The sequence below is a fragment of the Duganella alba genome (assembly GCF_009674495.1).
GTDB classification, from domain to species: Bacteria; Pseudomonadota; Gammaproteobacteria; order Burkholderiales; family Burkholderiaceae_D; genus Rugamonas; species Rugamonas alba.
Window position 1 is genome coordinate 1 of the sequence record NZ_WKJN01000017.1, and the last position, 56,786, is coordinate 56,786.

Below are 56,786 nucleotides of genomic sequence, written 5' to 3' on the forward strand. Positions count from 1 at the left end.
CCGACCACGCCGCGCTGGCGGCGCTGGCCAGCGACATGGCCCGGCTGCTGGCGCAGGATGACAGCGCCGCCGTGCGCCTGCTGCCGCAGATTGCGCCGCTGCTGGCCGCCGCCGGCTGCCCCGCGCATGCGCAACGGCTGCAACGCTTGCTGGCGAAATACGATTTCGATGCCGCGCAGGCCACGCTGGCCGCCGCTGCGGCTGAACTGAACATCAATCTGTAGAGAGGAGGCCGCATGCGCCCTGAACCCACGGTCCTGGTGGTGGACGACACGCCTGACAATATCGACCTGTTGTGCGCCGTGCTGGAACCATACTATCGCACCAGGATCGCCACCAACGGCGAGCGCGCGCTGAAGATCGCCGGCAGCGCGCCCCATCCGGACCTGGTGCTGCTGGACGTGATGATGCCCGGCATGAGCGGGTATGAGGTGTGCAAAGTGCTGCGCGCCCAGCCGGCCACCAGCCACATTCCCGTGATCTTCGTCACCGCCATGAGCGATGTGGTCGATGAACAGCTGGGCTTTGACCTGGGCGCCGCCGACTACATCACCAAGCCGATTTCCGCGCCGGTGGTGCTGGCCCGCGTCAGGACGCAGCTGGCGATGAAAGGCGTGCACGATTTCCTGCGCGACCAGAACCATTTCCTCGAAGCCGAAGTCCAGCGCCGCACGCGCGAGATCGTCGCCCTGCAGGATGTCACCATCCACGCCATGGCCTCGCTGGCGGAAACCCGCGACAACGAGACCGGCAACCACATCCGCCGCACCGCCCACTATGTGCGGACACTGGCGCTGCAACTGCGCGACCACCCGAGATTCCGCGCCTTCCTGACCGACCACGTCATCGACTTGCTGCAGAAGTCGGCGCCGCTGCACGACATCGGCAAGGTCGGCATCCCGGACCGGATTCTGTTGAAGCCCGGGCGTTTCGAAGGCAACGAGTTCGAGATCATGAAAACCCACACCACATTGGGCCGCGACGCCATTGTGCAGGCCGAGCGCGAACTCGGGCTGGAAGTGGAATTTCTCAAGTTTGCCAAGGAGATCGCCTACAGCCACCAGGAAAAGTGGGACGGCAGCGGCTATCCGCAAGGACTGGCGGGCGATGCCATTCCGGTGTCGGCGCGGCTGATGGCGGTGGCCGATGTCTACGACGCGCTGATCAGCCGGCGCGTCTACAAGGACGGCATGCCGCACGCGGCGGCGGCGGCGATCATCGCCGAGGGACGCGGATCGCATTTCGATCCGGACATGGTGGATGCCTTCCTGGCGGTACAACACATCTTCGTCGATATCGCCGAGCGCTACGCGGATTCCGATCTGGACATGGAAACCGCGCGCGCCAAGGTGGAAAAATTCAGCGGCTGAAGCCGTAGCGTTTCAGCAGCGCATCCAGCGAGAACCGGCCGGAGCCGAACGCCGCCAGCACCAGCAGCAGGATGCCCCAGTAGAAGTGGTCATTGATGCCGGCCGGGCACTCCGCCTTGAACAGCTCAGGGTAGGACAGCACGGCGGTGATGTTGACGAACAGCAGCCCCAGCGCGGCCGGCCGGCCCAGCAGGCCGATAAACAGCAAGACAGGAAACACCAGTTCGCCGCCGGCGCCCAGCCAGGCCGCCAGGTGCGGCGACAGCAGGGGCACGTGGTATTCGTACTGGAACAGTGTCAGCGTCGCATTCCAGTCGCTGAGCTTGACCATGCCGGCCTTGAAGAACTGCCAGCCGACATACAGGCGCAACGCCAGACTGACCAGGCCGCCGGCCCAGTCGCTGATGACGGCGTCGTGGCGGGACAGGGCCTGGAAAGGAACAAGAAGATTTTTCATTGCAGTGCTTTCGTTGCGGTTTCAGTGGGAGGAATCAGTTTGAAGATGCTGACCGAGTGCGACAGGGTTTCGGCTTCATCCTGCAGGCTGCGCGCCGCTGCCGCCGCCAGTTCCACCAGCGCGGCGTTCTGTTGCGTCATTTCATCCATTTGCGCGATGGCTTCGTTGACCTGCACGATGCCCAGACTTTGTTCGTTGCTGGCGGCGGTAATCTCGGCCATGATGTTGGCCACCTGATGGACCGACTGCACCACCAGGCCCATGGTCTGGCCGGCGTCGTCCACCACGGCGCTGCCGCTGTCGATGCGCTGCACCGCGTCGTCGATCAGCGTCTTGATTTCGCGCGCGGCGGTGGCGGAGCGCTGCGCCAGGTTGCGCACCTCGGTGGCGACCACGGCAAAGCCGCGCCCCTGTTCGCCGGCCCGGGCCGCTTCCACCGCCGCGTTCAGCGCCAGAATATTGGTCTGGAAGGCGATACTGTCAATCACGCCGATAATATCGGCCACGCGCCGCGAGCTTTCCTTGATCGATCCCATGGTGTGCACCACCTGAGTCACCAGTTCGCCACCCCGGCCGGCCACCGTTGACGCCGAAATCACCAGCTGGTTGGCCTGGCGCGCATTGTCGGCGTTTTGCCGCACGGTGGCCGTCAGCTGCTCCATCGAGCTGGCGGTCTGCTCCAGCGAACTGGCTTGCGCCTCGGTGCGGCCGGATAAATCCAGGTTGCCGGCCGCGATATTCCTGGAAGCGACGCCGATCGTGTCGGTGCTGTGGCGGACCTGGCTGACCGTGTGCACCAGGCTGGCGTTCATGTGGTGCAGCGCATGCAGCAGCGCGCCGGTTTCATCCTTGGCGTTGGCGCGGATGTCGGTGGTGAGGTCGCCGGCCGCAACCGACTGCGCCACCTGCACGGCGGCCCGCATCGGCGCGGTGATCGAGGCGGTGATGGTCAGCGCCAGCAGCGCCGACACCACCAGCGCTACGGCGCCGATGGCCAGCATTAGGCGGCGCGAGGCCGTGATGTGGCCGGCGGCGGCGGCCGCGCCGCGCTCGATATCGGCTTGCTGGAACTGCACCATGCGTGCGGTCAGGTCCAGCAGGTGATCGAGCGCGGGGAACACCTCGCGGTTCATCGCGGCGGCGGCGTTGTCGGCGGCGCCGGCCTCGACCAGCAGGGCGGCGTCCAGGAACACCTCGCTGTAGCGCTTGCGCGCGGCCTGGATTTGGGTCATCAGCGCCTGTTCCTGCGCCGTGCCGGCCAGTTGCGCCAGCCGCGCCAGCGCGGCGTCGATGACCACCTTGTCCTTGTCGATGCGCTGATACTGCCTGGCGCGTTCGGCCACGTCGTGCACGATGAACAGCGCCAGCAGGCGCCGCGCATCCTCGCGCGCGGCGGCGTCGATGGTGGCGGCGGCGGACGCGCTGGGCCAGTCGCGTTCGACAATGTCGGTGGTGCTGGCGCTGATGGCGCCAAAGCGGCCGATGCTGGTGATGATCATGACCAGCATCAGCGCGACAAGTGTGCTGAAACCGATGGCGAGCCTGGTTTTGATCCTGAAGTTGGTCCACTTCATGCGGTGGCCGCCTGATCCGGAGTGTTGCTGTGCATGATTGCGATCCTTGTCGAGTTGAAGAGACTACGTGCCGTTAGTCGGCGCCGTGCTTAAACTCTTACAGACAAGGATCGTTATTTTCATGGACTCCGGCGCGGCTGAGAGTCGCCGGCGCGGCCTTCGCCCAATCGCGAGCTAGGTCAGTTGATACGAACTGCCGGGTTCAAGCTCGGCGGGGATGTCTTCATCGCACAATTCAAGCACCGAGCGCTCGATCGTTCGGGCAATCGCATCGAGCGGGAGCGCGTTCGGGGCAACGCCAAACGGGTCTGCAACCTCATTGGCGATGGCTTCCAGGGCGATCAGCGTATAAGAGATGAAGACGCACAGAACCGGCGTCAGGTATTCCGAGGAGTCGACCAGGCCGAATGGCAGGAACAGGCAATACGCGTAGACAGACCGGTGCAGCAGCACGCTGTAGGCAAATGGGATGGGCGTCGACTTGATGCGTTCGCAGGCGCCGATGCATTTTTCCATCTCGTTGATTTGCGTATCCAGCATCCATCGGATGGAACCATGATCGGCGGTCTGGCAGAGGTGCGCCAGCCGGTTGCGCACATCCTTGAGCAAATAAACCGGGACGTATGCCTTGTCCTGGATGGCGCGGGCGCGCTGCGGCCCCAGGATGCGTTTCAAGTCTTCGGTGGCGTCGCTGCCCCGAAGCTGGTGCTTCAGCGCGTACGCGGCAGCGATGATTTCATTTGCCAGCAGCAGTTTGAGTTCCCGGTTCTCGCGGCCCGGGACGTAACTCAGGATTTGCGAGGTCAGCGCCCGCGCGGCGATCAGGAAATTGCCCCAGGCGGTGCGGGCTTCGATAAACCGGGCATAGCTCGCATTGTTGCGGAACACCAGGAACACCGCCAACGTCAGGCCGAACAGGGTAAACGACGCGGGACTCAGCGGGATTTTCTCGCCGAACACTGTTCCGTGGGTAAAGACTGCCAATGTACTGAGTAGTCCCAGCAGGATTAGTTGCGGAATGATGGTTTGCAGGACCGAGCCATTCCAGATGAATAGCATCCGGAACCAGCTCTGCATAGGTCTGACGATCATGAATGGCAGGCGCAGTGATTGGGAAGTGCTTATGTTACCCCTTTTATGGGCCTGGCGATCTGAACGGCCTCCATGGCGCTGGATCTTTTACCGCAGTCAATAGATGTCGCGGACCGCCTGGTAGTCCTGATCCGAGATGGGCACGAATCGCACGCCGTCGATATTTTCCAGCACGGCGGCCTGGCGCGCGCCGTCGCCTTTCAGGAAGACGCTGCGGATCTTTTTCTTCAGCCCTTCGCACAGCTGGCCGCGGTACACGAAGGGATCGAGGGGGAACGCTTGCGAGCGCCAGATCACGCGCACTTTCTGCATGGCGGCCGGGTCGGTGATGGCCGCCGCCAGGTTGACGCTGCCGACGAAGGCGGCGTCGGCGCGGCCGTCGAGGACGCGGCTGACGGACTGCACGTGGCTGCCCGTATAGCCGATCTGTCCGAAGTAGGATTCCAGCGGCTGGCCGGCCTGCCTGGCGAAGACATGCCGGGGAATCAGGGCGCCCGAGGTGCTTTGCGGATCGACCAACGCCAGGCGCTTGCCGCGCACCGCCGCGATATTGCCGATGCCGCTGTCGGCCCGCACGATCAGCAGCGAGTGGTAGAAGGCGCCGGCCTGCTGGTAGGCGTTGGCCTTGTGCTCAAAGCTGGCGAACGCCGTCAGTTGCGGATCGGCCTTCTTGGCCGCGACATAGCTGGCGGGGCCGAGGCGGGCCAGCTGGATGGCGCCGGACAACAATCCTTCCACCACCGCGCCGTAAGAGGGCGGGACGTAAATCTCGACCGGAATGCCGAGCGCCGCGCGCAGTTCCTGCACCAGCGGCTGATGCGCGAGCATGTCCTTCTTGAGGTCTCCCGATGGAATGATCGAAATGCGCAGCATAGCGGGGTTTTCACATTCGGCGCCGGTGACGGCGCCGGCGTGCAGCCACAGCCAGCCAAGCAGGAGCAGGGGAACCAGTGACCGGCGGGAGCGAGCGATGTTCATGGCGAAGGAAAGGTGTAGTGGCGTTTGCGCAGCAGCGGCGCGATGTCCTGCGCGGACACCGGGCGCTGCAGGAAGAATCCCTGTACCTGGTCGCAGCCGGCCGCCTTCAGGTGCAGCAACTGGTCTTTGCTCTCCACGCCTTCGGCCACCACGATCAGTCCGAGGTTGTGGGCCAGCGAGATGGTCGAGGCGACGATGACCGCGTCGTCGGTGTCGTTGCGGATGTCGCGGATGAAGGAACGGTCCACCTTGACGGCGTTGATCGGCAGCTGTTTCAGCATGCTCAGACCGGAAAAGCCAGTGCCGTAGTCGTCCAGCGCGATCTTGATGCCGATGGCGGCCAGCGACTCCAGGTTGCGGCGCGCCAGCTGGGTGTCTTCGATCAGACTGCTCTCGGTGATTTCGATCTCGATCCATGCGGGATTGACATCATGGCGCACCAGCGATGCGATCACATCCTCGGGCAGGAGGTTGTCGCGCAACTGGTGCGCGGAAACGTTGATCGCCACCGGCACCAGCGGCACAGCGTCGGCGTGCCACGCTGCGATCTGGCGGCAGACGGCGTCGATCACCCAGCGTCCGAGCGGGATGATGTAGTTCTGCTCTTCGGCCAGCGGGATAAAGTCGCCGGGGAAGATCAGGCCGTGTTCGGGATGGTCCCAGCGTATCAGCGCCTCAAGACCGACCACAGCGAAGTCGTCGAGCGCCACCTTGGGCTGGAAGTGCAGGCAGAATTCATTGTCGTGCATGGCGGACTTGAAGCGCGAAGCCAGTTCCGAGCGCCGCGCGCTCGAGGCGTTCAGCGAGGCGTCGTAAAAGCGGAACACGCCGCGTCCCCTGGCCTTGGCGCTGTACATGGCATGATCGGCATGGAGCAACAAATCGTCCACGCTCTGGCCGTCGCGCGGATACAGCGCAATGCCGACGCTGGGACTGGTTTCGACGTTGTGGCCGTCGAGGTTGACGTAGGTTTGCGACAGTTCCCGCACCAGGTTGGCGGCCAGCTGGCTGACGAACTCCTCGGACGGAATCTCGGACAGCAGCACGACGAATTCGTCGCCGCCCAGGCGCGCGACCAGGTCGTAGTTGCGCACCGCTGCCTGGAGCCGGGTGGCCACCGCCTTCAGCAGCAGATCACCGACCGCATGCCCGAGATTGTCATTGACCAGCTTGAAGCGATCGAGATCGAAGAACAGCAGCGCGTACAAATTCCTGCTGCGCCGGGCACGCTTGAGTTCGGACGAGGCCAGCTGCTGGAATTGCCGGCGGTTGGGGATGCCGGTCAGGTAATCGTGCGAGGCCAGCGCCAGCGCCCGGGTCTTTTCCTGCTCCAGCAGGTCGATCAGTTTCTTTTTTTCCTGCTCGGAACTGGCCACCGCCTGGTGCAGGCGATGCTGATGCCGCAGGCTGAACACCACCACCAGGATGACCAGGATGACCACCGCCGAGAAGATCAGGGTGCGCACCAGATAGGCCTGGTGCTGGGCCGCCAGCCTGCCCAGCACCACGGCCGAATTCTGTGTCACGGCGACCTGAATCGGGTAGTGCGCAAGGCTGTGTACCGAGGAAAGATAGCCAAGGTCGGTCGGACCGCTGGAAAACGTGGACGCGTCCATGTCGCCGGGCAGCGTGGAATGCGAGCCCGGCAATCGGGTGTCGAAGGACAGGGCGCCTTCGCGCAGGACGGCCAACGGCAAACCATCCGAATGAATCAGCTCGATGCTGCCGCCCTGGCCAAGCTCGACCTCGCGGTAGCGGGAAAGGATGTAGCCCAGGTCGAGGATGGCGCCGTAGTAGCCCCGGCGCTCGTCGCCAAGCGGCACCAGGATGGGCAGCCGCCAGGCGCCGTTGCCGTCGACGGGGGGATGGCCGATCAGCACCTGTGACGAATCGGTGGGCTGGCCGCCGCGCAGCGCCTGATCGAGCAGCGGCTGCAATTCGGTTTCCGTGCGCTGGTGTGCCGACGAATAAACCAGCTTGCCGTCCTGGTCGTACACCGCCGCCCGCAGGTACGCGGAATCGCCGACCTGCTGGGGATTGAAGTGCAGGCTTTTTGCGGCGGGAGACGGGGCGTTGCTGCTGGTGATGCGCGCGTACAGGGATGACCTGCCCAATACCTCTTCCAGATTGGTGGCGACGATGGTGGCGATATTCCGGCTGCTTTCCGTGGTCGCCTCGAGCGCCAGCTTTTTTTCGTTCTGGATGCGGGTGAAGTGCAGGGCCCACAGATAGATCAGCAGGGCCAGTCCGAGGACGAAGGCGCCGGGAATCAACGTATGCTGGCTGGTGAGGAGCAAAGCGCTACGACGTTTGAAAGCAGCAAGAAATGAAAGCATGGGGTTGGCGGAGCCAAGTGGTATTGCAAAGCGTAAAAATTTCCCCATGGTATCAAAACAAGATGACGTTTCTGTGACATGCGCCGTTTCCCCTGCTGGTACGGCCTTTTCCGCGCTTGTAAATAGCCCTAAAGCTTAGTCTGTTGTGTAAATAACTCCGGATTGTTTTTGGCTGGAAAATCTCGTATTTTGTCGCTTACACAAGAAAAGTTTCTTAAACTTCAGTACCAACATTGGGAGCTTTAAATGTCGATCACCAATCTCAGGGTAGGTACGCGCTTGGCTGGGGGATTTGCACTCGTGTTATTGATGATGGTCGCGTTGGCGATCACAGGCCTGGTCCGGATGTCGACCATGCAGGCCACCCTGAACAGCATCGTCAACGTCGAAAATGTGAAAGTCGGGCATATTGTTGCCATGCGCCAATCTGTGATGGAAGCGATTCTGAACGCCCGCAATGTGGCGTTGATGACCGATCAACAGGACATTGCCGCCGAAACCGGGCGCCTGGAAGACAACCGGGCGGTCTATAAAAAGCGCTTCGAACTGCTGGACGGGATGGTGGCCAGTGGCGGCGAGCGTGCCGCGCTGGACAAAATCGTCGCCACGCGCGCGGCGTCGATTAACGTCGTGAAAAAAATGGCCGATCTGACGGCGGCCGGCGACAAGGCCGGCTCAGTGCAGGTGCTGCTCAAGGAGCTGCAGCCGCTCCAGCGCAAAACCCTGGACGCCATGGATGAGATGGTGGCGTATGAGGAGCGGCAAATGCAGTTGGCGGTGCGGCAGGCGGAGGACGCTCATTCGTCAAGCCGTACCCAATCCATTATTTTCATGGCGCTGGCCGCCGTATTTGGCGCGGCCCTGGCGTGGGTGATCACCGACAGCCTGATCCGGCAGATGGGCGGCGAACCGAACTATGCCGCCGAGATTGCGAGCAAAATCGCGGAAGGGGAGTTGTGCGTGCCGATCGATATCAAGCCTGACGATCATGCCAGCTTGCTGTTCGCAATGCGGGCCATGCGCGACAAGCTGGCGATGATGGTGGGCGATGTGCGCAGCGCCACCCAAAGTATTGCTGAAGCGTCCAGCGAAATCGCAACGGGCAATATGGATTTATCCCAGCGGACAGACCAGCAGGCCAGCGCGCTGGAGGAAACCGCCTCCTCGATGGAACAACTGACCTCCGTGGTGCGGCAGAACACCGGCAACGCGCGCCACGGCAACAGCCTGGCGCGCTCGGCGTCCGAGGCTGCCGCCCATGGCGGCGTGGTGGTGACGCGGGTCATCGACACGATGGGGGCCATCAACGCTTCCGCGCGCAAGATCGTCGATATCATCAGCGTGATCGACGGCATCGCGTTTCAAACCAATATTCTGGCCTTGAATGCGGCGGTGGAGGCGGCGCGCGCCGGTGAGCAGGGGCGCGGTTTTGCCGTGGTGGCAGGGGAGGTCCGCAACCTGGCGCAGCGCTCGGCGGCGGCGGCGAAGGAAGTTAAACAGCTGATCGACAACTCGGTTGCCGAGGTTGAAACAGGCAGCAAACTGGTCGATGAGGCAGGCGCGGCCATGGCAAGCGTCGTCGAAAGCATCGGCCGCGTGACGGACATCATGGGCGAAATCGCGGTCGCCAGCGAAGAGCAATCCGAAGGAATCGGCCAGGTAAATCATGCGGTGACGGAGATGGACGGCGTCACCCAGCAAAACGCCGCGCTGGTCGAGGAGGCCGCCGCTGCCGCCCAGTCGATGCAGCAGCAGTCTGTCCGTCTGGCGGAGATCGTGAGCTTGTTCCGCCTGCAGGAGCTGCCGTCAAAACCAGCGCCGCTTACGCTGGCGTACGGCGGTTAGCGCTGTATCCGGGCCACGGCGCGCTGCGGCAGGGCGGTTTTATCGCTGGTCCGGCGCAGCCGGAAGCTGCAGGCGCAAACGGCGGTTCAGGTTCAGCGCCTTGATGTCCGCGCCGAACGCCTCGTCGATCAGGCGCGCTTTGAGTCCGCTGGCTTCGGCGGCTTTCAAGGCCCGCTCGATGATGGGTCGATAGTGGGCGACTGACGGACTCAGGTAGAAACCAAAGTCGGCCTTGTACGCCAGCAGCAGGTGCTGCTCGACCACCAATTCGGGATGGGCGCGCGCCTCCGCCAGCACCTCGATGACGCCGCGCGGCAGATAGTCGACGTGGCGGTTGCCCGCCGCCACCATCGCATACACCGTGTTCCACGGGGCGGCATGCTCGTACAGCGGCAAGCCGGACGCCTTCCACACCCGGGTGTCGCCCCAGCCGGCGCCGAAGCCGGCGATGAGCCCGGTCTGCTTCAAGTCGCCCAGCGAGCGGACCTGCAAGAAGGCCTCGGTGTCGGACCGCCGTATCAGGAGCACGCGCTGGCCGATCAAGCCATTGGTCAGCGAGTTACGTACCGGAACGAGCTGTTTATCGTTATCCTTTTCCTTCGACTGCATGCCGTAGAAGACATTGATGTCGCCTCTGCCCAGCATCCACCACATGCGGCGGGCGGGAATGTCTTGCACATACTGGATATGATAGGGCTGCTGAATCAGCTTCAACGACTCTTCCAGCAGGCGCGCGAAGTAGTCGGCGCGGCCATCCGACACCACGGCGATGCGCAATTCAAGCGGCGCAACGCCGGATGCCGGAACGGGGGCTGATATTGATGAGGCCGATACAAACAGGGTGCAAGCGGAAAAACAAAGACATCGCAGCTTGAAAATCATTTCCGCGGCTCCGGGAGAAAACGGAATTGTAGCCTAACACCGGTTCCAGCCGTCCGGTCTGCGCTAGGTCGCGCCCATTTCCCTGAGGTGCGCGGTGGCGTTGGTGTTGCCCGGATTGAGCTGTCGTGAGCGGCGGTAATTCTCCACGGCCTTGGTCTCGTTGCCCGTCTTCTGGAATATTTCGCCGAGGCTGTCGAAGGCGTTCCAGCTGTCGGGATGCAGTTCCGTGTTCAGCGTGAGGACGGCAATTGACTGCCGCGGCTGCTTTTGGGCAAACAGCAGGTAGGCCCAGTCATTGATTTCCTCTTCGCCTGGATGGAAGGCGGCATTGGCGGCCTTGAGATCCGCATACACGGCGGCCGCGCGATCGAAGCCGTGGCGCAGCAGCGCCGCACGCAGGATCTTGATCTGCGGCGGCAGGCCGAAACCGTTCGACGCATGCATGTCGGGAAGATAGTAGGCGGCGACTTCATCGGCGAAATTCTCGGGATTCGCGCCTTGCAGGTTGGTCAGCAGGATCACCGACATATCATCTTGGGGATAGACGAAGAAAGTCGAGCGCATGCCGCCGATGGGGCCGGCGGCCGGATGTTCGGCCCTGGTCGTCACCGGCCAGCCCAGCGCCGAGCCGTTCAGCATCGCGTTCATCCCGCCGGTCTTGCCGTCGTTCAGGACCACGCTCGACCACAGGACATCGAGGCTGGTTTTGTTTTTCAACAGTTTGCCGCTTTGCAGGGCGATCAGCCAGTGGGCGATGTCCTCGGCGGTGGAGAGGATGCCGGCGGCGGTCCTGAAATAGCCGGGGAACGCGACGTAAATCGCGGCGAGCCGGTCGCCGGCCTTCCATTCGCCGTTGTCGTTGCGCAGATACGAATAGCCGCCGGCCGAATGGGGAATCACGTCGGACGAATCGCCGAAGCGGGTGTGCGGCATGCCGGCCACGCGGAACTGGCGTTCTTCGATGAAGCGGGCGAACGGTTGCCCGCTCAGCTTGTCGATGATCTTGCCGATGATGACGTAGCCGGTTTGATTGTATTTAAAACGCTCGCCGGCAGGAAATTCCAGCGGCAGTGTTTTCACCGTTTCCCATGCCGAGGCATCGCTGCCGTCGCCGATCGGATTTTCCTTGCTGTCGATAATATTCGGCAGGCCCGAGACATGCGTCAGCACCTGCTTGACCGTGATGGCGCGCCACGAGGCGGGCAGGTCGTCCAGATACAGGGAAATCGGATCATCGATGCCAAGCTTGCCGGCCTCCACCAACTGCATGATGGCAACGCCGGTAAACGCCTTGGTGCAGGAATTGATCGAAAAAATGCTCTCGCGCGTGGCCGGGACGGCGTTTTCGACATTCGCCGTGCCATACGCGTCGAGCTTGACAATCTTGTTGTGCCGAATGACGGCCACCTGCAGGGCCGGAATGCGCTGCTCCTGCATCGTTTGCTTCAGAAACGCGGTGACCTCGTCAGATACGGTTGCCGCTCCCGCGTGAAGGGACAGCGAGGAAAAAATCAGAGCGATCAGACGTCTCATGCGATAGTCCCGGTAAGAAAAGTCAAAGATGACCACGATACAGCATGTGCCGGGTTTTTGTCCGGATGCCAATATTTACTAGACTGACTAAACACTGCAACCGGGGCGGAGACGGATGGACCGTCGGCGCAGTCCATGTTAGATTGTGCCTCTTTGCCAACTCACTGCCGGACATGCTGCTCTATAACAGACCTATTGCGTTGCTGATTGGCCTGATCATTTCCATGAGTTGTGCTGGCGCCGCGGACATCGACCATGGCGCGTACTGGCGCAGCGGCCTGCTGCAAACCGGCTGGTCGAAAAAAGATGGCGCGCCGTCGTCGGTGTTTTCCATGACGCAGGACAGCGCCGGCATGATCTGGTTCGCGGCAAGCGACGGTCTTTATCATTTCGATGGCGCCCGCTTCGAGCGCACCGACCAGATCGACGGCCACAAGCTGCTGTCGCCGGTAACGATGTGCGTGGACGCCTTCGGCGATCAACTGTGGGTCGGCTACCAGTACGGCGGCGTCAGCGTGTTCGAGCACGGCGCGGTCCGCCACTATCGGCAAGCGCAGGGCGTGCCGGAGGTGACCATCCAGCACTTCGGCAAAATGCCGGGCGGGATGATGTGGTTTTCCAGCGGCAAGGGCATGCACTGGCTTGATGGCGCGATGTGGCGCCACGCCGGCGCGGCCGACGGTTTGCCCGACGGCCCGACCGCCGCGTTCAACATCCTGCCGGACGGCGGCATGGTGGTGTATTTTCCCGACGGCCTGTACCAGAGCGCGCCGAACTCCCACCGTTTTCGCCGCGTGTTGCAGCAAGAGGGCGTCGAAGGCGGCGAGTTGCGTCCCGACGGCACGCTGCTGATCAACAGCCAGCAGCACGGCATGCAGATTTTCAATCCGGTCACCGCTGCGGTAGCGCCATTCGCGCTGCACAACGGACATCTGCCGATGATGGGCTACGCCTCGGACCGGCGCGGCGCGTTGTGGGTCAGCGTCGGCAACGGCATCCAGCTGCTGGACCGGGAACAGCGGCCGCTGAAGACCTTCACGCCGGCCCAGGGCCTGGTGGGCAAGGGCTTCGGTTCCATGCTCGACGACCGCGAGGGCAATATGTGGCTGGCCACCGAGGCCGGCATCAACCGCGTCCGCGAAACGCGGCTGACCTCGATAGACCTGCCGGTCGGGATGGATGCGCCCAGCGTGGTGGCCGGCAACGATGGCGCGATCTGGGTCAACAACCTGTTCACCCAGGGCAACCTCCGGCATCCCACGATCAGCATCGCTGCCGACGGCACGCGCAGCAACACGTCGATGGTGCGGGTGTCGGCCAGCTACCGCCAGGCCGATGGCAGCGCCTGGTTTGCGGCCGATCGCGCCTTGTGGCGCTGGCAGGGCGCCAGGGCGCAGTCCTGGAACAAGCCGGCCGCGCTGCTCGATAACGACGTGCAGGCCATGGCCATGGACACGCAGGGCACGCTGTGGCTGTCGATCATCCGGCATGGCATCTATGGTTTTCGCGACGGCGACTGGCGGCCCCGCAACGGCCGCGACGACCTGCCCAGGATGACGGCGGTATCGCTGCTGGCCGACACCAAGGGCAGCGTCTGGTTCGGCTATACGCAGAATCATCTGGCGCGGCTGGAGAATGACAGGATACGCCAGTTTGGCGCCGAGGATGGCCTGGCGGTCGGCAATGTGCTGGCCATGTCGCGTCGCGGCGAACGGCTGTGGCTGGGCGGCGAACTGGGTGCGGCGTATTTCGACGGCCGCCGCTTCGTCGCCCTCAGGGACAGCAACGGCAATCACTTCCGTGGCGTCTCCGGCATCGTGGAAACGGCGGACGGCGAGCTGTGGCTGCACGATGCCGACGGCCTGGTGCGCATCGCCGCCAGGGATCTCGCTGCCGCCGTGGTGGACGCCGACGGCGCCCGCGTGGCGTCCGAACGCTTCGACTATCTGGACGGCCACGACGGCACGCCATCCCAGATCCGGCCGCTGCCGACATTGGTGGCGGGCAGCGACGGCAAGCTGTGGTACTTCACCACCAGCACGGTCGGCTGGATCGATCCGGCCCACATCCAGCGCAATCCGCTGGCGCCCACGCCGGCTGTCACGGCCCTGCGCACCGCCGGCCGTGTTTATCTGGCGCCGGCCGCCGGCCTCGCCTTGCCGGCGCACACGGACAATCTGGAATTCGACTTCACGGCGGCCGCGCTGACCATTCCTGAACGCGTGCGCTTCCGCTACCGCCTGATCGGGCTGGACAGCGGATGGCGCGAAGCCGGCGCCGCGCGTCAGGCGTTCTATACCAATCTCGGGCCGGGCGACTACCGCTTCGAAGTCATGGCCGCCAACGAGGATGGCGTGTGGAGCAGCACGGCAGCGGCCACGGCCTTCCGCATCGCGCCGTCGCTGACGCAGACTGTCTGGTTCCGGCTGGGCTGCGGCCTGGCGGCGGTGGCCGCGCTGTGGCTGCTGTACCGCTGGCGCGTCGCCGCCGCCATGGCGCGGGTCGGCGAGCGCCTGCAGGAGCGGGCGACGGAACGCGAGCGCATCGCCCGCACGCTGCACGACACCTTCCTGCAAAGCGTGCAGGCGCTGATCCTGCGATTCGACGTGATCAAGAAACGCCTGCCGGCCGCCGACCCGGTGCAGGAACAGATCGAACAGGCCCTGAAGGCGGCCGACGACGTCATCATCGAAGGGCGCGACCAGCTGATGGACCTGCGCATCGCCAGCGCCTACGTGGGCGACCTGAGGAAAGCGCTGGCCGATGTCGGCGCGCAACTGGAGGCGCAGCACGGCGTCGCCTTCCTGATGGATGTCTCGGGCACGCCGCGCAAACTGGCGCCGGACGTGCAGATCGAAGCCTTCGCCATCGGCCGCGAAGCGCTGGTCAACGCCTTCCGGCATGGCGGCGGTTCGCCCGTGCGCATGGCGCTCGATTACACGGCGCTGACCTTCACCATGAGCATCACCGACAGCGGCCCCGGCATCGACGCCACGGTGCTGGCCGCGCAGCACCGGCCCGGTCACTGGGGCCTGGTCGGCATGCGCGAACGCGCCGACCGCGCCGGCGGCACGCTGGACATCATCAGCGCACCGGGCGCCGGCACGCAGGTGCGCCTCACCATCGGGGTCAGAATGCCCGGTGAACTCTTCAAGAAACCGCTGTTCCGCCGGACTCCGGCAAAAGCTGCATGACGACCACGGGCGTTCCCGACAATCTTCTGGAGACTTGCACGATGATGCAAAAGAAAAAAATAAACCGTTTAAGCCGTTTTCTGGCTGTGTTGAGCCTGGCAGGCGCGGCGACTGCCGCGCACGCCACCAATCCCATCGTGCCGGGCTGGTATGCCGATCCGGAAATCCGTATCTTCAACGGACAATACTGGATCTACCCGACGTATTCCGCCGATTACGGCACGCCCGACGTTTCGCAAAACTTCACGCCGGCGCAGCAGCGCATGCGCGCGCAATCGGACCTGATCTGGGCGCCATACCTCAAGATCACCTTCTTCAACGCCTTCTCGTCGCCGGACCTGGTGCACTGGACCAAGCATCCGCACGTGCTCGATGTGGAGAACGTCTCGTGGGCCGCCTACGCCGTGTGGGCGCCGTCGGCGATCGAGCACAGGGGGAAATACTACCTGTTCTTCGGCGCCAACGACATCAAGACCAACGACCAGCTCGGCGGCATCGGCGTGGCCGTCAGCGACAAGCCGGAAGGGCCGTTCAAGGATGCACTGGGCAAGCCGCTGGTCGGACAAATCCACAACGGCGCGCAGCCGATCGACCAGATGGTGTTCAAGGACGACGACGGCCAGTTCTACATGTACTACGGCGGCTGGAAGCACGCCAACGTCGTCAAGCTGGCGCCGGACCTGTTGAGTGTCGTGCCTTTCCCCGACGGCACCACCTACAAGGAAATCACGCCGGACCCGGAATACGTCGAAGGCCCATTCATGGCCAAGCGCAACGGCATGTACTACTTCATGTGGTCGGAGGGCGGCTGGACCGGCCCCGACTACAGCGTGGCCTACGCGATGAGCTCGTCGCCGTTCGGCCCGTTCAAGCGCATCGGCAAGATCCTTCAGCAGGACAGCAAGGTGGCCAAAGGCGCCGGCCATCACTCGGTGGTCAACATTCCCGGCACCGACGACTGGTACATCGCCTACCATCGCCGTCCGCTCAATGAAACCGACGGCAACCACCGCGAACTGGCGATCGACCGCATGTACTTCAACGCGGACGGCACCATCAAGCCGGTGGCCATCACCAACGAAGGCGTGACGGCGCGGCCATTGGCCCCTTAAGCGCAATCCCGCTGGACGGCAGCCCGGCAATCCGTTACATTAATGGCGGGAGATGACGTTCCTCCCGTTGTTCCATCAACCGCCGTGATTTTCTTCGCGGCTGATGACGTCTACAGAACCTGACCACGGTCGGGGCTGTAGGCGTTCGCGTTCACATCCCTTGCCGTTGGTCAGCCCGATTCATTCGAGCAGAGATGACCATATGCGTAATACCAATTTTTCCGGGCAGTTTGCCTTACCGCTTTACATGGCCAAGTGGCTGATCATCGCCGGCATTGTCGCCGTGCTGGCCGGCAGCGCTTCCGCCTTTTTCCTTGTTTCCCTGGATGCCGCCACCGCGTGGCGCGAGTCGCACCGCTGGATGATCTGGCTGCTGCCGCTCGCCGGCTTTGCCGTGGGGCTGATTTATGACCTGCTGGGTAAAACCGTCGATGCCGGCAACAACCTCATCATCGATGAAATCCATGATCCGCACAATGTCGTGCCGTTGCGCATGGTGCCGCTGGTGCTGGGTGGAACGCTGGTCTCCCACCTGTTCGGCGCCTCGGTGGGGCGGGAAGGCACCGCCGTGCAGATGGGCGGCGCACTGGCCGACCAGCTCACCCACGTGTTCCGCATGGAGCACGCGGACCGGCGCATTCTGCTCATGGCTGGCATCAGCGCCGGCTTTGCGTCCGTGTTCGGCACGCCGCTGGCCGGCGCCGTGTTCGGGCTGGAAGTGCTGCTGATCGGTCGCATGTGCTACGACGCGCTGTTTCCGTGCGTGGTGGCGGCGATCGGTGCGCATCTCGTATGCCTGGCCTGGGGCGCGCAGCACACGCACTACGCGATAGGCGAAATTGTTCCACTCGGATTGTGGAACGCCCTGGCGGTTGCGATCGCCGGCGTCGTCTTCGGCCTGGTGGGGAAGATGTTCGCCACCGCAACCCACAAACTGGGCGCGCTGGCGAAGCGCTTCATCAGCTACGCGCCGCTGCGCCCGGCGCTGGGCGGCATCGTGATTGCCACGGCGGTCTGGGCGTTTGACGCTTACCACTACATCGGACTGGGTATTCCGGACATCGTGCGGTCCTTCCAGCAACCGATGCAGCCGTGGGACTTTCTCGGAAAGTTCGGCTTCACGGTCATGTCCCTCGGCACCGGCTTCAAGGGAGGCGAGGTGACGCCGTTGTTCTACATCGGCGCGACGCTGGGCAATGCCCTGGCGCCGCTGCTGCATCTGCCGTTTGCGATGCTGGCGGGAATAGGCTTCGTCGCGGTGTTTGCCGGCGCCGCCAACACGCCGATCGCCACCACGCTGATGGCGATGGAACTGTTCGGCCCCGAGATTGGCCCACTTGCCGCCATCGGCTGCATCACCGCCTATTTCTTCTCCGGCCACACCGGCATCTATCGCGCCCAGCGCATCGGTCACAGCAAGTTTAATTAACTGTAAACACAACACCCTTCAACATTACCAAGGTCTGTTTTCTTTGAAAGGTCGTACATGAAACTCAAGCTCTCCTTTGCACTGACGCTGATCGCCACCGCGTTGACGCCGGCCATGGCTGCCGATCGTCCGCACAACGTCATACTGTTTGTCCCGGACGGGATGCGTTCGGAAATGGTGACCGCCGCCAACGCGCCTGCCATGGCGGCGCTGCGCGACGCCGGTGTCGCCTTCAGCAACAGCCACTCCGTATTCCCGACCTTCACCACCGCGAACGCCTCGGTGTTTGCCACCGGCCACTACCTGGGCGATACGGGCGACTTCAGCAACACCATCCATACGGGATACCAGGTCGGCCCGGCGAATGGCTCGGTCACGCCATTCCTGGAAAACGACGCTGTGCTGGGCGACGTGGATGAACACTTTTCCGGCGATTACCTGAATCAGGAGACCGTGATGAAAGCCGCGCGCAAGGCCGGCTTCAACACTGCGGCGGTCGGCAAGCTGGGCCCCACGCTGATCTTCGACCACACCGACCGCTCCGGCGACAGCAGCGTCATCGCCGACGATCCCACTGGCAGCGCGGCGGGCATTCCACTGGCGCAGTGGGTTAAGGACGGACTGGCCAGGGAAGGGCTGGCGCTGGCGGCGCCTTCGCGCGGCGCGAACGGCAGCGTCGGCTCGGCCACCGTTCCCGGCACGGTGACGGCAAACCTGGCGCAGCAACAGTGGTTTGCCGACCTGTTCAATAAAGTCATCCTGAAGAAATTCAAGGAAGACGACAGGCCATTTTTCGCCGTCTTCTGGTCGCGCGATCCGGATGGCAGCCAGCACAACCAGGGCGACAGCCTGAACGCCATCACGCCCGGCATCAACGGTCCGACCGCGCTGGCGGGGATTAAAAACGCCGACAACAACCTCCAGCAGATCCGCGACACCTTGCGTGCGCTGGGACTGGAAGCGACCACCGACATCATCGTGTCGGCGGACCATGGCTTCTCCACCGTATCGAAGCAGAGCGATACCAGCTATGCGGCGCGCATCGCGTATGCCGACGTGCCGCAAGGCTTCCTGCCACCGGGCTTCCTCGCCAAGGACATCGCGCATGCGTTGGGTCAAAAGTTCTGGGACCCGGATCAGAAGAACCTGCTGCTCGGCGACGCACAGCACGCCAAATTCTCCAACGGACTCATCGGCGATGATCCTCTCGCGCCGCGGGTCATCGTCGCCGGCAACGGCGGTTCCGACCTGATCTATCTGCCGCAAAAAACCACCAAGGCCGGCGCGCGTGCCCTGACGCGGAAGATTGTCGATTTCCTGCTGTCGCAAGACTACGTCAGCGGCATTTTTGTCGATAGCCGCCTGGGGAAATTCAAGGGCGCGTTATCGCTGCGCGACATCAACCTGGAGGGCAGCGCCGCGACCCCGCGTCCGGCCATGGTGGTGAACTTCAAGTCCTTCAGTTTCGGCTGCGCCTTGCCGACGACCTGCTCGGTCGAAGTGGCGGACAGCACGCTGCAACAAGGGCAGGGCATGCACGGCAGTTTCAGCCGGGGCGACACCTTTAACTTCACCGCCGCCAACGGTCCCAGCTTCAAGCAAGGCTTTGTGGATGCCGCGCCCGTCAGCAATGTCGACGTCAGCCGGACGATAGCGGCCCTGCTCGGCCTGAAAATCCCGGACACCGGAAAACTCACCGGCCGCGTATTGACCGAAACCATGCCCGGCGGCGCCATGCCCAAGGTCCGGACAAAGACCATTTCGTCGCAGCCCGCCAGCAACGGCTTGAAAACCATCCTGCAATATCAACAGGTGGACCGCAGCTGGTACTTCGATGCGGCCGGATTCCCGGGCCGAACGTTGGGATTGCAGCCTTGGCCTTGACAGATCAACAATTGAAGTTAAAATAATACATTAACCTATATTAAGGATTGTATGATCTTCCGCGCCATCGTCTGTTCCGCATTGATTGGTTTCGCAGGCACGAGCTCTGCCGGTGACCTGACCTATACTTACACCGGGAACTGGTTCGAGAAAAATGCCATTACGGCGGAGCCGTCGCGTCTGATTGCCCACTTCGTATTCGATTTCGCTCACTCGCCTGGTGCGGACGATCACTTCTATACGATCAAGAGCTGGGATGTCAGCGCCGCAGGGATGAACTTTGGTCCGGCAACAAAAAGCTTTTTCTTCAATCCGCAATTCATCTTCGACAGCAATATGAACATTGTTGAGTGGAAGATTAATGATGCGAAAACGGCTTCGGACTGGAGCGGATTTTCTTCCGAGTCGGCCGGCTTCAATTATGACGGAAGGGCTGTGGATCTGGCTGCCTCATATGTGACGGCAGGCCCGTATGCGACCGTTTATGACAAGCCCGGCGTATGGACCGTGAGTGCTGCGGCTGCCGTTCCCGAGCCATCAACCTACTGGTCGCTGATTGCGGGTCTGGCATGCCTGGCCCTGGTGCGGCGGAAAACCCGGGCCTGAGCCGGGGCTATAACACCGCCGGTGTCTCCAGCGGTGAGTGCTGCAGCGCTTCGGCAATGCGTTGCAGCGCCTGACGTATCTCTTCCTGGTCGGCGATACCGCCGATGCAGACGCGGATGGCTTGCGGCGGCTGGCCATCCACCGCAAACGCATCGCTTGGCACCACGCCGATACCGGTCGCGCGCAGATGGGCGGTGAGGGCCAGCCGGTCCCATTGCTCGGGCAACCGTATCCACAAATGGAACGCTTCCGGCTGCGACGCATAGCTGTGCGGCGGCAGGATGCGCGCCGCCAGCCGCTGGCGCGCCATCGATTCCTTGCGGATCGCGTTCAGCGCCAGGTCCGCCGTGCCTTCCCGTATCCAGCGGCTGGCCAGCGCCGCCGTGAACGGCGCCGCCATCACGGTGGTGGCGCGTACCGCCGCCGCCAGACGCGCGGTGGACACCGCATCCGGCGCGGCAATGTAGGCCAGCCGCAGACCTGCGCCGACGCACTTCGCCATGCCCGCCACATAATAGGTGACATCAGCGCCGATGGCTGCGATCGGCGGCGGGCTGCTGCGCGGCAGAAAGCCGTAGGCGTCGTCCTCGATGATCGGTACGCCGTAATTGCGCGCCACCTGCACCAGTGCCTGCCGGCGCTGGGCCGACATCGTCAGCGTGGTCGGATTGAGCAGCGTCGGGTTGCAGTACAGGGCCTGCGGCGCATATTGGGCGCAGGCGGCGGCAAAGGCCAGCGCGTCGATGCCTTCGCCATCCATCGGCAAGCCCACCAGCCGCAGATTCAGCAGGCTCGCCAGCGCCCGCAAGCCCGGATACGTCAGCGATTCGCAGCACACCACCGAACCGGGCGGGGCGATGGTGCTGAGGATCGCCATCAACGCCGCCTGCGCGCCGGGCACCACCAGCAGCCGCTCCGGCTCGATGGCCAGCCCGCGCCGCCGCAGCCACAGCGCGCCGGCCTCGCGGTCCAGCGCCGAGCCGCCGAAGTCCTGATAGCGCAGCAGGGCGGACATGTCACCGCCGATGGCCGACAGGCCGGAACGCATCAACGCCATTAATTCGGGTGTCAGCGCCTCGGGCGGCATGTTCATCGACAGATCGACATTCGGCCGCGCCGCCACGGCGCGCGGAATCGCCAACGCGCGTTTGCCGCAGACAAAGGTGCCGCGACCCACCGGGGAATCCACCAGGCCGCGTTTCTGCGCCTCGGTATAGGCGCGCGCCACCGTGGTGAAGTCGATGCCCAGCGCGTCGGCCAGGCTGCGCTGCGCCGGCAGCCGCTGCTCCGCCACCAGGCGCCCGGTGGCGATATCGGCGCCGATGGCGTCGGCGATCAGCTTGTAGACAGGGCCATGTCCCTTCTTCAGTTTCGGTATCCATCCGTTGGCGTTCTTCGGCACAGTCGATCCAGTCAATGTTGGTGGGCGATAAAAAATTGTATGCATATTTCGTGCCGGAAAAATCCCGCCAAATTGCACCGGAACGCAGCAAGCGACGATCAAGGCGCACGCTTTTGATGCGCCCTGATTCCATAAGGAAAAATTCCTAATTCAGGATTGACTGCAGGACTTGAATGGAGCGCTGTTTTCAGCGCAAAAGTACGTCGGAAAAATGCGCTGGGAAGCAGCCTGAAAATCGCCGCATTGTATGGATTTTGATCCAGTCACGGGAAGCCGAAAACCACATTGCATGGCATGGCGCATGCATTCAATCCGGGCATCGCGACGCTGTTGTGCGATACCCACCTCAACCTACTTTGAAGAGACACGCCATGCCTGCCATCGACCACAAGCCACACGCCAAAGGCGATTATTTTGTTGATTACGAAGAGAAGGTCTTCGAGGACGTCAAAGCCCTGCCGGGCGAAAAAGCACTGGTCACTTTCCACACCGTGGCCTTCGAAGGTTCGATCGGCTTCGTCAACCTGCTGCAAGCCACGCGCCTGCAACGCAAGGGCTACGAGACCACGGTGCTGCTGTACGGTCCGGGCGTCACGCTGGGCCTGCAGCGCGGCTTCCCGACCCTGGGCGACGAAGCCTTCCCGGGCCACCTGAACCAGAACAACCAACTGGTCAAGTTCATGGCCGAAGGCGGCAAGGTATATGCCTGCCGCTTCGCGCTGCAGGCGCTGTACGGTCACGGCGAGCCGTCGTTGATCGAAGGCATCCGCGCGATCGCGCCGCAGGACGTGCTGGACCTGAAGCTGCTGCACCTGCGCGCCAACGCGGTGATCATCGACACCTGGACGCTGTAAGCGCAGCGGGGCGGACATGACAACGACCAAAAAGACGGTAAGGGCGGCGGCGGTGCAGATCGCGCCGGATTTCGACAGCGCCGACGGCACGCTGGCCAAGGTGCTGCAAGCGATTGCGGACGCCGCCGCGCAAGGGGCGGAGCTGGTGGTGTTTCCTGAAACCTTTGTGCCGTACTACCCGTACTTTTCGTTCGTGCGTCCGCCTTTCCAAGCCGGCGCCGAACACCTGCTGCTGTACGAGCGGGCGCCCACGGTGCCGGGGCCGGTCACCGACGCCGTTGCCTCCGCCGCGCGCGAGCATGGTGTGGTGGTGGTGCTGGGCGTGAACGAGCGCGATCACGGCAGCCTGTACAACACCCAGATCGTGTTCGACGCCAACGGCGAGCTGCTGCTCAAGCGGCGCAAGATCACGCCCACCTATCACGAACGCATGATCTGGGGGCAGGGCGACGCCAGCGGCCTGAAGGTGGTGGACACGGCGGTCGGCCGCATCGGCGCGCTGGCCTGCTGGGAGCATTACAACCCGCTGGCGCGCTACGCGCTGATGGCGCAGCACGAGGAAATCCACTGCGCCCAGTTTCCCGGCTCGATGGTCGGCCAGATCTTCGCCGACCAGATGGAGGTGACGATACGCCACCACGCGCTGGAATCGGCCTGCTTCGTGGTCAACGCCACCGGCTGGCTGACCGACAGCCAGATCGCCGCCATCACGCCCGATCCGGCGGTACAGAAAGCGCTGCGCGGCGGCTGCTGCACCACCATCGTCTCGCCGGAAGGCGTGCTGCTGGCGGAACCGCTGCGTTCCGGCGAAGGCATCGTCATCGCCGACCTCGACATGGCCCTGATCACCAAGCGCAAACGCATGATGGATTCGGTCGGCCATTATGCGCGCCCTGAGCTGCTCAGTCTCAGGATCGACGACCGCGCCGTCTCGCCCACCAATCTGTAAGGAGCAGCCAGCATGAGCATTCTCACCTCCGAAATTCCTGCGCAACAGCTGATCACCGAGCTGCAGTCGCTCGGCATGCGGCTGGCCGATCCAACCGCCGGCGCCCCCAGCCGGCGTGGCGGCGCAGGTCCGTCCGACCACAAGGCCGTCACCGTCGACGGCACCACCGTCATGATCCCGGTGCACACCGGCAGCGCGTTCAACTCGCCCTACCTGGCCGCGCCGGCAGGCGCCGACGGCCGCAGCGCCATCATGCGCGACGGCCGCACCATCGGCATGATTTCCTTCCCGCGCCAGCCGCGCTTCTACAAGATGCAGACGCTGGACGGCGTGCCGTACTCGCACATCGCCACGCTGCACGGCAAGGACGTGCTGGCCACCACGGTGCTGCAAAGCTGCATCCGTTACGAAAGCCGGCGCAAGTCGTGCCAGTTCTGCTCCATCGGCCAGTCGCTGGCGGCCGGCCGCACCATCCTGCGCAAGATGCCGGAACAACTGGCCGAGGTGGCGCGCGCCGCCGTGCTGCTGGACGGCGTCAAGCACATGGTCATGACCACCGGCACGCCGAATGCCACCGACCGCGGCGCCGCCATCCTGTGCGAAAGCGCGTTCGCCGTGAAGTCGGCCGTCGACCTGCCGATCCAGGGCCAGTGCGAGCCGCCCGATGACGACGCCTGGTTCACGCGCATGCGCGATGCCGGCATCGACGCGCTGGGCATGCACCTGGAGGCGGTGACGCCGGAGGTGCGGGCGCGCATCATGCCGGGCAAGGCCAGCGTGCCGTTGAGCCGCTATTTCGACGCCTTCGAGCGCGCCGTCGCCGTGTTCGGGCCCGGCCAGGTCAGCACCTACATCCTGGCCGGGCTGGGCGACACGCCGGAAGCCATCCTGCGCTGCTGCGAGCAACTGATCGGCATCGGCGTCTATCCCTTCGTGGTGCCGTTCGTGCCGATTGCCGGCACGCCGCTGGAAGACCATCCGGCGCCGTCGGCACAGATGATGCGCGAGCTGCTGGCGCCGCTGGGTGACATGCTGGGCGCCGGCGGCCTGGATTCGGGCGAGATCAAGGCCGGTTGCGGCCGCTGCGGCGCATGCTCGTCGCTGTCCACGTTTGAAAGGAAGCCATCATGAGCCTCGCGACATCCACCGCGCAACTGACTGCGCGCATCAAGCTGGCCACCACCGTCGCCCAGCGCGACGGCGCGCGCCAGCTGCGCAAGCAGGTGTTCTGCGGCGAGCAGGGCCTGTTCAATGGCGATGACCGCGACCAGATCGACACCACCGCGCTGACGCTGGTGGCGATAGCCGGCCCGGATGGCGAGGTAATCGGCACGGTACGCATCCACCATGCCGGCGACGATATCTGGTGGGGATCGCGGCTGGCGGTGGCGTGCAGTGCGCGGCGCCAGGCGGCAGTCGGCAGCGGCTTGATAAAGCTGGCGGTCGGCGCCGCGCAGGCGCTCGGCTGCCGCACCTTCCTGGCCCACGTGCAGCAGCAGAATGTGCCGATGTTCGAGCAACTGCACTGGGACCCGTTGCACGACGTCGTCATGCACGGCCGGCCGCATAGCCTGATGCGCGCCGACCTGTCGTTCTACCCACCGATCCATGACGCCGACATCGGCTTCACCTGCTCGCGGGACGGCGCATGAGCCAGGAACTTGAACGCCTGACCGCGCTGCTGCGCAACTCGGCAGGCATCGCCCACAAACGCGATATCGACCAGGTGGTGCGCACGCTGTCCAGCGGCGGCGCGGTGCGCAACGGCGACGACTGCGCCGCCATTCCCGACGGCGACGGCTACCTGCTGCTGGCCATCGAAGGCTTCGTCAACGAGTTCGTCGCCAGGGAGCCGTGGTTTGCCGGCTATTGTGGCGTGATGGTCAACGTCAGCGACATCTACGCGATGGGCGGACGGCCGCTGGCCATCGTTGATGCGCTGTGGAGCCGGGGCGGCGAGGCGGCGCAGCCGCTGCTCGACGGCCTGGCGGCGGCATCGGCCGTGTATCAGGTGCCGATCGTCGGTGGCCACAGCAACCGACGCAGCGACCGCGAACAGCTGTCGGTGGCAATCACCGGCCGCGCAACCAGGCTGCTGACCAGCTTTGACGCGCAGCCCGGCGAGAACCTGCTAGTGGTCTGCGATCCGCGCGGCCGCTATCACGAGCCCTACGATTACTGGAACGCCAGCCTCGGCGCGCCACCCGAACGCCTGCGCGCCGACCTTGAACTGCTGCCCGCCATCGCGGAAGACGGCTTGTGCCGCGCCGCCAAGGACATCAGCATGGCCGGCGTGGTCGGTACGGCGCTGATGCTGCTGGAATGTTCGGGCATCGGCGCCGAGATCGACCTGGCCGCGATTCCGCGTCCTGCCGGCGTGGCGCTTGAGCGCTGGCTGACCACGTTCCCCAGCTACGGCTTCATCCTGAGCGTGGCGGACGCCGACCTGGCCGCTGTCAAGGCGCGTTTCAAGGCGCGCGAACTGATGTGCGGCGTCATCGGCCGCACCAACGCCAGCCACCGCGTGCACCTGCGCCACGGCGAGGACGAGGCGCGCACGCTGCTGTGGGACTTTGCCGAGGAAGCGCTGATTGGCTGTGCGCCATCCCGATTACCCCACGTTCCATCCAAGGAGACCAGCCATGCCTGAAGTCCGTTTTACCGTGCGCTGGCCGGACGATAGCGTCACCGACTGCTATTCGCCGTCCACCGTCATCCACGATTACCTGCAGGCCGGCGAACGCTATCCACTGGACGACTTTATGCAACGCAGCCGTACCGCGCTGAATCTCGCCAGCGAGCGCGTGCGCCTCAAGTACGGCTACGCCTGCTCGTCGGCGATGGACCAGCTGGAGCGGCTGGAAGCGCGCGCCTTGACCTACCAATCCGATCCCGCCGCCGCCGTGACGCTGGTTGCGTTGCGTTCCTGACCCATATTTCAACGGAGTTCCACCATGCCACGCGAACCACACAACAACCACTACCAGGTCCTGATCATCGGCGGCGGCCAGGCCGGCCTGTCGCTCAGTTACCTGCTCAAGCAACAGGGCGTATCGCACCTGATCCTGGAAAAGAACCGGCTCGGCCACGCCTGGCGCAGCGAGCGCTGGGACAGCTTTTGTCTCGTGACGCCGAACTGGCAATGCACCTTGCCCGGCTTCGCCTACCAGGGAGACGACCCGGACGGCTTCATGGTCAAGCAGCAGATCGTCGACTACATTGACGCGTACATCGCCTCGTTCGGCCCGCCGGCGCTGGAAGGCGTCAGCGTCACCGGCGTCAGCCGCGACGCGAACGGCGCGTATCGGGTTGACACCAGCGCCGGCGCCTACCATGCGGAGCAGGTGGTGATCGCCGTCGGCGGCTACCACACGCCGATCCTGCCGGCCGACGCCGCGCAGTTGCCGGTCGGCGTGGCGCAGTTGCATTCGTCGGACTACCTGAATCCGGCGCAGCTGCCGGCCGGCGAGGTGCTGGTGGTGGGCACCGGGCAGTCCGGCTGCCAGATCGCCGAAGACCTGCATCTGGCCGGCCGCCGCGTGCACCTGTGCGTGGGCGATGCGCCGCGCGTGGCGCGCCGGTATCGCGGCAAGGACGTGGTCAAGTGGCTGGATGAAATGGCGTACTACGATCTGCCGGTGGACAAGCACCCGCTGGGCGTCGGCGTGCGCGAGAAAACCAATCACTACGTCACCGGCCGCGATGGCGGCCGCGATATCGACCTGCGCAAGTTCGCGCTGGAAGGCATGCAGCTATATGGCCGCTACGAAGGGTTGAAGGACGGCGTGGCGCGTTTCGGCGACGACCTGCAACGCAACCTCGACGGCGCCGACGCGGTCTACCTCAAGATTAACGCCAGCATTGACCAGCACATTGCCAAACATGGGCTGGACGCGCCGCAGGAAGCGCCATACGCGCCGCTGTGGCAGCCGCCGGCCGATGCGCCAACCACGCTCGACATGGGCCGCATCAGCGCGGTGGTCTGGTGCATCGGCTTCCGCACCGATTTCCGCTGGGTGGATGCGCCGATCTTCGACCAGCGCGGTTATCCGCAGCACGAGCGCGGCGTCACGGCGCAGCAGGGCTTGTATTTCCTTGGGCTGCCATGGCAGTACACCTGGGGATCTGGCCGTTTTTCGGGCATTGCCCGTGACGCGGCCTACCTGGTCGAGCACATCACGGCGGCCGCTAGGCCTGGAAGCGCTGCGCCAGTTCCTGCTCACGAAACGCCTGCGTAACGAAATCGACGAAGGCGCGCGTCTTCGCCGGCAACAGCTGCTGGCTGGTGAAGTACAGCGAGATGGGGCCGGCGTCGTCGGCCCAGTCGGGCAGGATGCGCACCAGCTGGCCGCTTTCCAGGTATTGCAGCACATTGGGTACGGCCAGCATGGCCACGCCCATACCCATCAACACCATCTGCAACACGCCGTCCGGCTCGGTCATGGTCATGCGCGGCGTCATTTCCGCGATCTGCTCCTGGCCCGCGCGGTTGCGCAAGCCCGCATGGCGCAGGCGGCCGGTGATTGCCGATCGCATCACGATGCCGTCGAAATCCTTTAGATCGGCCGGCGTGGCAGGTGTGCGCCGGCCCTTCAGGTACTGCGGCGAGGCCACGGCGATGATCTTGATCCGGGCCAGCTCCCTGGCCACCACGCCGGGCGTCAGCTCGAAGCCGCCGCCGATGGCCGCGTCGTAGCCGCCGGCGATCAGGTCGACCTGGCGGTTGTCCAGATGCCAGTCCGGCCGCACGGCCGGGTAGCGCTCCAGGAAAGCCGGCATCAGTGGCAGCAGGAAGTCGCGTGCGAAGCCGGGAGCGGCGCTCAATTTCAGCGTACCGGCCGGCTGGCCGGCGTGGGTGCTGACGTCTGCAATCGCCGCCTGGATGCTGTCCAGCCCGCCTGAAACAGCCTGGAGAAACCGTTCGCCCGACTCGGTCAGCGTCAGCCCGCGCGTGCTGCGCTGGAACAGGCGCACGCCCAGGTTGCGTTCCAGCTGGGCGACGTTGCGGCTGACGGCGGCGGGTGTCAGCGCCAGCCGGCGCGCAGCTTCGGAAAAGCTGGCGAGTTCGGCGCTGCGGACAAAGGATTCGAGGTTGGAGAGGGTTTCCATCGCCCTTGCTTTCAATGTTTGCTTGAAAGTGATTATATCCAGTTCTGACTACCGCTGTGGGATCGACGCAACCATACTGGTTCCATCGTCATCAACCACTGAAGGGAAATCATCATGAGCAAACTGAACAACAAAATCGCTATCGTCACCGGCGGCAGCCGTTCCATCGGCGCGGCCATCGCCAAGCGGCTGGCCGCCGACGGCGCCACCGTGGCCATCACCTACAACGCCTCGCCGGAGAAGGCGCAGCAGGTCGTGGCCGACATCGAAGCCGCCGGCGGCCGCGCGATCGCCATCCAGGCCGACGCCGGCAATCCGGACGCGGTGCGCCAGGGCGTGGCCGCCGTTGCGGCGCAGTTCGGCAAGGTGGACATCCTGGTCAACAACGCCGGCATCAGCGTGTTGGGCAATCCGCAGGAAATCCCGTTTGAAGACTTCCAGCGCATTTTGGCCGTGAACGTTACCGGCGTTTTCGTCGCCACCCAGGAAGCGCTGAAACACATGGGGCAGGGCGGCCGCATCATCCACATCGGCAGTTCGATGGTGCAGTACGCGGCGTTCGGTACCGCTTCGGCCTACACGCTGACCAAGGGCGCGGTGACCGGCTTCACGCGTGGCCTGGTGCGCGACCTCGGCCCACGCGGCATCACGGTCAACACCGTCCATCCCGGCCCGACCGATTCGGACATGAATCCGGCCGACGGTCCGATCGCCGATTTCATCAAGCCCAACATCGCCGTGGGCCGCTATGGCCGGGGCGAGGACGTTGCCGCTGCTGTCTCGTATCTGGCCGGCGAGGAAGCGTCGTTCGTGTCGGGCGCCGAGCTGATGGTTGACGGCGGCTTTACCGCTTGAGGAGCACACCATGAACATCGCAATCATCGGTGCCGGCGCCATCGGCGCGGCCATTGCCGTGGCCGATCCGCGCTCGGAAGGTGGACGGCGTGTGCTGTTCCTGTCCGGCGACGAGCGCGCGGCCAAGGTGGACGTGGCGGCGCTGATCGAGCGGCTGGGTTTCTTCGCGCTGGATCTGGGCGGCGTCGAGCAAGGGCGCCTGCAGCAGTTCCCAGGCGTCCCGCTGCCGTCGCTCAACCTGGTGAAATTCGGATGAGCGCCGTGGGACCAGCATCGACCAGCGGCGTGCAGCCGCATGCTCCTGCCGCAGCCGCGCCGTGGGCCGCAGTCGCCTCGGTGGGCATTGGCGCCTTTGCGCTGGTGACTTCGGAGTTTCTGCCGGTTGGCCTGCTGCCGCAGATTGCCCATGACCTGGGCATCACGCCGGGACAGGCCGGCCTGATGGTGACGCTGCCGGGCGTGATCGCCGCCGTCATGGCGCCGTTTACCCTGGCATTCGCGGGCAACCTGGATCGTCGCCACCTGCTATGCGTGCTGCTGGCGATGCTGGCGGCTGCCAACCTGGCGGTGTCGCTGGCCACCAGCCTGCCGGTGGTGCTGGCGGGCCGCGTGCTGCTGGGGATTGCCATCGGCGGCTTCTGGACCATCGGTGGTTCGCTGGGACCGCGCCTGCGGCCGGGCGCGGAAGGCACCAGGGCGACCTCGCTGATTTTCTCCGGCGTGTCGGTCGGCACCGTGGCCGGCGTTCCCGTCGGCACCCTGCTTGGCAATGCGCTGGGCTGGCGCATGGCGTTCGGCGCGGCGACTGCGGTGGCGCTGGTGGTGGTCGCGGTGCTGATGGCCGTGCTGCCGTCGCTGAAACCGACGCAGGCGCAAGGCTTCGGCGATGTCGGCAGCGTGCTGAAAGTGCCCAAGGTGCAGGTGGGCCTGCTGGCGATCCTGCTGATCTTCGTCGGGCAGTTTGGCTCCTACACTTACATCACGCCATATTTGCTGCAACATGCCGGCATTGGTGCGGGAGCGATCAGCGCCATCCTGTTTGGCTACGGCGCGGCTGGCTTTGCCGGCAATCTGGTGGCAGGCTGGGCGGCGTCGCGCAGCGTCAAGGGTACTTTGGTCGCCACGGCGGCGATGATGGGCGGCGCGATTGCTCTGATGGTGACGGCTGCCGACCACGCGCTGATGGTGGTGCCGTTGCTGATGGTGTGGGGACTGGGCTTTGGCATGCTGCCGATTGCCGTGCAGAGCTGGCTGTTCAGCGCTGCGCCAAGCAAGCTGGAAGCGGTGTCGGCGGTCTTCGTATCCAGCGCACAGGCATCGATAGGCGCCGGCGCCTTGGTGGGCGGGCTGCTGCTCGACCACTTCGGCCTGCCCAGCGCGATGTGGCTGGGCGCCCTGGCTACGCTGCTGGCGGCGGTAGCGGTGGCGCTGGTGAAGCAGCGCTCACTTGCCTAGCAAGCGCAGAGATTCTTCCCAATTGCCGGCCCAGGCATGCAGGAAGTCGTGGGTCTTGAAGGCGCGTTTCAATGGACCGAGCGGCGCGCGGTAGACGTCGTGCAGTCCCAGCGCCAGCGTGACGGGATTCCACACGGCGTTGCGCCTGGATTTGCGCGCGCTCGCCTTGACGCGGGCACCGTCGTCGCCAAAAATGCCGATGGCTTCGTCCAGCGCGCGCGCCAGATCCATTTTGGCTGTGCCGGCAAACGCCAACAGCACTTCTTCCTTGCTGATGCCGGCCTGCGTTTCGCTTGCCTTTTCGACGGGCGCCGGCTTATTCAGCCTGGCCATCAGGCGTTCCAGGTCTTTCTTCTGGAAGCGCAACTGGTCGAGCGGCCGGACGAAGCCGGGCGCGGGCAGCCGCACGGGCAGCTTGTAGGCGTCTTTAGTGAAGGTGATCAGCACATCTGCGCTGCCGGCCGCCAGGCGGGCGACGTCTTCCTCGAAGAAGATCGGCGCCGGATAGCCGCCGTTGGCGTCGCCGAACAGCTCGGGATAGGCGGCGTCGTAGTCCAGCCACACCACCGGCGTGACGGCGTTTTCCAGCAGACGCGCCAGCGTCCAGGCGGAGCCGGTTTGTTGCGCCAGCCAGGCGCAGGCTTCGGCGGTGGTGGCCCGGAAGGGCAGGTCGATATTGCTCATTGCTTGTTGGGAGACGGATGCACAGGCGCGCAGGATAGCATGCCGCCGTCACATGCCCATGATCTGCCGCCCCATGGCGATGCCCGAGTTGGTCATCACGAAGCCGGCCTGCAATTGCTGCTGTTCCCATTCGCGTAGATTGGCGTCGATGTCCAGGCGCTCATTGCGCAACGCCAGGGCCAGCGCCAGCGCGTTGGCGGCCGCCTTGGCGCTGCCGCCGGCGGTATGCGGCCGGGGAATGAAGGCGGCGTCGCCCAACAGGATCACGCGGCCGAAGACCATCTGATTGACTTGCAGGTCCTGTATGGTTTGCAGAAAAATGTCGTCGGTCGCCGCCATCAGGTCCTGGAACGCCGGCGCCAGCATGGTGCGGCCCTGGCTGCGCAGGGCGTCCATGTCCGCCTGCTTGGCGGTGTCCGGCGGCAGCGAGAACGCATGGCGCCGGCCGTTGCGGTCCACCAGGATCTCGGCCAACGCCTCGTCCGTCGCCTTGCGATACCACACCCAGTTCCAGCGCCGCTCGCCTTGATTGACGGAACCGTCCTCGCCCGGCACCATATATTCCAGCAGCATGTGGTCCGGGCCTTGCTGGAAGGCGAACACGCCATCGAGCAGCTTGCGCGTCCGCGCGGGCGCGGCCAGTTCCGGCGCCAGGCCGCGCCATGCGACGTAGCCGGCATAGTGTGGTGTGCTGCCGGGCAGCAGCAGATTGCGCAGCGTCGAATGGGGACCGTCGGCGCCGATCAGCAGGTCGCCGGTGGCGGTGCGTCCGCTGGCAAAAACAGCGTGGACCTTGCCACGCTCCTGCTCGAAGCGGACGAACGCCTCGCCGCGATGGATCTGTTCATCGGCGACCGTGTCCTTCATCATGCCGTACAGCGTGCCCCACGAGGTTTGCGTCTGCGGCATGAAGCTGCGGTGCACCACCTGGTTGGCGCCCTCCAGGTAGATACGGTCGCTGGACGGCACGCCGATCGTGTCGGTGTACTTGATGCCGGCAAAACGAAACGCCGCCAGCACGTCGGGTTGCAGCACCAGGCCGCCGCCGCGCGTATCGAGTTCGTGCGGCGAGCGTTCGAAGATTTCAAAGGTCCAGCCGATCGCCCGCAGCGTCACGGCGGCAAACAGTCCGCCCAGCGAACCGCCGATGATGATGGCGTGCGGCTTAGTGTTCATGATGGGCTTGCAGCTGGAGCAGAATGGCCGCCAGCGATTCGGCGGACTGGGCGCCTTCGACGCGCAGTCCGCCGATCAGCAGGTTGGGCACGCTATGGATGCCGGCGTTGCGGGCCTGGACCAGGGCGGCGTCGATCGATTTTTCGCCTCCCGCGCCGGCGAGGAAGTCGCGGGCCGCGACAGTATCCAGCCCGACGCGCGCGCCGATCGCCAGCAACACGTTGAGGTTGCCGATGTCCAGGCCCTCGGAAAAATAACCGGAGAAGATGGCCTCGAACAGCGCGCTGCTTTTGTCGCTGTCGCCCGACGATTGCGTGTACGCCATCAGCCGGTGGGCCAGCTTCGTGTTCGGCGTGACCGCGACGCGCTCGTAGTGAAAATCCAGGCCGACCAGCTTGCCGGCCTGCGTGACATCCTCGTCCATGCTCTGCGAGCGTGCCCAGTTGCCGAACTTGGCGCTGCGATAGGCCTGGCGGTTCATGCCTTGCGCCGGCATGTCGGCGTTGAGCTCAAACGGCAGGTAGCGGATCCGCAGCGCGTCCTCGACGTCGGCCAGGACCAGCGCCGACTTCAGGTTTTGGTGGCCGATCCAGCACCAGGGGCAGATAAAGTCCGATGTCACGTCAATGGTGGTTGTCATGTTGGCTCCGTAATCATGGTCAGTGCATGCCGGCGGCACGCATCAGGTAGTGCAGCAGCGTGGCGACGACGCCGAGCGCCGCCACGCTCAGGGTCCAGATGAGCACCATCCAGCCGATCCGGCCCAGCCACAGTCGCGCGTTCATCAGTGATATCCCTCGCCCAGCTTCACCTTGCCGCGGAAGACGTAGTAAGAAAACGCCGAATACATGAGCGTGAAGGGAAGAATCAACAGCGTGCCCACCAGCGTGAAGCCCTGGCTGCTTTCCGACGATGCGGCGGCCCAGATGGACAGCGTGGGCGGCACGATATTCGGCCAGATGCTGATCGCCAGCCCGGTGTAGCCGAGGAAGATCAGTCCCAGCGACGCCAGGAACGGTCCCTGGTGCGGGGTCTTGCCCGCCAGGGACCGCAACAGCAGCGCCACGCCGGCCAGCACCAGGATCGGCACCGGCGCGAACCACAGCATGTCGGGCCAGGTGAACCAGCGCGCCGCCACGTCGGCGTCGGCCAGCGGCGTCCAGATGCTGACCGCGACGATGGCCAGCACTAGCAGCATGGCCAGCGGACGCGCCGTCTTCAGCATCCGCTGCTGCAGCGCGCCCTCGGTGCGGTAGATCAGCCAGGTGCAGCCGAGCAGCGTATAGGCCACCATCACGCCCACGCCGCACATCAGCGGGAACGGCGCCAGCCAATCGAACGCGCCGCCGGAAAACTGCGGTCCGGACGGCGTGGCGGCCAGCGGAATGCCATGCACGTAGGCGCCCAGCGCCACGCCCTGGAAGAACGCCGCCGTCAGCGAGCCGCCGATGAAGGCCTTGTCCCACACGTGCCGCTCGTGGTCCAGCGCCTTGAAGCGGAACTCGAAGGCGATGCCGCGGAAAATCAGCCCCAGCAGCATGAAGATCAGCGGCAGGTACAGCGCGCTCAACACGATGGCGTAGGCGCGCGGGAAGGCGGCAAACAGCGCCGCGCCGCCCAGCACCAGCCAGGTCTCGTTGCCATCCCACACCGGCGCCACGGTGTTCATCATCACATCGCGCTCGTGACGGTCCGGCACGAAGGGATACAGCATGCCGATGCCGAGGTCAAAGCCATCCATCACCACGTACATGAACACGCCGAAAAAGATGATGACGGCCCAGATGCTGCTCAGATCGATACCCATTAGTGTGCACTCCCTTCAGTGACGAAGCGCGCCGGCCCGCCGCGCATCAGCCGGAAAATATAAGTGATCGCCACGCCGAACACAAAGGCATAGACCACGATGAACAGGCACAGCGACAGCGCCAGCGTGCCGGCGGCGTGGGTGGACACCGCGTCCCGGGTCCGCAGCAGCCCATACACCACCCACGGCTGGCGGCCGATCTCGGTGGTGTACCAGCCGGCCAGGATGGCCACCAGCCCGGCCGGCCCCATCAGCGTTGTCAGGCGCAGGAACCAGGGCGACGAATACATGGCATGGCGTTTGCGCAGCCACAGCCCGCACAAGCCCAGCGCGATCATCGCCAGCCCCAGCCCGACCATCACGCGGAAGGTGAAGAAGATGATGCTGGCATTCGGCCGGTCCTCCTTCGGAAATTCCTTCAGCCCCTTGATCTGGCCGCCCCAGGTATGGGTCAGAATCCAGCTGCCCACGCGCGGAATCTCGATCTGCAGGTGGTTGCTTTCGCTGTTCATGTCGGGCAGGGCAAACACCACCAGCGGCAGCGGCTCGTCGCCCTGGTTTTCCCAGTGGCCCTCCAGGGCGGCTATCTTCGCCGGCTGGTGTTCGAGCGTGTTGATGCCGTGCGCGTCGCCGATCACGGCCTGGATCGGCGCGGTCACCAGCAGCATCCACATCGCCATCGAGAACATGGTGCGCACGGCCGGCGTGTCGTTCTTGCGCAGCAGATGCCAGGCGGCGCAGGCGGCCACCACCATCGCCGTGGCCAGGAAGGCGCCGACGCTCATGTGCAGCAGCCGGTACGGAAACGACGGATTGAAGATGATCGCCAGCCAGCTGTCCGGCGCCAGCACGCCGTGCTCGATGCGGTAGCCCTGCGGCGTCTGCATGAAGCTGTTCGAGGCGAGGATCCAGGTGGTGGAAATCAGCGTGCCGATGGCAACCATGGCGCTGGCAAAGCAGTGCAGGCCGGGGCCGACACGGTTCCAGCCGAACAGCATCACGCCGAGGAAGCCGGCTTCGAGGAAGAACGCGGTCAGCACCTCATAGGTCAGCAGCGGCCCGGTGATGCCGCCGGCGAACTGCGAAAAGAAGCCCCAGTTGGTGCCGAACTGGTAGGCCAGCACGATGCCCGAGACCACGCCGATGCCGAAATTGACGGCAAAGATCTTCAGCCAGAAGTGATAGAGATCGCGGTACACCTCGCGCCGCGTGCGCAGCCAGCACAGTTCCAGCACCGTCAGGTAGCTGGCCAGCCCGATCGACAGGGCCGGGAAGATGATGTGAAAGGAGACGGTGAAACCGAACTGAATCCGGGCCAACTCCAAGGCGGTGAAACCTGGCATGTATATTCTCCCAATGTGCCGTGCCGGCGATGATGGACGGCGGGCGGCGGACGTTCTGGACGTCCTGCCGCACGATCAGCTTCCATCATAACCAGCGCGGCGACATCGGGAAATTGGCATTGGGAGAGGTAGCTTCCTATACCCTTTGGGGATCACTTCGGCGCCGCTTCCCCCGGATGGTTGAAGGCGGCGGCGTCGCCGGTGAACATTTCTTCCAGTTCCAGGCGGCCTTTGCGGGTCATCGAGATGATGGTGTCCTGGTCCTGCTGGTGCGGATACACTTCCATCAGCATCTTCAGATTGTGCGTGCGGAACAGGCTGGCTGCCTGCTGCGCGCGCTCGGCCGGGAAGCCCAGCTGCTGCAGCACGCTGGCGCCCAGCTGCAGGGCCGCCTCGAAGGTTTCGCGCTCGATCAGCGTCACGCCCCGGTCCAGCAGGTCGTAGTAGTGGCTGACGTTGCGCGCCCGCGCCAGGATGGTCAGCGACGGCAGGCGTTCGCGCACCGCGTCCACCAGCGCCAGGCTGGCCTCGACATCGTCGATCGCCACCACCAGCGCGCTGGCCTTGCCGATGCCGGCCGCCTCCAGCAGGTCGATGCGGGTGGCGTCGCCGTAAAACACTTCGTAGCCGAACTTGCGCAGCAGCTCGATCTGGTCCGGATCATGGTCCAGCACGGTTACGCCGATGCGATTGGCGGCCAGCAGGCGGCCGACGATCTGGCCGAAGCGGCCGAAGCCGGCGATGATCACCGGGTTCTCGACCTCGATGGCGTCCGGCGCGCGCTTCTTTTTGGCGGTGCGCAGGCCCGGCGCCACCAGTTTGTCATAGGCCAGCAACAGCAGCGGCGTGGCCACCATCGACAGCGTCACCACCATCACCAGCATGGCCGACACGTCGGCCGGCAGCACCCTGGCGTCCGCCGCCGCGCCGAACACCACGAAGGCGAATTCGCCGCCCTGCGACATCAGCAGGGCAAAGAACAGGCGCTGGCCGGGCGGAATGTCGAACCAGCGGCTCATGCCGTATAGCAGGCCGCCTTTGACGAGGATCAGCGCGCAAGCCAGCGCCGGCACCAGCAGCGGATGGTCGCGCAGCACGCCGAAATCGGCCGACATGCCGACCGCCATGAAGAACAGGCCGAGCAGCAGCCCCTTGAACGGCTCCAGGTCGCTCACCAGCTGGTGGCGGTACTCCGAGTCGGCCAGCAGCACGCCGGCGGCGAAGGTGCCGAGCGCCAGCGACAGGCCGACCCACTCCATCAAAAGGCAGATGCCGATCACCAGCAGCAGCGCAAAGGCGGTGAACAGCTCGCGCAGGCCGGTGCGGGCGATGAAGCGCATCACCGGATTGACCAGGCAGCGGCCCACCGCGATCAGCGTCAGCATCACGGCCACCAGCTTGACCGCGCGCTGCCAGCCGGCGCCGCTGGATTCGGAGGCCACGCCGGCCAGCAGCGGCACCAGCGCGATCATCGGAATCGCGGCGATGTCCTGCAGCAGCAGGATGGAGAAACTGGCCGAACCGGCCGGACTGGGCATCAGCTTGCGCTCGCCCAGCGTGGCCAGCACGATGGCGGTGGACGACAGCGACAGCCCGAGGCCGGCGACGATGGCGACCTTGGTATCGATGCCGAAGGCCAGCGCCAGCGCGGCCAGCACCGCGCTCACCACCAGCACCTGCGCGCCGCCCCAGCCGAAAATCGGCCGCCGCAGCGACCACAGTTTTTTTGGTTCCAGTTCCAGGCCGATCAGGAACAGCATCAGCACCACGCCGAATTCGGAGATGCTCAATACGTCTTCGACATTGCCGATCAGCGACAGGCCCCAGGGGCCGATCAGGGCGCCGGCCATCAGGTAGCCGAGCACGGCGCCCATGCCGATGCGCTTGGCCAGCGGCACCAGCAGAACCGCCGCCGCCAGATAAAACACCATGTGTAGCAGAATGCCGTGGGCCATAAGCGGGTCCGTGTTGAGTATTAGAAGTCCGACAATCGGTCCCGACATTGTAGCCCAGCCCTGCGTGCGTCCAGTTGACTCATACGGAAGAGGCATAAGTGAAATGCCGCTGCGCCTCTCACTGCCTTCCAGAGCCGCGCCTATACTCATTTCAGACGGTCGGCAACGGCCGAACTTGACCGAAACAACCTTTCTACTGGAGTGAAAAATGATTGACGAAAATGGCCCACACTATTTTGTAGCGTTTCAAACCCCTGGCCCCAAATGGGTGCAGGGCGTGCAGTACAACGAGCAGCCCGAGTTCATGGACCACGTGGCGTATATGCTCAAGATGCAGGAAGCCGGCATGACGGTCCTGAGCGGCCCGTTCATGAAAAAAGCCGGCGGCCTGAATGGCGTGCTGGCGGATGGCGGCATGACGATCTTCAAGGCGGCCGATCTGGCGGAGGCGATCAGGATCGGCTCCGACGATCCCACGGTGAAATCCGGCATGCTGAATGTGGAAGTGAAAATGATGTGGGTGCCGTTCCACACCTGATAGTAGACTTAAAGCCCCGGCGATTTTCGCCGGGTTTTTTTTTAGACGTTATAACCGCCGTCGGCATCGATGATGGCGCCGGTGATGTAGGAGGCTGCGGAGCTGGCCAGGAACAATATCGGTGCGATGATCTCTTCCAGGCGGCCGTAGCGCTTGATGCACAGGTTCTGCAACAGTGGTGCAATGGCGTCGCGCATATGGGCGTTGATGTCGGTCTGCATGAAGCCGGCATGCACCACGTTGACGGTAATGCCACGGTCAGCCAGGTCGCGCGCCGCGCCACGCGCATAGCCGTCGATGGCGGCCTTGATCGACGCCATGTCCGACATGCCGGGAGCGCCGGGCCGTACACCGAGGTTGGAACCGACGAACACAAAACGTCCGCCGTCGCCCATCACCTTGGACGCGGCGCGCACGATGGCGCGGAAGCCGCCGTTGGCGACGGCCCAGTAGTGTTCGAACATGGCGTCGTCGCGCAGCGGATCGTCGGCCGTGCCGAAGCGGTCGATCGATGCGCTGTTGATCACAATGTCCAGCCGTCCGAAATGGGCGATGATGTCGCCGATCAGTTTCGGCGCCTTGCTCGCATCCGCCTGATCGGCTCGCAGCGACAAGGCGCGCACGCCGTGCGCTTCGATGTCCGCCACCACGGCGGCGGCCTTGGCGATCGAATCCGGCGAAACAAAGGTGAACGCGACGTCGGCGCCTTGTGCCGCCAGCGCCCTGGCGGTGGCCGCGCCGAGTCCGCGTGCGCCGCCCGTTACCAGCGCAACCTTGCCGGCCAGCGGTTTATGCGCGGCGCTCATTTGCCACCGCCAAGCTTTGCCATCAGGGGCACCATGCGTTGTTCGACCTCGTCGCGCGTCCGGGCCCACGCCGGCACTTCGTCAAGCAGCCGCTGGTGCCATGCCATCACATTCGGGAATTCGGCATAAGGAGGGAAGGTGCGCGACAGGTGGGTAAAGGTCGCAGCCAGGTCGATGTCGGCCAGCGAGAAGCGGTCGCCAACGACGTAACGGCGGTCCTTCAAGTGCGCTTCGAGCGTGGTGGCAAATTTGCGGATCGACGCGTCGGCGTCGGCGAGCGCGCGCGGATCTTCGGGCAAGCCCATGGCCACCTTGACGATGCGCTCCGTGAACAGCGCCGGTGGTCCCTGACGCCAGTGTTCGCCGGCCCAGAACATCCACTGCAACGTCAGCATGCGGTCGGCGCCGGACGGCAGCAGGTCGGCGCCGAACTTCTCGGCCAGATGCAGGTTGATGGCGGACGCTTCCCACAGGACGACGTCGCCGTCCACCAGCACCGGAATCATGCCGTTGGGATTGAGCGCGAGGAATTGCGGGGTGCGGTTGTCGCCGTTGAACAGGTCGATCAGCTCGAAATCGAATTCAGCGCCGATGTGGTACAGCGCGGCCAATACGCGGCGGGTGCTGCCCGAGCCTGGGTCACCATAGAGTTTCATTGTTTATGCCTTTCAGTTGGTTTGTGGAGCGAGCAGCACTTTGCCGCCCGCGAGGGTATGGGCGATGGCGTCGGCCACCTCGGACAGCGCGTAGGTACGGGCCACCGGCGTATGCAGCTGGCCGGCCGCCACCATCTGCGCCGCTTCGCGCAGCAGTGCCGGGATCTTGCTTCTGTATTGCGGACGGTTCTGATAGAAGAAGTGGCTGCTGATAGACTTGAACATCAGTGGCATCAGGTCGCCGGGCGCGACTTTCTCGCCGCTCATCATGGCGTAGGCAACCAGGGCGGCGCCGGGTGACAGGAACTCGATCAGGCGCGCGGTTGAGGCGCCGGAGACGCCATCCAGTGCCAGCCGCACCTTGCCGTTGCCGATCAGTGCAGCAGCCTTGGCGGCGGCGCCTGGTTCGTCGAGCAGCACGACGTCGCCGCCGGCCGCCTGGATTTCCGGAATCAATTCCGGCCGGCGCACCAGGTTGATCGAGCGCAGTCCGCGCGCCTTGGCCAGCGCTATGGCGGCGCGGCCGACGCCGGAGTTGGCGGCGTTCTGCACGATCCAGTCGCCCGGCTGCAAGTCCACGTATTCGCTCAACATCAGTCCTGCGGTCAGCGGATTAATGCGGATCATCGACAACTGCAGCGCGTCGGCGTCTGGCGGCAGCGCGAACAGCTCGTCGGCCTGCACCAGCATGCGTTCGCGCCAGGTGCCGCTGTACAGCGGTGGCGTCACCAGATCGCCTTGCCGGACGTTGGTCACGCCATCGCCGAGCGCCAGCACACGGCCGACCGCTTCGTTGCCCAGCACGGCCGGCAGCTCGGGATGGTAAGGAAAATTACCGCCCATGACCAGCAGGTCGTTGTGGTTGACCGGTGCATACAGCACTTCGATCAGCACCTGGCCGGCCGCAGGCTGGGCCGGCTCGGGAATATTGACGTAGGCCGGCACCTCGGTGGGATCGCCGAAGGCTGGCAGATGGACTGCGCGCATGATGAACTCCTGTTTCGATGAGTAGGTAGGCCACCAAGATAGCGCCGCGCCGCTGCCGCCACCAGACGGCCACGGCGCATTTCACTTATGTCTGTGGCACATGAATACGGCGCGGTACAATCGCCTGTCCCGTTCCGCCGGAGTCGCCATGCACGATTACCTGTTTGCCCTGAAGCTGTTCGTTCGCGTCGCCCATACCGGCAGTTTCTCGGCGGCGGGGCGCGAGCTGGCGCTGACCCAGCCTTCCGTGTCGCGCACCATCTCCAGTCTGGAGCAGGAGGTCGGTATCCAGCTGCTTACTCGCACCACGCGCGCGGTGGCGTTGACCGAGGCGGGAGCGGATTTCCTGGCGCGGGTGGAGAGCATTCTGTCCGCGTTGGAGGAGGCGGAGCAGGCGGCACGCGGCACAGGCGAGTTGCGCGGCGTGCTGCGGCTGGGCGTCACCACCAGCTTCGCGCTGCGCGTGGTGGTGCCTTTGCTGCCGGCGTTTGCGGAGTTGCATCCGGCGCTGCATGTGGAATTGCTGATGAACGACCAGCGCCAGAACCTGATCGCCGATGGCGTCGATGTCGCCGTGCGTTACGGACCGTTGAGCGACTCGGGCGCAATGGCGCGCCGGCTCGGCGCCACGCCGCGACTGCTGGTGGCCGCGCCGTCCTACATCGCCAAGGTCGGAGCGCCGCTGTCGCCGCGCGACTTGCACAAATACAGGATGATCAGCGCCCGCACCATAGCCGGCAATGCGTGGGCCTTCGCCAAGGACGGCGAAACGGTGCAGGTGAAGATTGCCGAGCACATGGTCGTTAGCGTCAACGAGGTATCGGCTGCGGCGGCTGCCGCCGGATTGGGCATCGCGTCGCTAAGCCTTTCCGGGTGCGTGCAGGAGCTTCGCGCCGGTACGCTGGTGCGGCTGCTGCCGGACTGGGACATGGGCTCCATCGAGGTCAACGCGGTGTTTTCCGCCGGCCGCGCATCCAAACCATCGGCCAAGGCATTTGTCGAATTCCTGCGGCCGAAGTTGCAGGAATTCGGCATTTCCTGAATCAGCGTTCTTCCGCGATCCAGCGCAGCGCGCTCAATGACGGCATGAACAGGTATTCGCCGCCGCGCAGCTGGTTGAAGGTGGTGATGCCATCGATGCGGCGGCGCACCGGCTTTTCCGGAATCGTGAAACTGCCTGGCGTTTCGTGCAGGCCCACCATCGGATCGCGTTCGGTGGCGAGGTCGATGAAGTTGCCGCGGTTGATCCATTCCTGCTGGAAGAATTCGATGGTGTCGTAGGCGCGCGCGCTGATGAAGATGAAGAAGATGCCGCGCTCGCCCTTGTCATCGCTGGCCGTCAGTTCGCGCCGCCATTTGGGGCCGAAGGTCGAGGAACGGCGGATGATGCGGTGGATATTGACGTCGGTGAGGATGGTCAGCTGGCTGTCGCGCGGATTGAGGCGGCGCATGTGCGCGGCGTGCGGACACATCAGGCCGCGCGGATCTTTCGAAAAATCGAAGTCGTTGTTGCGTTTCGGATCGGCGCCGAGGTCGGGATCGTCGTGTTCCGGCGCCAGCGTCAACGGCGCGCCGCTGCGCCAGCGGCCGACCAACTTGGCCGCCAGCACATCCTGGGCCGCTTCGTCTTGCGCCTGGCTGCGGATGAAATCGTTGAAGGCGCCGGCCTGGCTTTCGTATTTGCGCAGCACCACGAAGGAACCGTTGCGGCCCAGCTCGGGCGGATCGGGCATCGCGACCGGTGCGCCGGTTTCGCTGTTCTCGCCGAGGATGAATTCGCCGGCGGCGATCGAGCGTTCCTGGCCAGGCAGCGGCGCGACACCGCTGCCGGCGATGGCCGGTTGCGAAATCGAGTCGCGGAAGCCGAAGGGATTCTTGGCCTCTTCGTCCGCGCCGAAGGCATGTTTGCCGACCAGCGTGACGCCGTGCGAGCGTTCCAGTTCGCCCATGGCCTTCTCGATCGCCACGTCGAGCGCGGCCTCGTCGCGGGCGTAGATGGTCAGGGCGATGTGACAAGCGCCCGGCTGAAACGCTTCGTCCCAATGTTCCGGCGCGTTGCCGCCAACGTCGCGCAATTGTTCGGCGCGCTGCGCCATGCCTTGCTGGAACGGCAGCGGGAAGCTGGACAGCGAGGATTCTGGCACGCCAAGCGCCTTCAGTCCCTGGAAACTCAACGCCATGCCCATCCAGGCGTCGCGGTCGTCGGTCCAGCCGGCGGCCGAGGGGATGTGGTCGGCCATGCGGCGGATCAGGTCGCGTCCGCCGGCAGCGTCGTCGATGTGCAGCATCGCGTGGATGCCGACATAGGGCTCGGGCCGCGCGCGCAGGATCAATGCCTGGATATCGTCCAGCGCCAGTGTCACGTGTTCGCGCACGAAGCGCGCCTTGAGGTCGGTGAGGAATGTCATCAGTAGTCCACTCCCTGCGGTTGCGCCAGGGCCGCATTGAGCGCCTCAAGCGCCTTGCGCGTGGCGTGGTCCTGCGGTGGATGGGCGGACATCTCATCGAGGAAGGCGGTGAGTGCCTTGTCCATGCGCTGGAAGCGGCGCGTGTCCACCACCGTCACCTGCGGATTGGCCACAAACCAGCCGGCGGCATCGATCTGGTGGCCGGCGATGAAGTCCTTCACCGCCGGGCTGTCGATGCCGGGCCAGCCTTCGATGTTGGCGAACAGCAGATCCATCAGTTCGGGAATCTTGGTGGCGAAGTCGTTGATATAGCTGTCCCAGTCGCCGTCGTAGGTGGTGGCGAACAGGATGCGCGTGTCGTTGTCGAAGAACACGAAGCGCATGTCGTGCAGCGTGGAGACGCGCTGCGCGCCATCCATATTGCCGTTGGTCAGATCGAAGATGCGGCGCAGGCGTTCGGCGCCGCCCGGTTTCAGCGGCGCGATCGCCGTCAGTTCCGAGACGTTGCCAGATTGCTTGCCAACGCGGCCGGCGGAATTGGCCGTGCCTTTCAGGTCGGGATTATGCTTACGCACCAGCGCTTCCAGCGCGATTTTGGCGAGGTGCGGCGCGTCGTGGGCGACCGCATCGATTTTGCGGCGGATCGCTTCCAGGCTGGTTTCGTCGGCCAGGCGTGGGTCAGGAGTGTGGTCGGTCATGGTGGTCCTTTAATCGGGAATGTCGGAAGATTGGGATGGCTCGACGCGCGGCTGCGCATTCATGCTGTGGCGGAAGGCGGTCGAGCGTTCATAGGCGGCGCGGCGGATGCGCATGATGCCGCCCAGCGGTTGGTGCGCCGTGACGCCGTTCCACGGATTGAACGACAGCACGTCGTCGCCGTAGACCTGGCGCGCCGGATGGGCGGTGGATTGCGGCGCGAAACGCAGCGTCGCAAGCGGACGGTGCGGCGACAGTTCTTCCGGCCAGGTGATGGCGGCATCTTCCACCGGCATCCGTGAAAGGTCCGTGCACAGTTGGGCGGTCAGCGTGTATTCCGCGCCGTGCCGGGCAAAGTGGTCGCTGATCACGTCGCGCAAGGTGGCGTAGCCGACATCGTCGACGGGCTGGCCGGTGAGGCGGCGCACGCTGTCCGAACTCGGTTGCAGCGCCAGCTTGGCGATGTAGTCGCCGAAGCGGATGGCCGCCTGTGTGTGGTAAGTCTCACCCAGCGGATGATGGTTGTCGCGCGCCAGGCCGTCCAGCGTGGCGCCGGGTGTGCCGCCCAGGCTTTCCAGCACCTGCCTGGCGCCGTGCGCGGTGCCGGCCACCAGGCGCTGGAAGGTGTCCGGCGCGTGGGAATTGGCTTCCAGCAGCGTCAGCATGCGCTTGTACTTGGGGATGGTGCCGAAGGCGAGGGCGGGGAAGTTCACCATCAGGAAATCCTGGTTGTTGCCGCCGATTTCAGGGGCCAGGCGTGCGCCGTCGACACCGATGATCTTCAGCGCGAAGCCGCGCGCCGCCGGGATCTTGTCGGAGTGGATGTCGCTTGGCGCGGACGACAGGCGGGCCACCACTTGGTAGGTGCCGGGCCGGGCGAAGACGCCCTGGCGCAGTTCCGCCGGCAGGTCGTCATGGATGGTGAGTTCGCCCTTGAGCAGGCCGTTGGACTTGGCGTGCGCGTCGCGGATGGCGTGGCGGTGGCGTTCAAACGCGCAGCGCGACGCCGCCGCCATTTGTTCAACGATTTCCGTGATCAGCGCGCTTTCTTCGGCGTCGATGACTTCGATATCTGGAGTGTAGGGTAGGGGCGTCAAAATATTCCTCGGGTGATAAATAAACGAACGATGGTGCTTTTTTGTTTTATTAAATTACCATTCTTTCGTTATCACCAGCGGACGATTGCCGGGACTGTGTGCAGCCGCACAATGTCTCCAAAGCATTTATGCGACAGTTCGTCATGGATATTAAAATGACACCCCGTTCGGATGCGCAACAGGCATCCATCATCCGCGAAGGCCTGGAGTGGTCACGTACCTACGGCCAGCGCAGCGCCGCCGCCTTTCTGCTGTTCCGCAAGGTGCCGCGCGCCGTGGTCGAGCGGATTCTGGCCGACGCCTGCCGCAGGGAAGACCAGGCGCCATGACCCTGGCGCTGGATAGCGAAACAACTGTCGCAGTTCGGCGCGGACGGCAAGCTGGCGCGCGACGGCATTCGCGTCACACGGCGCACGGCAATGTCGAATGGACTGGGCGTGCCAGTGCGCATACTGCGCGGCGCAGTGCCGGCGCTTGGCTTCGCCAGCGCGTGTACGCCTGGATACGCGAACGCCAAAACTAGCCGCCCGGCATTCCTTGTTGCGACGCTGGCAACGAACGCATACAATTGTGGCCGTTGTCATTTCAATGCCCGTATTCGAACAAGGAAAATAATGAGTCTGCCGCAATATATTACGATCAATGGAACTTCCTACGCCGCCGATAAACTGAGCGAAACCGCAAAAATTCAGGCGGGTAACGTGCAGGTGGTGGATGCCGAACTGGCGCGTCTGCAACAGCAAATCGCCATCGCCCAGACGGCGCGCAACGCCTATATCGCGGCGCTGATCGAGGCGGTGAAGGGCGGCAAAGACGAGGCCGCAGCAGTGGAAGCGCCGAAGAAGCCACGCGCACCGCGCAAGCCTAAAGCGGCCGCCGCAGCAAAATAAGCGCCGTTGTTCAGTCAGCCTGCGGCCTGGGTCGCGGGCTGGCCGCATGTTCTTTTTGTAACTCCGAAATACGCACAGCCTGGTCGAACACGCTGCTTGCCGTCAGATTAAAGCCCGAAATCGGCATCTCCGCCGCCTTCAACGCTCCCGCCAACCAGGAATTACAGTTGCTGAACAAGCTGTAACTGCCGGTCGCCTGGTAAAACCGGTCGGGATTGTCCGCCTGCTTGCCCAGATAGATAGGCTTGCCGTCCGGGCCGGCCGCAATGCTGCGGTCGATATACGCCACCAGTTGTTGATAGCCGCGTTCGGTGATCGCCAGCGGAATGCTGTCGCGCGCCTCCACGCCCAGCGGCGGATTGGTTTCCCGGCCCCCGACCTGCATGGCCGGATAATCGGAGGCGACCAGCGCCTTTACCGCCTTGGACCAGGGCGGATGCTCGGCGACGAAATACTCGCCGTCGCCCCAGCCCACCAGCAGATATTTGTGATCGTGAAAATCGGCGCCCAGCTTGCTGCTGCGCGCCAGCACGGAAGGGCCGTCGAACAGCAGCGCCGTATGCCAGCCATAGCGCACCAGGTGCAGCGTGTACGGTGCCGGTTCCGCCGGCAGATCCGCCCGGCTCGGCACCCCCGCGCAACCGGCTAACCATACAAAGGACGCAAGAATGACAAGCTGCTGGACGACCGATTTCATTTCACTCCGGGGATGGTGGCGGAAGGCCGCACATTCTACAACACCATCCTTGCGCGCTTACTCCGCAGCCGGCAGGTTCAGCTGGCGACGCAGTTCCACCTTGGCGGCGGCCAGTTCGGCCTGGTACTGCGGATTGGTTTCCATCACCGCGTGGGTGGTGTAGGCCAGCAGCTTGGAGGCGGCGATATCGCTTGGATAGTGCACGCCGCACACCAGGCGGTTATGGGCGTAGGCGTCGGCGCGGGCCAGGATGGCGTCGCGCTGTTCCGGCACCATTTCCACCAGCGTCAGCGCGGCCAGGTAGCCGGCCGTGGCGTGGCCGCTTGGGTAGGAGTCGTCGATGGTCTTGGTCTTGCAGACCGGCTTCAGGCTCTTGTCCAGGTTGTACGGGCGGACGCGCTTGAAGGCTTGCTTGGCCGGATTGGCGTTGATGCCTTCATCGTGCTTGACGCGTTTGCCGAAGGCGGTGGTCAGCGGCAGCGCGGCCGGATCGAATTTCTCGCCCAGCACGGTCTTGTAGATGTACAGCGACTCTTCCACGTCATCGGCTTTGGCCTGTGCTTCTTCGGCGCTGGTGCGGCTGGACTGGATGCGATGCAGTTCGGCCAGCTCGGCCTTGGTGACGTCCGAGTCGGCAGCAGCCGGCGTGTGCAGGATCAGTTGCGCATGGGTTTGCGCCGGGCCGGCAAAAATCGGATCGGCGGCAAAGGCCGGCTGCGTCAGCGCGGCGCCAAGGGACAGCAGGAGGATGGAATATTTCATGATGATGGCTTTCAGGTTTAGAAATCGATGGTCAGGGTGGCCGATACGCTGCGCTCAGGCAGCACGGTCAGCAGGTCGGCCGGCGATGGCGCAGCGCTGGAGCTGGTCTTGGTGCCGGCGGCGGCAACATCGACGATGCTGTGGCGGTTGAATAGGTTGTTGACGCCCAGTTGCAGCTTTGCCAGCTTGGCGAACGGCATCGGATTTTTCAGGCGGTAGTTGACGAACAGGTTGGCCAGCGTCACCGGATCGATGCCGAAGGCTTCGTGGGTGGAACCGTTGTCCGCGTAGACCTTGCCGACGCGCTTGACGAATACGCCGCCGTTCCAGCCGGCGTGCTGGTAGTTCAGCGACAGCGTCTCGGTGTCGGCCGGCGCGCCGGCGACCCATTTGCCGGTGTCGTACTTGGTGGTGCCGACGGTGGCGTTGGCGTACAGGCTGAAGCCGCTGCCCAGCATGACCGTGCCCTCGGTTTCGACGCCCTGGCTGATCTCCTTGCCGTTCAAGAAGTACACCGGCTCACCGGTCACCGGGTCCGGCGACGACGAGTACGGGCTGTCGAGGCGGATGCGGTAGATGTCGGCCGACAGGTTCCATTTGTCCGACTGCCAGACCGTGCCGGCCTGAGTGGTGGTGGACTTGGTGGCCTTGGGCACCATACCGACCTTGGCGCCCAGCGTATCGAACACGCCGGTCGATGGAATCTGGTCGCCGCGCGCGATCTGCGCATAGGCGGTCCAGGTCGGCGCGATCTGGTAGTGCATGTCCAGCGACGGCAGCGTGTCGGTGTACTTGACGCTGTTGTCGATGAACGGCGCGCCGCCGGTGATGACGCCGGTGGTCTTGTTGTACACGCCGCCCAGCGGGCCGACCGCGCCGCCGTTGTCCTGCAGGTGGCGGAAGTCCTGCTTGTACGAGGCGTACTTGACGCCCGGCGTGATGCTCAGCGCCGGCGTCACGTGGAATTCATATTCGACGTAGGGCTGGACGGTGGTGGTCTGGTAGGTCTCGCTGAAGTTCGGCGCGGCCTGGTTGACCCAGGTGCGCGGATCGCTCGGGATCTGGTAGCGGAAGCTTTTCGCGTAGTCGTACCAGACGCCGGTGCGCAGCACGCCCAGCGACGACTCCTGCCTCAGGCGCAGCAGGTTGCCCTTGGTCAGGTAGGAGTTCAGCTTGTCGACCGCGCTGCTGGAGCTGATGACGGTGGTGCTGTTGTTGTAGTTCTGCTTGTTCCAGTAACGGTAGACGTAGGCCTTGTCTTCCAGCTTCCAGCCACCGCCCAGGTTGCTCGTTACGCCGAGGTAGTTGAAGGCGGTGGAAATGTCGTAGAAGTTGAAGCCCCAGTAGTTGCCTTTGGTCGGATCGCCGCTCAGCAGGGTGTTGTAGTTGCCTTGCTCGACGTTGGCGCGGGTCACACCCTTGATGGCCGGCGTATTGTTGGTCAGGTTCAGCCACGAGGAGAACAGCGTGATGGCGGTGTCGTCGCTCAACTGGTAGCGGTACTTGAGCGAGGCGGCATCGCGCTTCTGCTTGTTGTAGGTCTGGTAGCCGTCGGACTTCATTTTCTGCGCGTTGATCAGCAGGTTGGAGCTGCCGTTCGGGCCGAACTGGCCGGTCGCATGTTCCAGGCCGACCAGCTTGGTGTTCCAGGTGCCGTAGGAGCCGGTGGCGCTGGTGCGCTGCGTGCTGTCGAGGTCGCGCGACAGCAGGTTGATCGAGCCGCCGTAGGTGGCCTGGCCGATGGTGGCGGCCGAGCCGGGGCTGCGGTCGATCACCGCGCCGCCGGTAAACTGGCTCGGGAAGAACACCCAGGCGTGGTGGCTGACGCCGTTGGTGTCGTTGAATGGAATGCCGTCGAAGGCGATCACGCTGTTGCCGTCGGACAGGCCGCGAATGGTGGTCTTGTTATCGCCCAGGCCGACGCCGTTGGAGCTGTAGCTGAACATGCCGGGCGCCATCTGCAGCACCTGGCTGTAGTCGGCCACCGGCGAGGTGAAGTCGCGCACGAACTGGTCGCTGACTTCCGACAGCGCCGAACGCGCATCGAGCGATCCCTTGGATGGTGCGCTGGACGACGCGGTGTTCAGCGTCGACTTGATTTCAACCGTCTGCGTCGGGCCGGCCGATGCATCGGCGGCGTCGTCGGCCGCGTGCGCGTAGACGGTTTGCAGCAAGCCGGCCAGCAGCGTCAGCGCGAACCTTGGGGGAATCGAAAAACTGTACATAAAGCGTCCTTTGCCTGGGGATGAAAAGCAGCAGAGGTTAGTGACGCTTTATGTCTTCTACATGACAGGCTTGCAAACGGAAAGGCGACTGTGGTTTTTTGTTTTCAAACGCAAATCGCCGCCATTTTTTAATGTTGGCTTAACTGTTGACGCGGCATGCTGACGCGGCTGCAGGAGTCTACTTTAGTATTGTCCGCGCAGCGTCAGCATCACGCCGCGCGGCGCGCCGTAGTAATAACCGGGTCCGTACTCGCGGATTTTCTCGTAGTACACCTTGTCCAGCAGGTTGCTCACGTTCAGCTGCGCGCTGAGCTTGGGACTGACGCGGTACGACACCAGGCCGGACACCAGCGTGTAGCCGCCCTGACGTGCAAACGCCGTGCCGCTCTGACTGGTGATTTCACTCTGCAGGTTGATGCCGCCACCGACCGACCACTGGTTCAACTGGCCCGGCAGCGTGTAGTTGGTGAACAGCCGCACCAGATGCTTGGGCGTGGTGGTGCGCAGCGCCTTGCCGGTATTGCTGGCGGTGTCGCGCACGTACTTGGTGTTGTTCAGCGTGTAGCCGGCCGAGATTTTCCAGCTGGACGTCAGCTGGCCGGACACCTCGGCCTCGAAGCCACGGCTGCGCTGCTCGCCGCCGGCGATCTGGCAATAGCCGTTGGTGTAGTCTGGCGGACACGGGTTCGGCGAGCTGAGGTCGTCGATTGCCTTGCCGTTCTGCTCAAGCTGGAAGATCGCCAGCGCGGTGTTGAGCTTCTTGTTGAAGAACTCACCCTTGACGCCCAGCTCGATATTGCGGCCGGTGATCGGCGCCAGCGCCTGGCCGCCGACCGCGAAGGCGCGCTGCGGCGTGAACACGTCGGCATAGCTGCCGTACACGCTGAGGTTGTCGTTGAGGGTGTACAGCGCCGCCACATAGGGCGTCAGTTCGGCGTCCACGCTGTAGGCGCCGACGCCGCCCGACGGTTTGTAATCCCACCAGCTCATGCGTGCGCCGACGATGACGGTGAGCGGATCGGTCACGCTGAAGCGCACCGTGCTGTAGACGCCTTGCTGCTCGGTCAGGTTCTTGACGTAGGTGCCGGTGAAGACCGGGCCGGCCGGCATCGCCACGTTGTACGGATCCCAGGTGTAGGGATCGAGGCCGGTCATCGACGGCAGGCCGCTGGTGGTGGTGCAGGAGCCGGCCACCGGCTGGGCGTAGTCGCGGCTGCCGTTGGCGCCGACCACCAGCTCGTGCTTGCGGCCCAGCAGCTCGAACGGGCCGCTGGCGTAGATGTCCCAGCTGCTTTGCTCGGCCGTGTAGTCCTTTTCGCCGCAGCGGCTGATCTGGTAGTTGATCTTGCTGGGATTGGTGGTGCTGCGCGAGATCAGCGTCTGCACATAGCCGTCGACGCCGTTCAGGCGTTTCATCTTGATGAAGTTGAAGCTGGCCTTGGCCGTCCAGCCGTTGTCGAAATCGTGCTCCAGCGAGGTGAAGGCTTGCTGGTTTTCGCGGTCCCAGTGGTTCTCGGACGAGCCAAGGTAGGTGTCGCGCGGGAAGTCCATCGGGCTGCCGTCGACATTGGCCAGCAGGTTGCCCCAGGCGCCGTTGGTTTTCAGCTGCGAAAATTCCAGGCCGGCGATCAGGCGCGTGTTGTGCGCCAGGTCGGCTTCCAGCACGCCGTACAGCAGGCCCTTGTCCGAATAGCGGGCTTTCTGGAAGTGGTGGCGCTGGTCCTCGACCGCCACCACGCGGCCGCGCAGTGAGCCGGACTCGTTCAACGGGCCGGAGATATCGCCCTCGGCGCGGTAGGTGTCCCAGCTGCCGACGGTGGCGGCGCCGGCCGCATAAAACTGTTCGGTCGGACGCTTGCGCACCAGGTTGACGGCGCCGGACGGGCTGCCGGCGCCGCGCATCAGGCCGGCCGCACCGCGCAGCACTTCGGCGTGGTCCATGGTCGCCATGTCGGGCTGGATGTAGAAGCCGTTGCCGCTGCCGGGCGTGATGGCGGCCGTGCCGTCGAACTGCACGTTGGTGATTTCCTGGCCGCGCGCGTAATAGCTGACGCGCTCCGAATCGGTATTGAACACTTCGATGCCGGGCGTGCTGCGCAGCACGTCGTTGAGGTCAGACAGGCCCTGGTCTTCAATCTGTTGACGTGAAATGACGGTCAGGCTGTGCGGCGTTTCGCGCGGCGACGCGTTGACCTTGCCGATCGACAGGGCGCGCGCGCCGTACGAGCCGGTGCCTTCGCTGATGTTGTCGCGGGTGGCGGTGATCACCACCGCCGACATGGTCTGATCGGCGCTGCCGACGGCCGCCGCCGGGCGCAGCGCGTATTCGCCGTTGCCGCCGCGGACCGCTTCCAGGCCGCTGCCGGCCAGTAGCGTGGCCAGGCCGGCCGGAATGTCAAAGCTGCCTTGCAGGCCGCGGCTGGTCTTGCCCTCGGCCAGCTCGGTGCTGCCAGCCAGGAAAATGCCGGATTCGCCGACAAAGCGCGTCAGCACGGTTTTCAGCGGGCCGGCGGGAATCTGGTACTGGCGCACGGTCTGGGCCGGCGTTTGCGCCTGCGCGGCATGCAGCGGCGTCAGCACGAGGCCGGCCAGCGCCATGCGCAGGGTGAGCACGGCCAGACGGGGCGCGGGGCGGTTGGAGTGGAGCGATTGCTTGGACATGTATTCTCTCGGACAGTGATGGATGTAGAAGACTGCTTCATCTTCTGAATCGAAGTGCCGGGTCAAAAGCGGAACCTCCGCTGCAAAATATTTTTATTTCGGCTCGATGGTGGTCCACCACGGCAGCGTGCGTTGTACACGGATCGGCAGCACGCTTTCCAGCATGGCCAGCGTGCGCTCGGGATCGCGCAGCGGGTAGCCACCCAGCACGCGCAGCTCGGCCACTTGCGGCGCCACGCCGATGTGGCCGCGATGGTAGCGGCGCAATTCCGCCACCAGCTCCTTGAGTGGAATGTCGGCGGCCAGCAGCACGCCACGGGTCCAGGCTTCGCGCGCCGGATCGGCGGCAACGGTGGGCTGGATCTGCACGCTGTCGAAGCGGGCCTGGCTGCCGGCATTGATGACGCGCAGCGCGCCTTGTCCGGTGCGCACTTCCACCCCGCCCTGGTAGACGGCCAGCAGGGTGGTATCGCCATCGAGACGCACGGTGAAGCGGGTGCCCAGCGCGCGCAGGCGGCCATGGCGGGTGGTGGCGACAAACGGCCGCGCGTCGTGGGCGGTTTCGATCAGCATTTCGCCGCCCAGCAGGTCGACGCGGCGCAGGGCCGGCTGGTAGTCGGCATTCAGGGCGCTGGCCGTGTTGAGCCAGATGCTGGTGCCGTCGGCCAGCGCGATGTCGCGGATTTCGCCGGTGCCGGTGGAATGGTCGGCCGACCAGGCCAGCGCCAGTTCCGGCAGCGGGCTGTGGCGCCAGCCGGCCCAGCCCAGCAGGCCGGTGCCGGTCAGCGCCACGATGCCGCGCAGCAGATGGCGGCGGCCGTTGCGTGTCTGGCGCACTTGGGTCAGGGCGGTGGCTGCGGCGCGGCGGCTTTCCGGCGTCTGCACCGGCGCGAAGCGGCGGCTGATGGATTCGGCATAGTTCCAGGCGTCGCGATGTTCGGGCGACTGCGCCAGCCAGCTTTGCCAGTCGGTCCGATCCTGTTCGGTGGCGTCGCTCGAGCGCAGCAGCGCGAACCATTCGGCCGCGTGCTGCATCGCTGCGTGCGATGGCGCGGTGTCGGGTGCGGCGTCAGGCGGCATTGGCGGCCCAGCGCGCTTCCAGCTGCATGCAGTGCAACATCGCCTGCGCCATGTATTTGCGCACCATGCGGTCGGACACGCCCAGTTCGGCGGCGATCTGCTGGTCGGTCATTTCCAGCACGATGCCCATCACGAAGGCGCTGGCGACATTGGCCGGCAGCTTGCGCAGCATGGCGTCAACCGCCGTCAGCGCTTGCAGCACGATCGCGCTGTGTTCGGCGGAGCAGGTGAACGGCTCCGGCTGGGCGGCGAGGGCGTCGAGCCACGCCTGTTCCACCTCGCGGCGGCGCCACAGGTCCACGCACAGGCCGCGCGCGACCGTGCTCAGGTAGGCGCGCGCACCGTCGAAGCTGTCGAAGCTGCGCGGCTTGACCAGCAGGCGGATAAAGGCGTCATGGGCCAGATCGGCGGCATCGCCCCGGTTGCCGAGGCGGCGCTGAAGCAAACTGTACAGCCAGCCGTGATGGTCGGAATACAGGCCATCGACGTTCTCAGCATTCATTGCCTGCATTCGGCACCTGCCACTTTATCTGTGAATAAGAATCATTCCATTTTAAAGTATAGTCAGAGATAGCGCAATAATGGTGTTTTTTTGGCGCAAAAGGTTCCCTTTCGCCGCGCTGTGGTGTCAAGGCCGGTAATCATTAACTGACACGAAATGGATCTGAGCATGTCCGTATCACGCTTCCCCCTGTTACGTCCCCTGACGCTGTCGATTCACCTGGCCTGCATCGGCCTGGTGCTTGCCGGAGCCGCCGGTGCACAGATCCAGGCAACAGCTGCCGCCGCCAGGCGTTTCGACGTGCCGGCCGGGCCGTTGGGCGTGGCGCTGCGCCAGTTTGCCGACCAGGCCAACATCCTGCTGTCCTCGGACGCCCGGCTGACGCAGGACAAGAGCAGTCCCGGCCTGCACGCGGTGGCGACGCCGGCGCAGGGCTTGCAGCAACTGTTGAGCGGCAGCGGCCTGGCGGCGGTGGTGCAGGCCGACGGCAGCTTTGTGCTGCGCCTGGCCGCGCCGGCGCCACCAGCGCCGGGCGCAGCGGCGCCGGCAGCAGCGCCGGTGATGATGGCGGAAGTGGTGGTGCTGGGCGAGCGCTCCACGCAGGCGGACGGCAGCTACCGTCCGGTGCCCAGCAAATCCGCGTTGCACTCGGACATGAGCACGCTGGATGCGCCGCAGGTGCTGAATGTGGTTCCCGCCCAGGTCATCAGCGACCAGCGCCCGCGCAATCTGGACGACGCGCTGTCCAACGTCAGCGGCATCACCCAGGGCAATACGCTGGCCGGCACGCAGGACACCATCATGAAACGCGGCTTCGGCGGCAACCGCGACGGCTCCATCATGCACAACGGCATGCCGCTGGTGCAGGGCCGCGGCATGAACGCCGCCGCCGAAAGCGTGGAGGTGCTGAAAGGCCCGGCCTCGCTGTTATACGGCATCATGGACCCGGGCGGCGTGATCAATGTGGTCAGCAAGAAACCGCTGCTGGAGCAGAGCACCAGCCTGTCGGTGCTGGCTTCCACCTATGGCGCCGGCAAGGACGGCGCCGGCGTCACGCTGGACAGCACCGGCGCCATCGGCACGGCCGGCCTGGCGTACCGCGTGATCGTCGACCACATCAACGAGGACTACTGGCGCAATTTCGGCCGCCACCGCGAAACGCTGTTCGCGCCGTCACTGGCCTGGTACGCCAAGGATACGCAGGTGGTGCTGTCCTACGAACACCGCCAGTTCCTGTACCCATTCGATCGCGGCACGGCGCTTGATCCGCGCACCAATGCGCCGCTGGATATTCCCATCACGCGCCGCCTGGACGAGCCGTTCAACGCCATGGATGGCCGTTCCGACCTGGGCCAACTGACGGTCGACCAGCAACTGAGCAAGGAATGGAAGGCGCACCTGGGCGTCAGCTACAACCGCGAAGTCTACGACGCCAACCAGTTGCGCGTGAACGGTGTCAACGTCAACACCGGCACGCTGGTGCGCAGCAACGACGCCACGCACGGCGCCATTTCCACCGACAGCTACGGCCTGTTCTACCTGCAAGGCTCGCTGAACCTGGGCGGCCTGCACCACGAAATGCAGATCGGCAGCGATATCGAGTACCGCCGCATCTTTCGCGCCGACCTGCTGCGCCAGGCCACCACCAGCACTTTTTCGTACCTGAATCCGGTGTACGGCAAGGAGGCGCCATCCGCCACCGTATCGGCCAGCGACAGCGACCAGAGCGACCAGCTGCACGACAAATCGGTGTTCGCGCAGGACAGCATCTACCTGACTGACCGCTGGATCGTCTCCGCCGGCGTGCGCTACCAGGATTACCAACAGATCGCCGGGCGCGGCCGCCCGTTCACGGCCAACACCAATACCGACAGCTCGAAATGGCTGCCGAAAGCCGGTCTGGTGTACAAGCTGTCGCCGGCCTGGTCGCTGTACGGCAGCTATACCGAATCGCTGAAGCCGGCATCGACCATCGCGCCGTTGAGCACCGGCGTGGTGATCGACTCGGCGGTGCTGCCGGAGCAGGCCAAGGCATGGGAGGCGGGCGTCAAGCTGGCCAATCCGGCCGGTTTCTCGGGCAGCCTGGCGCTGTTCAACATCGACAAGCAGAACGTGCTGGTCTCGCAGTTCAACGACAGCACCAAGCTGACCGACTGGCGCACGGCCGGCGCGGCGCGTGCCCGTGGGCTGGAGGCGGATATCTCGGGCCGCCTGAGCCGTAACTGGAACCTGATCGGCAGCTACGCCTATACCGACGCCATCACCACGCAAGATCCGCTGTACCAGGGTTTCCGCCTGTGGAACGTCGCGCGCCAGACCGCTTCGCTATCGGCCGCCTACGACGCCGGCGCGGTGCTTGGCGACGACAAACTGCGTACCGGGCTCGGCGCGCACTATGTCGGCAAGCGCGCCGGCGACTCGGCCAACAGCTTCATGCTGCCGGCCTACACCGTGGCCGATGCCTTCGCCACCTATGACACCCGCATCGGCGGCCGCAACGTGCGCTTCCAGCTGAACGTCAAGAACCTGTTCGACCGGCATTACTACCCATCCAGCGTCAACAAGTATTTTGTCTCGGTGGGCGATGCGCGCCAGGTATCGCTGCTGACCACGCTGGACTTTTAAGGAGGCGCCATGACCGCATTGCACATTGGCGTCTCCCGATTGCTCGCCGGCCTGATGCTGGGACTGGCCGGCATGACGGCCCATGCCGACGACGGCCTGCTGGCCCGCATCGAACACAGCGCCGTATTCCCGGGCAGCGGTCACAGCTGGGGCTTCGCCGCGCTGGACCCATCGCGCCCCTACCTGTGGATCTCCCGCCGCGAGAACGGCCTGACGGTGTATGACGTCGCCGGGCGGCAGCCGGTGCGCGCGGTGGAGGGCGCGGCCGGCGCCAA

At 64.6% G+C, this 56,786-nt stretch carries 52 protein-coding genes and 1 riboswitch (1 of these 53 running past the window's edge); of the genes, 24 read left to right on the forward strand and 28 right to left on the reverse strand.

Going from position 1 to position 56,786, the window contains the following annotated elements; genetic code table 11:
• A partial coding sequence (locus GJ695_RS29650; RefSeq protein ID WP_166455402.1) for a hypothetical protein occupies positions 1–224 on the forward strand: 224 nt, incomplete at its 5' end.
• A 12-nt stretch (positions 225–236) separates the two neighbouring features.
• Complete coding sequence (locus GJ695_RS17205; protein ID WP_154366816.1) at positions 237–1,370, forward strand: response regulator; 1,134 nt, start codon at positions 237–239, stop codon at positions 1,368–1,370.
• On the opposite strand, the gene GJ695_RS17210 is transcribed toward GJ695_RS17205, so the two are convergent.
• The 5 genes from GJ695_RS17210 to GJ695_RS17230 all read right to left on the reverse strand — a co-directional run bounded on the left by GJ695_RS17210 (position 1,360) and on the right by GJ695_RS17230 (position 7,768).
• Positions 1,360–1,827 (reverse strand): DoxX family protein, encoded by a 468-nt coding sequence (locus GJ695_RS17210; protein ID WP_154366818.1) that lies wholly within the window; start codon positions 1,825–1,827, stop codon positions 1,360–1,362. The genes GJ695_RS17205 and GJ695_RS17210 overlap by 11 nt on opposite strands.
• The gene (locus GJ695_RS30495) at positions 1,824–3,401 is read right to left on the reverse strand and encodes a methyl-accepting chemotaxis protein (RefSeq protein WP_154366820.1); all 1,578 of its coding nucleotides are present in this window, start codon (positions 3,399–3,401) and stop codon (positions 1,824–1,826) included. Before GJ695_RS30495 ends, GJ695_RS17210 begins: the two co-directional genes overlap by 4 nt.
• A 174-nt stretch (positions 3,402–3,575) precedes the next feature.
• Positions 3,576–4,493 carry a bestrophin family protein gene (locus tag GJ695_RS17220; protein ID WP_154366822.1) on the reverse strand — a complete coding sequence of 306 codons (918 nt, stop codon included), beginning with the start codon at positions 4,491–4,493 and terminating at the stop codon, positions 3,576–3,578.
• A gap of 96 nt (positions 4,494–4,589) precedes the next feature.
• Entirely contained in the window at positions 4,590–5,471 is an 882-nt protein-coding gene (locus tag GJ695_RS17225; RefSeq protein ID WP_154366823.1) for a phosphate/phosphite/phosphonate ABC transporter substrate-binding protein, read from the reverse strand.
• Positions 5,468–7,768: a putative bifunctional diguanylate cyclase/phosphodiesterase gene (locus GJ695_RS17230; protein WP_229260280.1), complete on the reverse strand. Its 2,301-nt coding sequence runs from the start codon at positions 7,766–7,768 to the stop codon at positions 5,468–5,470. Before GJ695_RS17230 ends, GJ695_RS17225 begins: the two co-directional genes overlap by 4 nt.
• 285 nt (positions 7,769–8,053) lie before the next feature.
• On the opposite strand from GJ695_RS17230, the gene GJ695_RS30500 reads away from it, so the two are divergent.
• Positions 8,054–9,652 carry a methyl-accepting chemotaxis protein gene (locus GJ695_RS30500; RefSeq protein WP_154366829.1) on the forward strand — a complete coding sequence of 533 codons (1,599 nt, stop codon included), beginning with the start codon at positions 8,054–8,056 and terminating at the stop codon, positions 9,650–9,652.
• A 39-nt stretch (positions 9,653–9,691) separates the two neighbouring features.
• Here GJ695_RS30500 and GJ695_RS17240 read toward each other — a convergent pair whose 3' ends face one another.
• Both GJ695_RS17240 and GJ695_RS17245 read right to left on the reverse strand, forming a co-directional pair.
• Complete coding sequence (locus GJ695_RS17240; protein WP_154366831.1) at positions 9,692–10,534, reverse strand: hypothetical protein; 843 nt, start codon at positions 10,532–10,534, stop codon at positions 9,692–9,694.
• Between the two features lie 63 nt (positions 10,535–10,597).
• Positions 10,598–12,103, reverse strand: coding sequence for a serine hydrolase (locus GJ695_RS17245; protein WP_154366833.1), 1,506 nt, complete (start codon positions 12,101–12,103; stop codon positions 10,598–10,600).
• Between the two features lie 188 nt (positions 12,104–12,291).
• Between GJ695_RS17245 and GJ695_RS17250 the strand changes: the two genes are divergently transcribed.
• The 5 genes from GJ695_RS17250 (at position 12,292) to GJ695_RS17270 (ending at position 20,292) form a co-directional block, all read left to right on the forward strand.
• On the forward strand, positions 12,292–15,261 hold the full coding sequence (locus tag GJ695_RS17250) for a sensor histidine kinase (protein WP_154366835.1): 2,970 nt from the start codon (positions 12,292–12,294) through the stop codon (positions 15,259–15,261).
• A gap of 89 nt (positions 15,262–15,350) precedes the next feature.
• Positions 15,351–16,373, forward strand: a complete 1,023-nt coding sequence (locus GJ695_RS17255; protein ID WP_229261295.1) for a glycoside hydrolase family 43 protein — start codon at positions 15,351–15,353, stop codon at positions 16,371–16,373.
• A 39-nt stretch (positions 16,374–16,412) separates the two neighbouring features.
• A riboswitch (Fluoride riboswitch) is annotated at positions 16,413–16,493 on the forward strand.
• An 82-nt stretch (positions 16,494–16,575) separates the two neighbouring features.
• Positions 16,576–17,802 carry a voltage-gated chloride channel family protein gene (locus tag GJ695_RS17260; protein ID WP_154366836.1) on the forward strand — a complete coding sequence of 409 codons (1,227 nt, stop codon included), beginning with the start codon at positions 16,576–16,578 and terminating at the stop codon, positions 17,800–17,802.
• 57 nt (positions 17,803–17,859) lie between these two features.
• Positions 17,860–19,686 carry an alkaline phosphatase family protein gene (locus GJ695_RS17265; protein ID WP_154366838.1) on the forward strand — a complete coding sequence of 609 codons (1,827 nt, stop codon included), beginning with the start codon at positions 17,860–17,862 and terminating at the stop codon, positions 19,684–19,686.
• Between the two features lie 51 nt (positions 19,687–19,737).
• On the forward strand, positions 19,738–20,292 hold the full coding sequence (locus GJ695_RS17270) for a PEP-CTERM sorting domain-containing protein (RefSeq protein WP_154366841.1): 555 nt from the start codon (positions 19,738–19,740) through the stop codon (positions 20,290–20,292).
• A 7-nt stretch (positions 20,293–20,299) separates the two neighbouring features.
• Here the strand turns inward: GJ695_RS17270 and GJ695_RS17275 are convergent, their stop codons facing one another.
• Complete coding sequence (locus GJ695_RS17275) at positions 20,300–21,694, reverse strand: aminotransferase-like domain-containing protein (RefSeq protein WP_371866544.1); 1,395 nt, start codon at positions 21,692–21,694, stop codon at positions 20,300–20,302.
• Positions 21,695–22,065: 371 nt separating this feature from the next.
• Between GJ695_RS17275 and GJ695_RS17280 the strand changes: the two genes are divergently transcribed.
• Genes GJ695_RS17280 through GJ695_RS17310 form a run of 7 tightly spaced genes read left to right on the forward strand, consistent with a single transcriptional unit; the run spans position 22,066 to position 27,735 of the window.
• A complete protein-coding gene (locus GJ695_RS17280) occupies positions 22,066–22,548 on the forward strand; it encodes an MSMEG_0572/Sll0783 family nitrogen starvation response protein (RefSeq protein ID WP_154355721.1) in 483 nt (160 codons plus the stop codon).
• 16 nt (positions 22,549–22,564) lie between these two features.
• Entirely contained in the window at positions 22,565–23,497 is a 933-nt protein-coding gene (locus GJ695_RS17285) for a Nit6803 family nitrilase (protein ID WP_154366845.1), read from the forward strand.
• A gap of 12 nt (positions 23,498–23,509) precedes the next feature.
• A complete protein-coding gene (locus tag GJ695_RS17290; RefSeq protein WP_154366847.1) occupies positions 23,510–24,628 on the forward strand; it encodes an MSMEG_0568 family radical SAM protein in 1,119 nt (372 codons plus the stop codon).
• Positions 24,625–25,149, forward strand: a complete 525-nt coding sequence (locus tag GJ695_RS17295; protein ID WP_154366849.1) for an MSMEG_0567/Sll0786 family nitrogen starvation N-acetyltransferase — start codon at positions 24,625–24,627, stop codon at positions 25,147–25,149. The genes GJ695_RS17290 and GJ695_RS17295 overlap by 4 nt, the downstream gene beginning before the upstream one ends.
• Positions 25,146–26,147, forward strand: coding sequence for a sll0787 family AIR synthase-like protein (locus GJ695_RS17300; RefSeq protein WP_154366851.1), 1,002 nt, complete (start codon positions 25,146–25,148; stop codon positions 26,145–26,147). The genes GJ695_RS17295 and GJ695_RS17300 overlap by 4 nt, the downstream gene beginning before the upstream one ends.
• Positions 26,140–26,427: an MSMEG_0570 family nitrogen starvation response protein gene (locus GJ695_RS17305; RefSeq protein ID WP_154355726.1), complete on the forward strand. Its 288-nt coding sequence runs from the start codon at positions 26,140–26,142 to the stop codon at positions 26,425–26,427. The genes GJ695_RS17300 and GJ695_RS17305 overlap by 8 nt, the downstream gene beginning before the upstream one ends.
• Before the next feature lie 24 nt (positions 26,428–26,451).
• A complete protein-coding gene (locus GJ695_RS17310) occupies positions 26,452–27,735 on the forward strand; it encodes an MSMEG_0569 family flavin-dependent oxidoreductase (RefSeq protein WP_154366853.1) in 1,284 nt (427 codons plus the stop codon).
• Here GJ695_RS17310 and GJ695_RS17315 read toward each other — a convergent pair.
• A complete protein-coding gene (locus GJ695_RS17315) occupies positions 27,686–28,606 on the reverse strand; it encodes a LysR family transcriptional regulator (protein WP_154366855.1) in 921 nt (306 codons plus the stop codon). The genes GJ695_RS17310 and GJ695_RS17315 overlap by 50 nt on opposite strands.
• Positions 28,607–28,720: 114 nt before the next feature.
• Between GJ695_RS17315 and GJ695_RS17320 the strand changes: the two genes are divergently transcribed.
• From GJ695_RS17320 to GJ695_RS17330, 3 genes are read left to right on the forward strand one after another with little or no spacing between them, the layout of a single operon-like run.
• Entirely contained in the window at positions 28,721–29,461 is a 741-nt protein-coding gene (locus GJ695_RS17320; protein WP_154366857.1) for a 3-oxoacyl-ACP reductase family protein, read from the forward strand.
• A 10-nt stretch (positions 29,462–29,471) separates the two neighbouring features.
• Complete coding sequence (locus GJ695_RS17325) at positions 29,472–29,717, forward strand: NAD(P)-binding domain-containing protein (protein WP_208023351.1); 246 nt, start codon at positions 29,472–29,474, stop codon at positions 29,715–29,717.
• Positions 29,718–29,722: 5 nt separating this feature from the next.
• On the forward strand, positions 29,723–30,916 hold the full coding sequence (locus GJ695_RS17330) for an MFS transporter (RefSeq protein WP_208024206.1): 1,194 nt from the start codon (positions 29,723–29,725) through the stop codon (positions 30,914–30,916).
• On the opposite strand, the gene GJ695_RS17335 is transcribed toward GJ695_RS17330, so the two are convergent.
• From GJ695_RS17335 to kefC, 7 genes are all read right to left on the reverse strand, one after another.
• Positions 30,905–31,600, reverse strand: a complete 696-nt coding sequence (locus GJ695_RS17335) for a hypothetical protein (protein ID WP_154366861.1) — start codon at positions 31,598–31,600, stop codon at positions 30,905–30,907. The genes GJ695_RS17330 and GJ695_RS17335 overlap by 12 nt on opposite strands.
• Positions 31,601–31,648: 48 nt before the next feature.
• Entirely contained in the window at positions 31,649–32,776 is a 1,128-nt protein-coding gene (locus GJ695_RS17340; RefSeq protein ID WP_154366863.1) for an FAD binding domain-containing protein, read from the reverse strand.
• Positions 32,766–33,416: a DsbA family oxidoreductase gene (locus tag GJ695_RS17345; protein ID WP_154366865.1), complete on the reverse strand. Its 651-nt coding sequence runs from the start codon at positions 33,414–33,416 to the stop codon at positions 32,766–32,768. The genes GJ695_RS17340 and GJ695_RS17345 overlap by 11 nt, the downstream gene beginning before the upstream one ends.
• A 19-nt stretch (positions 33,417–33,435) precedes the next feature.
• A complete protein-coding gene (locus GJ695_RS17350; protein WP_154366867.1) occupies positions 33,436–33,561 on the reverse strand; it encodes a DUF2474 domain-containing protein in 126 nt (41 codons plus the stop codon).
• Entirely contained in the window at positions 33,561–34,583 is a 1,023-nt protein-coding gene (gene cydB, locus GJ695_RS17355) for a cytochrome d ubiquinol oxidase subunit II (RefSeq protein WP_154366869.1), read from the reverse strand. Before cydB ends, GJ695_RS17350 begins: the two co-directional genes overlap by 1 nt.
• Positions 34,583–35,926, reverse strand: coding sequence for a cytochrome ubiquinol oxidase subunit I (locus GJ695_RS17360; RefSeq protein WP_154366871.1), 1,344 nt, complete (start codon positions 35,924–35,926; stop codon positions 34,583–34,585). The genes cydB and GJ695_RS17360 overlap by 1 nt, the downstream gene beginning before the upstream one ends.
• Before the next feature lie 152 nt (positions 35,927–36,078).
• Entirely contained in the window at positions 36,079–37,881 is a 1,803-nt protein-coding gene (gene kefC, locus GJ695_RS17365; RefSeq protein ID WP_154366873.1) for a glutathione-regulated potassium-efflux system protein KefC, read from the reverse strand.
• Between the two features lie 208 nt (positions 37,882–38,089).
• Here kefC and GJ695_RS17370 point away from each other — a divergent pair, with 208 nt between their 5' ends.
• Positions 38,090–38,419, forward strand: coding sequence for a YciI family protein (locus GJ695_RS17370; protein ID WP_154366875.1), 330 nt, complete (start codon positions 38,090–38,092; stop codon positions 38,417–38,419).
• A gap of 41 nt (positions 38,420–38,460) precedes the next feature.
• Here the strand turns inward: GJ695_RS17370 and GJ695_RS17375 are convergent, their stop codons facing one another.
• The 3 genes from GJ695_RS17375 to GJ695_RS17385 are packed head-to-tail and all read right to left on the reverse strand — an operon-like array spanning position 38,461 to position 40,868.
• Positions 38,461–39,225: an SDR family NAD(P)-dependent oxidoreductase gene (locus GJ695_RS17375; RefSeq protein ID WP_154366877.1), complete on the reverse strand. Its 765-nt coding sequence runs from the start codon at positions 39,223–39,225 to the stop codon at positions 38,461–38,463.
• On the reverse strand, positions 39,222–39,881 hold the full coding sequence (locus GJ695_RS17380) for a glutathione S-transferase family protein (RefSeq protein WP_154366879.1): 660 nt from the start codon (positions 39,879–39,881) through the stop codon (positions 39,222–39,224). Before GJ695_RS17380 ends, GJ695_RS17375 begins: the two co-directional genes overlap by 4 nt.
• Positions 39,882–39,893: 12 nt before the next feature.
• The gene (locus tag GJ695_RS17385; protein ID WP_154366881.1) at positions 39,894–40,868 is read right to left on the reverse strand and encodes a zinc-dependent alcohol dehydrogenase family protein; all 975 of its coding nucleotides are present in this window, start codon (positions 40,866–40,868) and stop codon (positions 39,894–39,896) included.
• Positions 40,869–41,016: 148 nt separating this feature from the next.
• Here GJ695_RS17385 and GJ695_RS17390 point away from each other — a divergent pair, with 148 nt between their 5' ends.
• Entirely contained in the window at positions 41,017–41,910 is an 894-nt protein-coding gene (locus GJ695_RS17390; RefSeq protein ID WP_154366882.1) for a LysR family transcriptional regulator, read from the forward strand.
• Position 41,911: 1 nt separating this feature from the next.
• Here the strand turns inward: GJ695_RS17390 and GJ695_RS17395 are convergent, their stop codons facing one another.
• The 3 genes from GJ695_RS17395 to GJ695_RS17405 are packed head-to-tail and all read right to left on the reverse strand — an operon-like array spanning position 41,912 to position 45,069.
• Positions 41,912–43,276, reverse strand: a complete 1,365-nt coding sequence (locus GJ695_RS17395) for a Dyp-type peroxidase (protein ID WP_154366885.1) — start codon at positions 43,274–43,276, stop codon at positions 41,912–41,914.
• Positions 43,276–43,974, reverse strand: coding sequence for a hypothetical protein (locus tag GJ695_RS17400; RefSeq protein WP_154366887.1), 699 nt, complete (start codon positions 43,972–43,974; stop codon positions 43,276–43,278). Before GJ695_RS17400 ends, GJ695_RS17395 begins: the two co-directional genes overlap by 1 nt.
• A 9-nt stretch (positions 43,975–43,983) precedes the next feature.
• Positions 43,984–45,069 carry a catalase family protein gene (locus GJ695_RS17405; RefSeq protein WP_208023347.1) on the reverse strand — a complete coding sequence of 362 codons (1,086 nt, stop codon included), beginning with the start codon at positions 45,067–45,069 and terminating at the stop codon, positions 43,984–43,986.
• Between the two features lie 155 nt (positions 45,070–45,224).
• On the opposite strand from GJ695_RS17405, the gene GJ695_RS17410 reads away from it, so the two are divergent.
• The gene (locus GJ695_RS17410; protein WP_154366889.1) at positions 45,225–45,398 is read left to right on the forward strand and encodes a hypothetical protein; all 174 of its coding nucleotides are present in this window, start codon (positions 45,225–45,227) and stop codon (positions 45,396–45,398) included.
• 90 nt (positions 45,399–45,488) lie between these two features.
• Positions 45,489–45,959, forward strand: coding sequence for a DUF6447 family protein (locus GJ695_RS17415; protein ID WP_154366891.1), 471 nt, complete (start codon positions 45,489–45,491; stop codon positions 45,957–45,959).
• A gap of 10 nt (positions 45,960–45,969) precedes the next feature.
• Here GJ695_RS17415 and GJ695_RS17420 read toward each other — a convergent pair whose 3' ends face one another.
• The 6 genes from GJ695_RS17420 to GJ695_RS17445 all read right to left on the reverse strand — a co-directional run bounded on the left by GJ695_RS17420 (position 45,970) and on the right by GJ695_RS17445 (position 53,886).
• Positions 45,970–46,656: a DUF2459 domain-containing protein gene (locus GJ695_RS17420; protein WP_154366893.1), complete on the reverse strand. Its 687-nt coding sequence runs from the start codon at positions 46,654–46,656 to the stop codon at positions 45,970–45,972.
• Between the two features lie 57 nt (positions 46,657–46,713).
• Positions 46,714–47,418, reverse strand: a complete 705-nt coding sequence (locus GJ695_RS17425) for an acid phosphatase (protein WP_154366895.1) — start codon at positions 47,416–47,418, stop codon at positions 46,714–46,716.
• A gap of 17 nt (positions 47,419–47,435) precedes the next feature.
• Positions 47,436–49,643, reverse strand: a complete 2,208-nt coding sequence (locus GJ695_RS17430) for a TonB-dependent receptor (RefSeq protein ID WP_154366897.1) — start codon at positions 49,641–49,643, stop codon at positions 47,436–47,438.
• Positions 49,644–49,826: 183 nt separating this feature from the next.
• A complete protein-coding gene (locus GJ695_RS17435) occupies positions 49,827–52,304 on the reverse strand; it encodes a TonB-dependent siderophore receptor (RefSeq protein WP_154366899.1) in 2,478 nt (825 codons plus the stop codon).
• Positions 52,305–52,397: 93 nt separating this feature from the next.
• Positions 52,398–53,384 (reverse strand): FecR domain-containing protein, encoded by a 987-nt coding sequence (locus GJ695_RS17440; protein ID WP_208023346.1) that lies wholly within the window; start codon positions 53,382–53,384, stop codon positions 52,398–52,400.
• Positions 53,374–53,886, reverse strand: a complete 513-nt coding sequence (locus tag GJ695_RS17445) for a sigma-70 family RNA polymerase sigma factor (protein ID WP_154366901.1) — start codon at positions 53,884–53,886, stop codon at positions 53,374–53,376. The genes GJ695_RS17440 and GJ695_RS17445 overlap by 11 nt, the downstream gene beginning before the upstream one ends.
• Positions 53,887–54,054: 168 nt before the next feature.
• Here GJ695_RS17445 and GJ695_RS17450 point away from each other — a divergent pair, with 168 nt between their 5' ends.
• Together GJ695_RS17450 and GJ695_RS17455 are read left to right on the forward strand one after the other, a co-directional pair.
• The gene (locus tag GJ695_RS17450) at positions 54,055–56,511 is read left to right on the forward strand and encodes a TonB-dependent siderophore receptor (protein ID WP_154366903.1); all 2,457 of its coding nucleotides are present in this window, start codon (positions 54,055–54,057) and stop codon (positions 56,509–56,511) included.
• A gap of 9 nt (positions 56,512–56,520) precedes the next feature.
• Positions 56,521–56,786: the 5' end (the start) of a YncE family protein gene (locus GJ695_RS17455; protein ID WP_154366904.1), read on the forward strand. 802 nt of this gene lie beyond the right edge of the window; the window shows 266 of its 1,068 coding nt (coding positions 1–266); it begins with the start codon at positions 56,521–56,523; its stop codon lies off the right edge, out of view.

Excerpts from the sequence above, each read along its gene's own strand:
- GJ695_RS17350 (WP_154366867.1), bottom strand. The coding sequence starts at position 33,561 with ATGAACGCGCGACTGTGGCTGGGCCGGATCGGCTGGATGGTGCTCATC.
- GJ695_RS17220 (WP_154366822.1), bottom strand. The coding sequence starts at position 4,493 with ATGATCGTCAGACCTATGCAGAGCTGGTTCCGGATGCTATTCATCTGG.
- GJ695_RS17205 (WP_154366816.1), top strand. The coding sequence starts at position 237 with ATGCGCCCTGAACCCACGGTCCTGGTGGTGGACGACACGCCTGACAAT.
- GJ695_RS17370 (WP_154366875.1), top strand. The coding sequence starts at position 38,090 with ATGATTGACGAAAATGGCCCACACTATTTTGTAGCGTTTCAAACCCCT.
- GJ695_RS17290 (WP_154366847.1), top strand. The coding sequence starts at position 23,510 with ATGAGCATTCTCACCTCCGAAATTCCTGCGCAACAGCTGATCACCGAG.
- GJ695_RS17390 (WP_154366882.1), top strand. The coding sequence starts at position 41,017 with ATGCACGATTACCTGTTTGCCCTGAAGCTGTTCGTTCGCGTCGCCCAT.
- GJ695_RS17400 (WP_154366887.1), bottom strand. The coding sequence starts at position 43,974 with ATGACCGACCACACTCCTGACCCACGCCTGGCCGACGAAACCAGCCTG.
- GJ695_RS17375 (WP_154366877.1), bottom strand. The coding sequence starts at position 39,225 with ATGAGCGCCGCGCATAAACCGCTGGCCGGCAAGGTTGCGCTGGTAACG.
- cydB (WP_154366869.1), bottom strand. The coding sequence starts at position 34,583 with ATGGGTATCGATCTGAGCAGCATCTGGGCCGTCATCATCTTTTTCGGC.
- GJ695_RS17420 (WP_154366893.1), bottom strand. The coding sequence starts at position 46,656 with ATGAAATCGGTCGTCCAGCAGCTTGTCATTCTTGCGTCCTTTGTATGG.
- GJ695_RS17395 (WP_154366885.1), bottom strand. The coding sequence starts at position 43,276 with ATGACATTCCTCACCGACCTCAAGGCGCGCTTCGTGCGCGAACACGTG.
- GJ695_RS17440 (WP_208023346.1), bottom strand. The coding sequence starts at position 53,384 with ATGCCGCCTGACGCCGCACCCGACACCGCGCCATCGCACGCAGCGATG.
- GJ695_RS17305 (WP_154355726.1), top strand. The coding sequence starts at position 26,140 with ATGCCTGAAGTCCGTTTTACCGTGCGCTGGCCGGACGATAGCGTCACC.
- GJ695_RS17335 (WP_154366861.1), bottom strand. The coding sequence starts at position 31,600 with ATGAGCAATATCGACCTGCCCTTCCGGGCCACCACCGCCGAAGCCTGC.
- GJ695_RS17320 (WP_154366857.1), top strand. The coding sequence starts at position 28,721 with ATGAGCAAACTGAACAACAAAATCGCTATCGTCACCGGCGGCAGCCGT.
- GJ695_RS17310 (WP_154366853.1), top strand. The coding sequence starts at position 26,452 with ATGCCACGCGAACCACACAACAACCACTACCAGGTCCTGATCATCGGC.
- GJ695_RS17325 (WP_208023351.1), top strand. The coding sequence starts at position 29,472 with ATGAACATCGCAATCATCGGTGCCGGCGCCATCGGCGCGGCCATTGCC.
- GJ695_RS17360 (WP_154366871.1), bottom strand. The coding sequence starts at position 35,926 with ATGCCAGGTTTCACCGCCTTGGAGTTGGCCCGGATTCAGTTCGGTTTC.
- GJ695_RS17380 (WP_154366879.1), bottom strand. The coding sequence starts at position 39,881 with ATGAAACTCTATGGTGACCCAGGCTCGGGCAGCACCCGCCGCGTATTG.
- GJ695_RS17415 (WP_154366891.1), top strand. The coding sequence starts at position 45,489 with ATGTCGAATGGACTGGGCGTGCCAGTGCGCATACTGCGCGGCGCAGTG.
- GJ695_RS17295 (WP_154366849.1), top strand. The coding sequence starts at position 24,625 with ATGAGCCTCGCGACATCCACCGCGCAACTGACTGCGCGCATCAAGCTG.
- GJ695_RS17345 (WP_154366865.1), bottom strand. The coding sequence starts at position 33,416 with ATGACAACCACCATTGACGTGACATCGGACTTTATCTGCCCCTGGTGC.
- GJ695_RS17210 (WP_154366818.1), bottom strand. The coding sequence starts at position 1,827 with ATGAAAAATCTTCTTGTTCCTTTCCAGGCCCTGTCCCGCCACGACGCC.
- kefC (WP_154366873.1), bottom strand. The coding sequence starts at position 37,881 with ATGGCCCACGGCATTCTGCTACACATGGTGTTTTATCTGGCGGCGGCG.
- GJ695_RS17300 (WP_154366851.1), top strand. The coding sequence starts at position 25,146 with ATGAGCCAGGAACTTGAACGCCTGACCGCGCTGCTGCGCAACTCGGCA.
- GJ695_RS17445 (WP_154366901.1), bottom strand. The coding sequence starts at position 53,886 with ATGAATGCTGAGAACGTCGATGGCCTGTATTCCGACCATCACGGCTGG.
- GJ695_RS17430 (WP_154366897.1), bottom strand. The coding sequence starts at position 49,643 with ATGTACAGTTTTTCGATTCCCCCAAGGTTCGCGCTGACGCTGCTGGCC.
- GJ695_RS17240 (WP_154366831.1), bottom strand. The coding sequence starts at position 10,534 with ATGATTTTCAAGCTGCGATGTCTTTGTTTTTCCGCTTGCACCCTGTTT.
- GJ695_RS30500 (WP_154366829.1), top strand. The coding sequence starts at position 8,054 with ATGTCGATCACCAATCTCAGGGTAGGTACGCGCTTGGCTGGGGGATTT.
- GJ695_RS17225 (WP_154366823.1), bottom strand. The coding sequence starts at position 5,471 with ATGAACATCGCTCGCTCCCGCCGGTCACTGGTTCCCCTGCTCCTGCTT.
- GJ695_RS17265 (WP_154366838.1), top strand. The coding sequence starts at position 17,860 with ATGAAACTCAAGCTCTCCTTTGCACTGACGCTGATCGCCACCGCGTTG.
- GJ695_RS17425 (WP_154366895.1), bottom strand. The coding sequence starts at position 47,418 with ATGAAATATTCCATCCTCCTGCTGTCCCTTGGCGCCGCGCTGACGCAG.
- GJ695_RS17315 (WP_154366855.1), bottom strand. The coding sequence starts at position 28,606 with ATGGAAACCCTCTCCAACCTCGAATCCTTTGTCCGCAGCGCCGAACTC.
- GJ695_RS17435 (WP_154366899.1), bottom strand. The coding sequence starts at position 52,304 with ATGTCCAAGCAATCGCTCCACTCCAACCGCCCCGCGCCCCGTCTGGCC.
- GJ695_RS17260 (WP_154366836.1), top strand. The coding sequence starts at position 16,576 with ATGCGTAATACCAATTTTTCCGGGCAGTTTGCCTTACCGCTTTACATG.
- GJ695_RS17410 (WP_154366889.1), top strand. The coding sequence starts at position 45,225 with ATGACACCCCGTTCGGATGCGCAACAGGCATCCATCATCCGCGAAGGC.
- GJ695_RS17250 (WP_154366835.1), top strand. The coding sequence starts at position 12,292 with ATGAGTTGTGCTGGCGCCGCGGACATCGACCATGGCGCGTACTGGCGC.
- GJ695_RS17270 (WP_154366841.1), top strand. The coding sequence starts at position 19,738 with ATGATCTTCCGCGCCATCGTCTGTTCCGCATTGATTGGTTTCGCAGGC.
- GJ695_RS30495 (WP_154366820.1), bottom strand. The coding sequence starts at position 3,401 with ATGAAGTGGACCAACTTCAGGATCAAAACCAGGCTCGCCATCGGTTTC.
- GJ695_RS17385 (WP_154366881.1), bottom strand. The coding sequence starts at position 40,868 with ATGCGCGCAGTCCATCTGCCAGCCTTCGGCGATCCCACCGAGGTGCCG.
- GJ695_RS17280 (WP_154355721.1), top strand. The coding sequence starts at position 22,066 with ATGCCTGCCATCGACCACAAGCCACACGCCAAAGGCGATTATTTTGTT.
- GJ695_RS17450 (WP_154366903.1), top strand. The coding sequence starts at position 54,055 with ATGTCCGTATCACGCTTCCCCCTGTTACGTCCCCTGACGCTGTCGATT.
- GJ695_RS17285 (WP_154366845.1), top strand. The coding sequence starts at position 22,565 with ATGACAACGACCAAAAAGACGGTAAGGGCGGCGGCGGTGCAGATCGCG.
- GJ695_RS17340 (WP_154366863.1), bottom strand. The coding sequence starts at position 32,776 with ATGAACACTAAGCCGCACGCCATCATCATCGGCGGTTCGCTGGGCGGA.